The following is a 54,112-nucleotide window of genomic DNA, read 5'->3' as shown; positions in this document are numbered from 1 at the left end:
GCGACCTGGTTCGGCGCCGAGACCGTGATGGGCGTGCCGGCCAAGTTCGTGCAGGGCGGCCTGAACGCCATCGTCGAAGACCCCTTCGGCGCCGGCATGTGCCTGATCCTGGTCGGCCTGTTCTTCGCGTCGAAGCTGTACAAGCTGAATCTGCTGACCATCGGCGACTACTACCGCCAGCGCTACGGCAAGGGCATCGAGATCTTCTGCTCGGTGGCGATCATCCTGAGCTACCTGGGCTGGGTGGCGGCGCAGATCACCGCGCTGGGCCTGGTGTTCACGGTGCTGACCAATGGCGCGATGTCGCCGGCCATGGGCATGCTGATCGGCACCCTGGCGGTGCTGATCTATGTGGTGGTGGGCGGCTTCCTGGCCGTGGCGATCACCGACTTCATCCAGATGATCGTGCTGGTCGTCGGCATGACCATCATCGCCTTCTTCGCGGCCGACCTGGCCGGCGGTTCGGACAAGGTGTTCGCGATGGCGCAGCAGGCCGACCTGTGGCGCCTGCTGCCGGAGCCGAGCTTCACCGACATCGCCTTCTTCGTGGGCGCGGCCGTCACCATGATGTTCGGTTCGATCCCGCAGCAGGACGTGTTCCAGCGCGTGATGTCGGCCAAGGACGCGCCGACCGCGCGCACCGGCGCCGTGATCGGCGGCGCCAGCTATATCCTGTTCGCCTTCGTGCCGATGTTCATCGTCGCCGCGGCCGTGGTCGTGATGGGCAACTCGGCGATGGAGATCGCCAAGAACGACTACCAGCGCCTGCTGCCGACTTTCATCATGACCAAGATGCCCCTGGTCATGCAGATCCTGTTCTTTGGCGCCCTGCTGTCGGCCATCAAGAGCACTTCGTCGGCCACCCTGCTGGCGCCGTCCACCAGCTTCGTCGAGAACATCCTCAAGAACCTGCGTCCGGGCATGAGCGACAGGCAGAACCTGCTGGCGATGCGCATCACCATCGTGATCTTCGCGGCCCTGGTGCTGGCGTATGCGATCGCGATGGAAGGCACCTCGATCTACGAACTGGTGTCGAGCGCCTACCAGGTGACGCTGGTCGGGGCCTTCGTGCCGCTGGTGATGGGCCTGTACTGGAAGCGCGCGACCACCCAGGGCGCGATCCTGTCGATCGGCGCGGGCATCATCGTGTGGCTGCTGTTCTTCGAGGGCGTGACCACCTGGGGCGAGCACTTCCCGGGACAGCTGGCAGGGCTGCTGGCGGCCTTCGTGGGGATGTTCGTGGGCTCGCTGGCGCCGCAGTTTTTCCGGAATGGTGGGGAGCCGACCAAGCATATCGTCTCTTCTGCGTGAACTGATACTGTGCGATAGCGCCCTGTCCCGGTGCTGGCCGGGACAGGGGTGCCGCTACTCCATCCATCCCCGCTCCACCACCTCTTCCAGCGTCAAATCCAGGCAGTAGCCGATCCGTTCCACCATCTCGTCGATCTGCGCCTTGGTCATCGACAGCGGCGGCGCCACGATCATGCGGTCGCCGACCGCGCGCATGATCACCCCGTTGTCGAACATGTGCTTCCGGCACAGCATCCCCACCGCGTGAGCCGTAGGGAAGGCTTCGCAGTCATGCACCGTGGCGCCCTTGCGGCGCACCAGGTTCAGCCCCGCGGTCATGCCGCAGGTCTCGGCATGGCCCACCAGCGGATGCATCGCCAGCGAAGCGAAGCGCGACTTCAGGTGCGGTCCGGTTTCCAGCGCCACGCGCTCCACCAGCCCTTCGGCCTCGATGATGCGGATGTTTTCCAGCGCCGCCGCGCAGGCCGCCGGGTGGCCGGAATAGGTGAAGCCGTGGTTGAAGTCGCCGCCCTTCTCGATCAGCAGGTGCGCCACGCGCCCGCCCACCAGCACCCCGCCCAGCGGCACGTAGCCCGAGGTCACGCCCTTGGCAAAGGCGATCAGGTCGGGCTGGAAGCCCATCAGCTCGCAGCCGAACCAGGTGCCCAGGCGGCCGAAGCCGCAGATCACTTCGTCCGACACCAGCAGGATGCCGTACTTGTCGCAGATGCGCTGGATCTCGGGCCAGTAGGTCGCCGGCGGGATGATGACGCCGCCCGCACCCTGCACCGGCTCGCCGATGAAGGCAGCGACCTTGTCGGGCCCGACTTCCAGGATCTTCTCTTCCAGCCAGCCGGCCGCCGCCAGGCCGAATTCGGCCTCGCTCATGCCGCGCCCGCCCTCGGCGTAGTTGGGCTGGCCGATGTGGACGATGCCGGGAATCGGCAGCCCGCCCTGCGCATGCATGCCGGCCATGCCGCCCAGCGAGGCCCCGGCGAGGGTAGAGCCGTGGTAGGCGTTGCGGCGGCTGATGATGACGTCGCGATCGGGCTTGCCGGCCAGCTGCCAGTAGCGCCGCACCATGCGCACGATGGTGTCGTTCGCTTCCGAGCCGCTGCCGGTGAAGAACACGTGCTGGAAGGGCTGCGGTGCGATGCGCGCCAGCTGCGCCGCCAGCTTCACCGCAGGCACGTTGGTGGTGTTGAAGAAGCTGTTATAGAAAGGCAGCTGCAGCATCTGGGCATGCACCGCGTCGGCGATGCTGGCGCGGCCGTAGCCGGCGTTCACGCACCACAGGCCGGCCATGCCGTCGATGATCTTCTTGCCTTCCGAATCCCACAGGTAGACGTCGTCGGCCCGCACGATCACGCGCGCGCCGCGTTCCCTCAGCGCGGCGTGGTCGGTGAAGGGGTGCAGGAAGTGCGCGCTGTCGAGGCGCTGCAGCTCCCGGGTGTCATAGGTCTCGCATGCCTCGGGCGCAGTGATGCGCAGCGAGGCCACTGGCGTATTGGTGGTCATGATCGGCTCCCATTTTTTCTTGTGTGAACCGGGCTAGGCGCCCCCATCAGACGTGCAGCAGCAGGTGTTCCCGCTCCCACGGACTGATGACGCGCATGAACTCCTGGTGCTCGAGGTCCTTCACCGCGGAGTACACGTCGATGAAGCGCTCGCCCAGCACGTCGCGCAGGCGGTCTTCGCGGCGCAACAGGGTGATCGCTTCGGACAGGCCCTGCGGCAGCTCGACCGGCATGTCGTAGGCGCTGCCCTCGACCATGCCGCTCGGCTCGACCGCATCGAGCATGCCGAGGTAGCCGCAGGCCAGGGTCACGGCCAGCGCGAGGTAGGGATTGGCGTCGGCGCCGATCACGCGGTTCTCGACGCGCCGGTCTTGCGCGCCCGATACCGGCACGCGGAAGCCCACGGTGCGGTTGTCCATGCCCCACTGCAGGTTGATCGGCGCCGCCGAGTGGCGCACGATGCGGCGGTAGGAATTCACGTAGGGCGCGATGATGGCCATCGCCGAGGGCATGTAGCGCTGCAGGCCGCCGATGTAGTGGCGGAAGGACGGCGCCGCCGTGCCGTCGGGATTGCTGAAGATGTTGCGGCCGCTGTCCAGGTCGACCACGCTCTGGTGCACGTGCATCGCCGAGCCGGGTTCGTCGGCCATCGGCTTGGCCATGAAGGTGGCGTACATCTCGTGCTTGAGCGCGGCCTCGCGCAGGGTGCGCTTGAAGTAGAAGACCTTGTCGGCCAGTCCCAGCGGGTCGCCGTGCAGGAAGTTGATCTCCATCTGGCCGGCGCCGATCTCGTGGATGAGGGTGTCGACGTCGAGGTTCATCATCTCGCAGTAATCGTAGATGTCCTCGAACAGCGGGTCGAATTCGTTGACGGCGTCGATGCTGTAGACCTGGCGGCTGGTCTCGGCGCGGCCGCTGCGGCCGACCGGCGAGGTGAGCGGCAGGTTGGGATCGATGTTCTTGGCCGTGAGGTAGAACTCGAGCTCGGGCGCCACCACCGGCTTCCAGCCGCGCTCGGCGTAGAGCTTGAGCACGCGGCGCAGCACGCTGCGCGGCGCATAATCGACCAGCGTACCGTCGGAGAAATAGCAGTCGTGGATGACCTGGGCGGTCGGATCGACCGCCCAGGGCACCATGGTGATGGTGGTCGGGTCGGCCTTTAAAATCATGTCGCGGTCGGTGACCGCGATGGCGCGGTTGTACGATTCGTCGCGCTCGGGGGTATTGCCGGTGACGGTCATGCCCAGCACCACTTCGGGGATGCGCATGCCGCGGTCGTCGGTGAACTTGATGCGGGGGAGGATCTTTCCACGGGCGACACCGGTCAGGTCGGGGACCAGGCATTCGATTTCGGTGACCCGTTTGGCGTTGAGCCACTCCTCCATGTCGGTGTAAGAAAAATTGTCGCGGATTGCCATGATTGCCTCACTGTCTGTTTGGGATACGCGCGCTCATGCGCGCTGCTCGGTTCAGGCAGGGAAGCTAGGGAACGGCACTCGTCGCCCACAGGCAGGCCGTCCGGTTGGCGACTTCGCTCATGCGGAACTCCGTTGTTTCTGGGCTTGGTAATCGCGGCAGGCCTGGCCGAAGGCGCCGAACATCTTCATCGAATACGGGTTGTGCTGGATGCGCCACTCGGGGTGCCACTGCACCGCCAGCGTGAAGCCGGGCGCGATCGACACGGAAAAGGCTTCGACCAGCCCGTCCTCCGCTACTGCTTCGACCGTCAGGCCGGGCGCGAGTTCGTGGATGCCCTGCCCGTGCAGCGAGTTCACCGGGATCTCGGGCTGCCCCAGCATGCGCTCGAGGCAGCCGCCGGGGGTGAGCGTGACGTTGTGCGCGTCGCCGTACTGCTCGTCCATGCCGAGCTCGGGATTCTCGCGGTGGTCGAACTTGCCGGCCACGGCCTGCACCGCCTGGTGAAGGCTGCCGCCGAGGGCCACGTTCATCTCCTGGAAGCCGCGGCAGATCGCGATGATCGGGATGCCGCGCCTGACCGCTTCGCGGATCAGGGGCAGCGTGGTCTGGTCGCGCGCCGGATCCTGCGGCAGCGAGGGGTCGAGCACTTCCTCGGAATAGTAGCTGGGGTGGACGTTCGAGGCCGAGCCGGTCAGCATGATGCCGTCGCACAGGGCGAGCACCGTCTCCAGGTCCAGCGAGGCGCCCAGCGAAGGCAGGATCATGGGGGCGCAATCGGCGCCGAGGACGACGGCGTCGACATACTTGTGCTGGGCCGCGTGATATGGGTGTTCGCCGAAATCACGCGTGCATGCGGGGACGATGACGATGGGGCGCATGGTCTCTACCTTGTCGTGAAGCGCACGAAACCATGATACGAGCATTCTGGTCCGGACGCGAGTGGCCAATGATTCAGATCAACTGCGGCAGATCAATACGGCGCGGCTGCAGCATGCTTGTGCTGATCTGTCAGGGAACTAAGTTCCATAACAAAATCTTAACGGTAACTCGAGAACCATGCCAACACGGTAAGGCAAGGTGTCAATTGAAATAATATTTCTTTGATGTGCCATTTATGAAATTTTGTTTCAAGAATGATGAGTTCTCAGAAACGGCAATTTGTTCGACTGAGATCGCATATTTACAGAAAACTTGCTTTGCAGATAAAATGAGATTAGTTCTCATTATCATTCTCATTAAAAGCACACCACGCATGATTTCCATATCCTCTCCCACCGGTTTCCGTCTCACCTACATCGCCGCAGCAGTCCTTGCCCTTTCTGCCGGCCCGCGCGCCGCAGCCGACGAACTCGACAGCACAGCGCTTCCCAAAGTCGAGGTGAAAGCTGCGGCCACCTCCAGCTACGATGAAAAAACCAGCAGCAGCGCAACCAGGACCACTGCCCTCCTGCGGGACACGCCGCAGGCGATCACGGTCATCACGCGCAAGCTGATGGACGATCAGGCCATGCAAAGCATGGCCGATGCGATCCGCTACGTGCCCGGCATCGTGACGGCGCAAGGCGAAGGTAACCGCGATGCCGCTGTATTCCGGGGCAACGCCTCCACCGGTGACTTTTACATCGACGGCATTCGCGACGATGTCCAGTATTACCGCGACTTCTACAATATCGAACGGCTCGAAGCACTCAAGGGACCGAACGCCATGATCTTCGGCCGCGGCGGCGCGGGAGGGGTCATCAACCGGGTCACGAAGCAGGCGCAGTTGCAGACCGTCCGCGAAGCCGGTCTCAGTGTCGGCTCGCACCGCCACCGTCGCGCCAGCGCCGACCTGGGCGGTGCGCTGAATGAGCGCGTCGCCCTGCGCATCAATGCCATGGCCGAAGATTCGGAAAGCTTCCGCCGTGGCGTGTCGCTCGAGCGCAAAGGCATCAATCCGGCCATGTCGATCCAGGCTGGCCCGGCAACCCTGATCAGCGTCGACGTGGAGCACTTCCAGGATGAGCGGGTGGCCGACCGGGGTGTGCCGTCCTTTAACGGCAGGCCGTACGAGACCGATGTCTCGACTTTCTTCGGCAGCCAGGAACTGAGCCCGGCCGCGGTACGCGTGAATGCCTTCAACGGCCTGATTCACCACGTCTTCGGCAACGGCCTGGTCTTGCGCAACCGCACCCGCATTGCGGAGTACGACAAGTACTACCAGAACGTCTATGCGAACAGTGCGGTTTCCGCGACGACCGGCCGGCTCGCGCTGGGCGCTTACCGGGACGAGACCCGGCGCATCAATCGCTTCAACCAGACCGACCTGAGTGTCGCGCTGCAGGCCGGATCCATCAAGCACACGCTCGCGTTCGGGTTCGAGTTCGGCCAGCAGGATACCGACAACCAGCGCCGGACCGCCGCTTTCCCGGGTACCAGCGGGAGCGTTCCGGCAAGTAATCCGGTCTATAACGGACCGCTTGCCTTCACCACGTCCACAGTCAGCAACCGCAGCGTGGCCAAGGTCGCCTCGGTATACGTACAGGACCAGGTGGAGCTGTCCCCGCAATGGCAGGCAGTCCTGGGATTGCGTCAAGACCGCTTCAGTGTCGACGCCAATAATCGTCTGGCAACGAGCGGCGGCACCGTTGAAGTGAAAGATACGCCCGTTTCACCGCGCGCCGGGCTGATCTACAAACCTGTCGAGCCGGTATCGCTGTACGCCAGCTTCAGCCGGGCATACCAGCCACGTTCGGGTGACCAGCTCACCTCGCTGAATGTGAGCAACCGCGCCTTCGACCCGGAAGAATTCGACAACGTCGAGCTGGGAATGAAATGGGATGTGACCCCTTCGTTCAACGCGACGTTGGCCGTGTACCGGCTCGAACGCAGCAATGTCGTGGTGCCGGGCGCTGTCGCCGGCACCAGCATCCTGGTCGATGGGCAGACCTCGAAGGGCGTGGAACTGGGCCTTTCGGGCAACATCACCCGCGCCTGGAGTGTCATGGGCGGCTATGCATACCAAGACGCGTTCCTGACAGCGACCCAGTCGGCCACCGCGCGTGCCGGTGCGGCGCTGGCGATGGTGCCGCGCCATACCTTCTCCCTGTGGAACCGTTACGACTTCAGCCGTTCACTGGGAGCCGGCCTGGGCATCGTCTACCGCGACAGCATCTATACTTCCACCTCGAATGGGGTCAGCCTGCCTTCGTACACGCGTGTCGATGCTGCCCTGTTCTACCAGGTGACACCGGCTTACCGTCTCCAGGCGAACGTCGAGAACCTGTTTGACAAGAAATACTACGCCTCGGCGCACAACGACAACAACATCACGCCGGGTTCGCCGCGCGCGCTCAAGGTGTCGCTGAACGCCAGGTTCTGAAGGAAGACCGGAGCCGGTAGTCGATAGAGAATCCGCCTACTTGTTGTACTCGTAGTATTTACGCGCATCGCCGCGCACCAGCTCGGCCGGGTATTTCTCCCGGTTGAGCACCATCTTCTCCTGCACGGCGGCGAACAGGTCGACGTCGAGCTTGTCGGCCAGGCGCACCAGGTAGACCAGCACGTCGGCCATCTCGTGCCGCACCTGCACCAGCCTGTCCGGACCGAGTTCCTCGAACCGGCCATGCTGCAACCACTGGAAGTGTTCGAGCAGCTCCGCCGCCTCGACCGTCAAGGCCGAGGCGAGGTTTTTCGGCGTATGGAACTGGTCCCAGTCGCGCTCGTCCACGAACTGGCGGACGAGTTCGCGCAGGCGGGTCAGGTCACTGTCCGCGGCGTTCGTCACGCACCTGGTCCCCGTCGATGTAGCCGCTCAGCATGCGCTCGCGCTTGGGCGCGATCTCCTCGAAGCTGCTGACCGTGATGCCGAGGTCGCGCAGCAGGCCGTCGTGCACGCCGTAGACCCAGCTGTGGATGGTCAGCGGCTGGCCGCGTTCCCAGGCGTCGCGCACGATGGTCGTGTGCGCCACGTTGACCACCTGCTCGGCCACGTTCAGCTCGACCAGGCGGTTGACCGCCGCGCGGCCCGACACGTTGCCGAGGTACTGGCCGTGCTTCTCGCGCACGTCGCGCACATGGCCCAGCCAGTTGTCGGCGAGGCCGACGCGGGCGCCGGTCAGGGCCGCGCCCACGCCCGAGCAGCCGTAGTGGCCGCAGATGATGATGTGCTTCACCTTCAGCACGTCGATCGCGAACTGCAGCACGCTCAGGCAGTTCAGGTCCGAGTGCACCACCACGTTGGCGATGTTCCGGTGCACGAACAGTTCGCCCGGGGCCATGCCCAGCAGCTCGTTGGCCGGCACGCGGCTGTCCGAGCAGCCGATCCACAGGTATTCCGGGGCCTGCTGTTCCGACAGCGCCTTGAAGAAGGTCGGGTCTTCGGCCACCATCGAGGCGGCCCATTTGCGGTTGCGTGCGAAGAGGTCTTCGGCGGTCACGCCCGTCGTCTTGTTGTCCATGTTTCTCCCTATGATGCGATGCATGCTGAATAGCTAAGTATACCAACGAAAAAAAACCGCCGGGGACTTGCGTCGCCCGGCGGTTGATCTGGCTGCTTACTCGAAAAAGTCCTTGACCTTGTCCATCCAGCCCTTGCTCTGCGGGCTGTGCTTGGCGCCGCCTTCGTTGGTCGAGCGCTCGAACTCGCGCAGCAGGTCCTTCTGCTTCTCGGTCAGCTTGACCGGGGTCTCGACCACCACGTGGCAGAACAGGTCGCCGGTATAGCCCGAGCGCACGCCCTTGACGCCCTTGCCCTTGAGGCGGAAGGTCTTGCCGGTCTGGGTGCCTTCAGGCACCGTGAACGACACCTTGCCGGTCAGGGTCGGCACTTCGATCTCGCCGCCCAGCGCCGCCTTGGCGAAGGAGATCGGCATCTCGCAATGCAGGTCGTCGCCCTCGCGCTGGAACACCTGGTGCGGCTTGATGTGGATCTCCACGTACAGGTCGCCCGGCGGCCCCCCGTTGGTGCCCGGCTCGCCGTTGCCGGTCGAGCGGATGCGCATGCCGTTGTCGATACCGGCCGGAATCTTCACTTCCAGCGTCTTGTTGCGCTTGATGCGTCCGGCGCCGCCGCAGGCTGCGCAGGGTTCCGGGATGATCTTGCCGCTGCCGTGGCACTTCGGGCAGGTCTGCTGGATGCTGAAGAAGCCCTGCTGCATGCGCACCTGGCCGTGGCCCGAGCAGGTGGTGCAGGTGACCGGCTGGGTGCCCGGCTTGGCGCCGCTGCCGTGGCAGGTGTCGCACTTGTCCCAGCTCGGCACGCGGATGGTGGTCTCGTAGCCGTGCGCCGCCTGCTCCAGGGTGATCTCGAGGTTGTAGCGCAGGTCGGCGCCGCGGTAGACCTGGGGTCCGCCGCCGCGGCCGCCGCGGCCGCCGCCGAAGATGTCGCCGAAGATGTCGCCGAAGGCATCGCCAAAGCCGCCGGCGCCGCCGCCGAAGCCGCCGCCGCCCATGTTCGGATCGACGCCGGCATGACCGTAGCGGTCATAGGCCTCGCGCTTTTCCGGATTGGTCAGCATCTCGTAGGCTTCCTTGACCTCCTTGAACTTCTCTTCCGCTTCCTTGTTGTCGGGATTGCGGTCGGGGTGGTACTTCATCGCGAGCTTGCGATACGACTTCTTGATGTCGTCTTCCGACGCATTCTTCGCGACCCCGAGGATCTCGTAAAAATCACGCTTTGCCATTGGCGGCACCTTGCTTGTTGATCTGGTAAAACGGTGTATGCAAAAAAACCGAGCCGGGGAACCAATCGGTCGCAGCGGCTCGGCAGTTCCCGTGCTGCGGGGCGGGCTCTAACACCCCTCCCCGCCGAGGATTACTTCGCGTCTTTCACTTCCTTGAAGTCGGCGTCCACCACGTCGTCCTGCTGCGGAGCCGATTCGCCGCCCTGGCTGCCAGCCTGCTGGCCGCCGGCGGCGCCGGCCTGCTGCGCCTGCATGTCGGCGTACATCTTCTCGCCCAGCTTCTGCGATGCGCTCGACAGGGCCGCGGTCTTGGCGTCGATGTCCGCCTTGTCGCCGCTCTTGATCGCGCCTTCCAGGTCGGTAATAGCCGCTTCGATCTTTTCCTTCTCGCCGGCTTCCAGCTTGTCGCCGTACTCGGTCAGGGACTTCTTGGTCGAGTGGACCAGCGCGTCGCCCTGGTTGCGGGCTTCGGCCAGCTCCTTGACCTTCTTGTCCTCTTCCGCGTTCAGCTCGGCATCCTTCACCATCTTCTGGATTTCTTCTTCCGACAGGCCCGAGTTGGCCTTGATGGTGATCTTGTTTTCCTTGCCGGTGGCCTTGTCCTTGGCGCCCACGTGCAGGATGCCGTTGGCGTCGATGTCGAAGGTCACTTCGATCTGCGGGGTGCCGCGTGCCGCCGGCGGGATGCCTTCGAGGTTGAACTCGCCCAGGCCTTTATTACCGGCGGCGATCTCGCGCTCGCCCTGGTAGACCTTGATGGTCACGGCCGGCTGGTTGTCGTCGGCGGTCGAGAACACCTGCGAGAACTTGGTCGGGATCGTGGTGTTCTTGTGGATCATCTTGGTCATCACGCCGCCCAGGGTTTCGATACCCAGCGACAGCGGGGTCACGTCCAGCAGCAGCAGGTCCTTGCGCTCGCCCGACAGGACCGAACCCTGGATGGCGGCGCCGACAGCGACGGCCTCGTCCGGGTTGACGTCCTTGCGCGGATCCTTGCCGAAGAACTCCTTCACTTTTTCCTGCACCTTCGGCATACGGGTCATGCCGCCGACCAGGATGATGTCGTCGATGTCCGAGACCTTGACGCCGGCATCCTTGATCGCGATGCGGCACGGCTCGATGGTCTTCGAGATCAGCTCTTCCACCAGCGACTCCAGCTTGGCGCGGGTCATCTTCAGGTTCAGGTGGACCGGCGCGCCGTTCGCCATGGCGATGTAGGGCTCGTTGATCTCGGTCTGCTGCGAGGACGACAGTTCGATCTTTGCGCGCTCGGCCGAAGCCTTGATGCGCTGCAGGGCGATCGCGTCCTTCGACAGGTCGAGGCCGTTGATCTTGCGGAACTCGTCGATGATGTAGTCGATGATGCGCTGGTCGAAGTCTTCGCCGCCCAGGAAGGTGTCGCCGTTGGTCGACAGCACTTCGAACTGCTTCTCGCCGTCGACGTCGGCGATCTCGATGATCGACACGTCGAAGGTGCCGCCGCCGAGGTCGTACACGGCGATCTTGCGGTCACCCTTGTCGGTCTTGTCCAGGCCGAATGCCAGCGCGGCCGCGGTCGGCTCGTTGATGATGCGCTTGACGTCCAGGCCCGCGATGCGGCCGGCGTCCTTGGTCGCCTGGCGCTGCGAGTCGTTGAAGTAGGCCGGCACGGTGATGACCGCTTCGGTGACTTCTTCGCCGAGGTAGTCTTCGGCGGTCTTCTTCATCTTGCGCAGGACTTCAGCCGAGATCTGCGGCGGCGCCAGTTTCTTGTCGCGCACGCCGACCCATGCGTCGCCGTTGTCGGCTTGCAGGATCTGGTAAGGCATCAGCGAGATGTCTTTCTGGACTTCTTTTTCCTGGAACTTGCGGCCGATCAGGCGCTTCACCGCGAACAGGGTGTTCTTCGGGTTGGTCACGGCCTGGCGCTTCGCCGGGGCGCCGACGAGGATCTCGCCGTCTTCCTGGTAAGCGATGATCGACGGCGTGGTGCGCGCGCCTTCCGCGTTCTCGATGACCTTCGGCTGGCCATTTTCCATGATCGCGACGCAGGAGTTGGTGGTTCCCAGGTCGATACCGATGATCTTGCCCATAGTTGTTTTCCTTTTAAATGCTGTAGTTTCGGATGGATTCAATATTGGGAAATACTGCGTGCTTTCAAGGGCCGCAGCGTCCAGCTCCTGCTTACTTCGGCGCTGCCGCCGTCACGATGGCCGGACGCAACAGGCGGTCGGCGATCATGTAGCCCTTTTGCAGCACGGTGACCACGGTATTGGCCTCCTGCTCGGACGGCACCACGGCCACGGCCTGGTGCTTGTTCGGGTCGAGCTTCTCGCCCGCCGCCGGCATGACTTCGACCAGGCGGTTCTTTTCGAACGCGGCGGTCAGCTGCTTGAGCGTCATTTCGACGCCTTCGCGGATGGCTTCGACGGTCTGGGTCTCGACCTTCAGCGCCATTTCCAGGCTGTCGCGCACCGGCACCATGGCCTCGGCGAAGCTTTCGATGGCGAATTTATGGGCCTTGGTGACGTCTTCCTGGGCGCGGCGGCGGATGTTTTCCGCGTCGGCTTTCGCGCGCATGAAAGCATCGTGCATTTCGGCCAGCTTGGCTTCGGTAGCGCTCAGCTGGGCTTCCAGGTCCGACTCAGGGGCGGGCGGAACGCCTGCCTGGCCGGCGCTGGCTTGTGCAGCCTCGGTCGCGGCGGCTGCGGTGGTGTCCGCCTGCGCTGCGGCGTTGTCCTGCTTGGACAGCTCTTGGTTTTCTTGGTCTTGCATTGAAAAAACTCCTAGAATCAAGGACTTGGCTGAGTTGGTAACGTGTCCTGCCTGACACACAGGGCCCTACATGGGGCGATGTCCTACATTTTCAAGGGGCATTTCCAGGTCAGCCCGTGAAAAAGTAGAAATCATTTGTTACAAGATTTACGGTTTCCCTGAATCATTTCCCACCGAAAAGTCTTACTCTTTCTGTCAAGCTTGCGGCGGGGGCCGCATCTACCGGACAGACATCATGAGACTTCAACTGATCAGTGGCGCCGTCGTGCTGTACACCCTGGCGGTGCTGGCATGGCTGTGCTACGTCGGTATCGGCGCGGCGCCGTGGCATTGACGGGGAACCGCTTATTTTAACAGGTCGACAAGATCCAGCTTTAGGCGCCCAGCTGGGCCGCATGCTGGGCACCGACCTGTGCATCGCGGCGCCGGGCCGCGCGCTGGGCCGGCGTGAGGATGGTCGGCCAGCCGATCAGGTGCTGTTCGGCGACCTCGGCCAGGCCCGTAATCCAGGCCGGCGACTCGTTCAGGCAGGGGATGTAGTGGTATTCCTTGCCCCCGGCGGCCTCGAAGTCGTGCCGCACTTCCATGTTGATCTCTTCCAGGGTTTCCAGGCAGTCGCTGGTGAAGCCGGGGCAGATGACGTCGATGCGCTCGATGCCCTGGCGCGCCAGTTCCTGCACGGTCGGGGCGGTATAGGGCTGCAGCCACTCGGCCTTGCCGAAACGCGACTGGAAGGTGACGATGTATTCGTCGGCGCCCATGCCCAGGGCCACCGCCAGCAGGCGCGCGGTCTTCTGGCATTCGCAGAAATACGGGTCGCCCAGCATCAGGGTGCGCTTGGGGGTGCCGTGGAAGCTCATCACCAGCTTCTGGCCGCGGCCGTGGGCTTCCCAATAGGATTCGACCTGGACGCGCAGCGCCTCGATATAGCCTTCGTGGTCGTGGTAGTGGCGCACCAGGCGCAGCTCAGGGATGTTGCGCACCTTGGCATAGTGGGCATGGACGGCGTCCCAGACCGAGGCCGTGGTGGTGCCGGAATACTGGGGATAGGCCGGCAGGACCACGATGCGCTGGCAGTACTCGGCCTGCAGGCGGTCCAGCACGTCGGGCAGCGAAGGTGAACCGTAGCGCATCGCCATCACCACCTTCACGCCTTCATGGCCACGCTCGGCCAGGGTCTTTTCCAGCAGCGCCGCCTGCTTCTGGGTATGCACCTTCAGCGGCGAACCTTCCTTGGTCCAGATCGTGCGGTACTTGGCGGCCGACTTGCCGGAGCGGAAAGGCAGGATGAACAGGTTGAGGATGAACCACCAGATCCGGGCCGGGATCTCGACCACGCGCGGATCGGAAAGGAACTGCTTCAGGTAGCGCCGGACCGCCTTGCGGGTGGGCTCGTCCGGCGTGCCGAGGTTGACCAGCACGATGGCGCTGCCGGGCACGGTACCGTGGGGGAAAGGCGGTTCTTTTCTGAAAGGCATGAGCTCAAGTGGGTGAGGGGACGCCCGCCATTATAAGTGGCGCCCCCCTGGCTGACGTGTCTACAGCCAACAACAACGGTGCAATTGCAAACGTCAGGTGCTGGTATGCAAGCGTACGTCGATGTTGTTGCGGGTGGCGTTCGAATACGGGCAGACCACGTGGGCCTTGTCGACCAGGTCTTTCAGCTGGGCCTGGTCCATGCCGGGCGCCTTGATGCTCAGGTCGACCTCGATGCCGAAGCCGGTCGGGATCTGGCCGATGCCGACGTCGCCGGTGACGGTCAGGTCCTGCGGCAGCGACACCCCTTCCTTGCCGGCCACGAATTTCAGGGCGCCGAGGAAGCAGGCCGAATAGCCGGCCGCGAACAGCTGCTCGGGATTGGTCCCGGAACCGCCACCGCCGCCGAGCTCTTTCGGAGTGCTCAGCTTCAGGTCAAGTACGTTGTCGGAACTTTTCGAGCTACCTTCACGGCCGCCTTGCGAAGTGGCCTGGGCGCGGTACAGCACTTTTTCGATGCTCATTCGAACTTCCCTCCTGTGGTGGTGTTGGACGATCCGCGGGCGCGGAACGTTTATCACTTTGCCACAGAATGGTGAAAGGAGGATGACGCTAGGATGCCAGCAACTCCCGCGCATGCTTGCGCGTCGTCTCCGTAATCTCGATCCCGCCCAGCATGCGCGCCACTTCTTCCACCCGCGCGCGGGTATCGAGCACGTCGATGCGCGACACCGTGCGGCCCTCGCCCGTGGCGCCCTTGGCGACCTGGAAGTGCTGGTTGGCCTGGCTCGCCACCTGCGGCAAGTGGGTCACGCACAGTACCTGGCGCTGCTGGCCCAGGCGCTTGAGCAGGCGGCCCACCACCTCGGCCACGCCGCCGCCGATGCCGGTGTCGACCTCGTCGAAGATCAGGGTCGGCGTGGTGGTCGCGTGCGCGGTGATCACGGCGATCGCCAGCGAGATGCGCGCCAGTTCGCCGCCCGAGGCCACCTTGGCCAGCGGCCGCGGCGCCACGCCGGTGTGGCCGGCCACCAGGAATTCGACCTGTTCCAGCCCGTGCGCGCCCGGCTCGCCGGCATTCAGGGCGATGGCGAAGCTGCCGCCGCTCATGCTCAGTTCCTGCATCGCCGCCGTCACCTGCTTGCCCAGCTCCACGGCCGCCGCGGCGCGCCGCTTCGACAGGCGCTGGGCGATCGCCATGTAGGCCGCCTTCGCCTTCTCTTCCTGCTTGCGCAGGCCGTCCAGGTCGCTGGCGTCGGCCAGCTGGCGCAGCTTGGCGGCCAGCGCCGCGTGCTCCTCGTGCAGTTCTTCCGGCGTGACGTGGTACTTGCGCGCGGCGCTGTGCAGCGCCTCCATGCGGGCGTCCACTTCGCGCAGGCGGGCCGGGTCGAGTTCGACCTTGTCGATGTAGTTGTTCAGCGCGTACACCGCTTCCTGCAGCTGGATGCGCGCCGGCTCCATGCAATCCAGCACTTCCTGCAGCTGGGCGTCGACGCTGACCAGCTTGCCCAGCTTCGCGTTCAGCGAAGACAGCTGCGACAGGATCGGGTGGTCGGCCTCGGAGATGGCCTGCAGCGCTTCCTGCGCGCCGTCGAGCAGGCTGGCGGCGTGCGACAGGCGGCTGTGCTCGTTGCTGATCTCGGCCCACTCGCCGGCCTTCGGCGCCAGCTTGTCGAGCTCGCTCACCTGCCATTCCAGGCGTTCGCGTTCAAGCAGCACGTTGCGCGCGTCGTTCTCGAATTCCTCGCGCTGGCGCACCAGCGCGCGCCAGGCTCTATAGGCGGTGGCGGTGGCCAGCACGTCTTCCTGGGCCGCCGGGTCGCGCACCGCGATCTGGTTGTCGAGCAGGTCGCGCTGGGATTCAAGCTTGAGCAGCGACTGGTGCGCGTGCTGGCCGTGGATGTCGACCAGCATGTCGCCCAGCTCGCGCAGCTGCGCCGCGGTGGCGCTGATGCCGTTGATCCAGGCCTTGGAGCGGCCGGCGTTGTCGATCACGCGGCGCATCAGGGCCACGCCTTCGTCGATCGGGAATTCGCTCGACACCAGCCACGAGGCGGCCGTCGTCGTCAGCGCGAATTCGGCGGTGATGTCGGCCTTGGCCGCGCCTTCGCGCACCATGCTTGCGTCGCCGCGTCCGCCCAGCGCCAGTTGCAGCGCATCGATCAGGATCGACTTGCCGGCGCCGGTCTCGCCGGTGAACACCGTGAAGCCATGCGCGAACTCGAGTTCGATGGCGTCGACAATGACGAAATCACGGATGGTAAGTGTGCGCAGCATGAAAAATCGGGTCTCCTGTCTTGCGTGACGCTGTTACGTCAGCTTGCCTTCGTTGGTCGGGTATTCGTTCCAGTGCAGCTTTTCGCGCAGCGTATGGTAATAGCTCCAGCCGCGTGGGTGCAGGAAGGTGATCGTGTGGGGCGAGCGCGAGATGACGATGCGGTCGCCCAGCTGCAGGCTGGTGAAGGTCTGCATGTCGAAATTGACGCTGATGTCGCGTCCCGCCACCAGCTCCACCACGATCTCGCTGGACTCGGGCACCACGATCGGCCGGTTCGACAGCGCATGCGGCGCGATCGGCACCAGCACGATGCCCTGCAGGCTCGGGTGCAGCAGCGGGCCGCCGGCCGACAGCGCATACGCGGTCGAGCCGGTGGGCGTCGAGACGATCAGGCCGTCGGCGCGCTGGTTGTACATGAATTCGCCGTCGACGCCGACCTTGAGCTCGACCATGCCGGCGCCGGTGCCGCGCGCCACGACCACGTCGTTGAAGGCGACGCTGCAAAAGATCTCGCTGTCCTCACGCACCACGCGCGCCTCGAGCAGGGTGCGCTCTTCGATCCGGCCCCTGCCCTGCAGGATTTCGTGCAGCGCCGGGACCATGCGGTCGAGCGGGATATCGGTGATGAAGCCCAGCCGGCCGGAGTTGATGCCGATGAGGGGGATATGGTACTTGGCGAGCTGGCGCGCGATGCCGAGCATGGTGCCGTCGCCGCCCATCACGACCGCGTAGCTGCCCTGCTCGCCGATCTCGGCCACCGTCATGGCCTCGATGCCCGCGATGCCGAGGTAGGCCGCGGTTTCGGTCTCGAACACGACGCGGTAGCCCTCCCCGGCCAGGAAGTCCGTGAGCTGCCTGGCCGGCTCTTCGATGCCGGGAGTGTTCTGCCGCACTACGAGCGCGATGATTTTTTGCTTTTCAGGCGACACTGACATGGGTCCAGGGCGATTGGGTAGGGACTACGGAGATTAACCGATTATCCCTGCGTCTGCTATATGGCTCCCTGTGGGCGCCCGTCAAATGACTGTACAAATAAACAGTATAAGGGCGCAGCTCGCTTCCGGCAAGATCAGAGCAGCAGGCCGATCGCCACCGCCAGCGACACCACCATCACCAGGGTGAACAGGTGCAGCACCAGCAGCACGAGCCAGCGCAGCGCCGTCGTGGCCCGCCCGCCGCCATACACCCGCCGCATCGCGGTCGGCAAATAAAACACCAGCCAGGCGAGGAGCACGAAGCGGACGAAGTTCCAGCCGTCCGCCAGTATGAACAGGCTCAGCATGAAGAAGGCGAAGGCATTGCTGTGCAGGGCGAACAGGAAGTGTTCGCCATAGCGCCGGCCGGAGCCGAGGTAGAGCAGTTTCAGGTACAGGGCGAACACCGGCATCATCAGGAAGATCGCATACGGCGTATAGCTGAAGAAGACGCGCTTGGACGTGGCCTTCTGTTCTTCCCGCGGCATGGCGAGGAAGCGGTCGGCCCCCTGCTCCAGGCGCGGGCTGATGCCGCGCAGCCAGAGGCGGACGTCGCTCCCTACCCTGCTGACGTCTTCGTCCGGCGGCTGGACGGCGGCCGGCGCGCTCACCGCAGGCTGCGTATTATCGCGTCCGTTGCCGATGTTGATGATATCGACCGCGCTCAACTTGAACAGCGCAAAGAAGATGATGCTGAACGTCAGGTAGAGGCGCAGCGGCTCGACGTAGCGCACGCGCCGGCCCTCGATGTACTCGCGGCTCAGGAAGCCCGGCTTGAACAGCAGCAGCGCGAGCGACTTCCACAGCTTGCCTTCCAGCGCCACGTAATGCCCGAGGAACTCGTGCAGGAATTCGCGCGCGCTGGGCACGTGCACGTGGGCCGGCTGGCCGCACTGGTGGCAGTAATTGCCGCGCGTAGCGGTGCCGCAGTTCTTGCATGCGTCGGCATGGTCATGGATCAGGAGGGCTTCGGTGGTCATGGGGCGGATCCGGCAGGTTCGTCCAAACCGCCATGGTATCGGCTTAATTGCAAAAAAGCATCTCGCATTGTCACCAGTCCAATTGCGCGACTCCTTCGGCGGGCCACGGTTAGGATTGAATTAACTGCAATATTGAAGGAGGGCTGACATGGTCACCGAAACCAAGGACCGCTTCGTCAACACGAAGGCACCGATCGAGAACGATGGCGTCAAGCGCCAGCCGCACGAGCGCGACGAAAGCCCGGACGCGCAGGACCAGGAACCGCGCGGCGTCATGGAGCAGGCCGCGTCGGACATGGCGCAGGGCCTGCAGAACACCGACTGCTACGGCACCAATCCCGACGGCCTGGAAAAGGCCGTCGAACCGGCGCCGGGCGCCACCGGCCAGGCCAAGCCGCAGCCGGACGCGAACCGCTCGATGCGCCGGCACGACACTGCCAACGACACGGCGGACAAGAACAATCTTTGAAAGGAATACGATGACCATCAAACGCAACGGCAGCGCCGTCTGGAGCGGCGGCCTGAAGGACGGCAAGGGTGCGGTCTCGACCGCGAGCGGCGTGCTGAAGGACGCCCAGTACGGCTTCAACACCCGCTTCGAGGACGGCCCCGGCACCAACCCGGAAGAACTGATCGGCGCCGCCCATGCGGGCTGCTTCACCATGGCGCTGTCGGGCCAACTGGGCCAGGCCGGCATGACGGCCGAGGAACTGCGCACCACCGCCACCGTGTCGATGGAAAAGGTCGAAGGCGGCTTCTCGATCACCGCGGTGCACCTCGACCTGGTTGCCAAGATCCCGGGTGCCAGCCAGGAAGCCTTCGACAAGGCCGCCAATACCGCGAAGGAAAACTGCCCGGTGTCGAAGCTGCTGAACGCGAACATCACGATGACGGCGAAGCTGGAAAACTGAGGCACTTGGTGGGCGCTCACTGCTCTGCAGGATCCGCCGCCAGCGCATAAAATGGCCGCTTTCCGAATCACCAGAAGGACACCCCCATGCGCATCCTCCACACCATGCTCCGCGTCGGCGACCTGCAGCGCTCCATCGACTTCTACACCAAGGTGCTCGGCATGAAGCTGCTGCGCACCAGCGACAATCCCGAGTACAAGTACAAGCTCGCCTTCCTCGGCTACGGCAGCAACCCGGACCATGCGGAACTCGAACTGACCTACAACTACGGCGTCGACAGCTACGACATGGGCACGGCCTACGGCCACATCGCCCTCTCGACCGAAGACATCTACGCCACCTGCGACCAGGTGCGCGCCCTGGGGGGCAACATCACGCGCGAGCCGGGCCCGGTCAAGGGCGGCAGCACCGTGATCGCCTTCATCACCGACCCGGACGGCTACAAGGTCGAGCTGATCGAGCGCAAGGACAATGCCGCCGGCGCCGGCCTGAGCAGCTAAGCCCAGGCTCGAGCGCCGTTTTCTTACGCCAGCGGATCGATTACGAAGGCCGGCATGCGCTGGTTGCCCTTGGCGCATTCGAGGAACTTGTCGCTGGTGGCCAGCGCCTCGTTGATGGTCACGTCCATGTCCAGGTAGCGGTAGGTGCCGAGGCGGCCGACGAAGGTCACGTTCGGCTCCTCGCGCGCCACGTTCACATAGCGCTCCAGCTGCTGCTTGTCGCGCGCCTGGCGGATCGGGTAGTAAGGAATGTCCTTCTCTTCGCACTGGCGGCTGTATTCCCTGTAGCACAGGGTCTTCTCGTGCTTTTCCCACGGCGAGAAGTGCTTGTGCTCGGTGATGCGGGTATAGGGCTGGGCGTCGTCGCAGTAGTTGATGACGGCATTGCCCTGGTAGTCGCCGGTGTCGCGGAAGACTTCGAAGTCGAGCGTGCGGTAAGGCAGGCGGCCTTCGGAGTGATTGAACCAGGCGTCGATCGGGCCGCTGTAGAACACGTGCGCGTAATCGCCTTTCAGCGCCGGATCAAACTTGGTGTTCAGGTGCAGGGTGATGCCCGGCACGTCCATGATCTTCTCGACCAGCGCGGTGTAGCCGTCTTCCGGCATGCCCTGGTACTTGTGCGCGAAGTAGTTGTCGTCGTAGTTGAAGCGCACCGGCAGGCGCTTGAGGATGCTGGCCGGGAGTTCGGTGGGCTGCATGCCCCACTGCTTGACCGTATAGGTCTTGAAGAAGGCTTCGTAGAGCTCGCGGCCGACGAAGCGCAGCGCCTGGTCTTCGAAGGTCACCGGATTCTCGATCGACTTGTCGCCCAGCGAAGCGAGGAATTCCTGGGCCTCGGCCGGACGGAAGGTCTTGCCGAAGAACTGGTTGATGGTCAGCAGGTTGATCGGCAGCGTGTACACGCTGTTGTTGGTGATCGCCTTGACGCGGTTCACGTAGGGCATGAAGCGGCTGTAGCGGTTGACGAACTCCCATACGCGCTCGATGTCGGTGTGGAAGATGTGCGGACCGTAGACGTGCACCATGACGCCGGTCTCGGCATCGCGCTCGGAGTGGCAGTTGCCCGCGATGTGCGGGCGCGATTCGAAGATCTCGACGGTGTAGCCCGCCTTGGCGAGCTGGTTGGCAATGACAGCCCCGGAAAAACCGGCGCCGACAATCGCGATGTTCTTTTGCATGTTGTTTTTCCTTAGGGGGATGGAGAATTCTGACGCCGCCCCCGTCGGCAGGCGCTCTCTTCCGCACTGCCATTAAAGCGGCATTAACGTTGTCAGTTTATCAGTTTTGCAAAAAACCCCGCCCCTGCGCGACTTGTCGTGCGTCAACTATTCTATCGTGAAATCAATGAGTTAGCGCATGTTCAAAAACAAAAAGCCCGGACTGCAAGGTCCGGGCTTTTTCACATTCCGCGGCAGGCCAGGCCTGCGCGGCGATTACTTGGCCAGCAGGTTGTTCACCGCCGCCAGGTCCGACTCGCGCAGCGAGCCCGAGGCCGCTTTCAGGCGCAGGCCGTTCAGGATGGTGTCGTAACGGGCACGCGACAGGTCGGTGCGGGTCTGGTACAGCTGGCGCTGTGCATTCAGCACGTCGATGTTGATGCGCACGCCGACCTGGTAACCCAGCTTGTTCGAGTCCAGCGCCGACTGGCTCGACACTTCCGCCGCTTCCAGCGCCTTGACCTGGGCCATGCCGCTGTTCACGCCGAGATAGGCCTGGCGCGCCTGCAGGGCGGCCTGGCGCTTGGTCGCCTCGAGGTCGTTGCGGGCCTTGTCTTCCAGCGCGATGGTTTCGCGCACGCGGCTGGTCACGCCGAAACCGTTGAAGATCGGTACCGTGAACTGCACGCCGATACCCTTGTTGGTGCCGAGGCCGGAACCGACCTTGTGGCCATGGACATCGGTGCGCTGCGAGCTGGCCACCAGGTCGAGGGTCGGGTAGTGGCCGGCGCGGGTCTTGGAGATCTCGCGCTTGGCCACTTCCACCTGCAGCTGCGACACGGCGACGCCGTAGTTGTCGTTCTCCGCCGACGACACCCATGGGTCGGGGTTGGCCGGCGACGGCGCCACCAGGGTGATGCCGGGCTTCAGCGGCGCCAGCGCGCTGGGTTCGGCGCCGATGATGGCCTGCAGCGCATTGCGCTTGTTGTCCAGGTCGTTCACCGCCGCGAATTCCTGGGCGATCACCAGGTCATAGGCCGCCTGGGCTTCGTGGGTGTCGGTGATGGTCTGGGTACCGACTTCGAAGTTGCGCTTGGCCGATGCCAGCTGCTCGGTCACCGCGGTCTTTTGGGCGCGGGTCGATTCCAGCTTGTCCTGGGCCGCCAGCACGTCGAAGTAGGCTTGCGCCACGCGGGTGATCAGGTCCTGCTGGGCCTGGGCGAACTGGGCCTCGGAGATGGATTGCTGCAGCTTGCTCTGCTGGTAGGTTTCCCAGCGATCCCAGCGGAACAGCGGCTGGGTCAGCGCGATCGTGAACGTGGTGGAGTGCAGGTTCGAACCGCTTCCCTGCACCCGGGTCTGGGCGCCGGTGAGCGGATCGGTGCTGATCACCGCGCCCTCGTTCCATGGCGAGTCGTCGCGGTCGTTCTTGATGCTGCTGCCGGTGATGCCGACGACCGGGAGAAGTCCTGCACGCCCCTGAACGATCCGCTCCCGGCCGGCGGCCGCCGATGCGCGCGCGCTCGCGAACGTCGCGTCGTTGGCCAGTGCCTGCTGGTACACCTGGATCAAATCGGCCGCGCTGGCATTGAGCGAAAAGAGTGCGCTGGCGACCAGCACGGCAAGAAGGGGTTTCTGCATCACGTTCTCCACAGGAGTCATCAAAAGTTAGGAAGCAGGTCAGTACTTCGGCATCGAAGGATCGACCTGTACGGCCCAGGCGTGTACCCCGCCCGTCAAATTGGTTACGTTGTCAAACCCGTTCCGTTCGAGGAAGGCAGCAACCTGCATGCTGCGTGCCCCGTGGTGGCAGATGCACACGATTTCTCGGTCATCCGGCAATTCTCCGGCGCGGATCGGCACCAGGTGCATCGGGATCTGGGTCGAGCCTGCGATATGGCAGGTGGCGAATTCCCAGTTCTCGCGCACGTCCAGCAAGAGCGGCTGCTCGGCCGCCCCGGCATCAACCTGGGCCAGCCGGGCCGCCAGCTCCAGTGCGGTCATGTGCTGCATCGCGGCCTCAGAACTGGAAGCGCGACGGCGTCTGCGCACCGGTCAGCGGCTTGACATTGGTCTCGAAGATCCTGACCGTGTCGTAGCCGGTTTCCGACGTGCGGGTGACGATGTTGAAGCTCATCGCCGGCGCATCGCCCAGGATCACACCCAGGCGGCCGCCCACCTTCACCTGCTTGAGCAGCGCTTCCGGCAGCACCGGCAGACCGCCCGACACCAGGATCACGTCGTAGGGCGCACCCTTGTCCCAGCCGCTGGCGCCATTGCCCTCTTCGACCGTCACGTTACTGACGCCGGCGCGGGACAGGTTCTCCTGCGCCAGCCTGGCGGCTTCCGGCTGGATCTCCACGGTGGTCACGTGGCGCGCCTTGTGCGCCAGCAGTGCCGCCATGTAGCCCGAACCGGCGCCGACTTCGAGGACGTTCTCATGCTTCTTGACCGCCAGTTCCTGCACGATGCGCGCTTCGACCTTCGGGTTGAACATCGCTTCACTGCCCGGCAGCGGGATCTCGACGTCCGCAAACGCCAGATTCTGGTACGCGGCCGGCACGAACTGTTCGCGCTTGACGACGTGCAGCATGTCCAGCACGTCCTGGTCGAGCACGTTCCACGGACGGATCTGCTGTTCGATCATGTTGAAGCGGGCTTGTTCGATATTCATCTGAGTTCTCGGTGGAAAAATAAATAATCCGATATTTTATCGTTGAACGGCCTCAGGACGCACATCTTAGCGATGGGCTGCCCGAGACCAGGGGAAATTGCGACAGTCTGCAGTTTAGAGGGGTTGAACGCCAGGAAAACGGCGTCATGGCGCAAATGGCAACTCAAGCGGCCCCTGGAAGGAGGCCGTTTAAAGTAAGGTCGAGCAGATTTTCGAGAAATGCCTGGGGATCCAGGTCGCTGCAGTCGCAGGGCGCGACGGCCGAGTGCTTCCATACATTGAGCATCATCATCGGTGCGATCAGCACCTGGGTCATCTGGGTGATGTCGAAGCTGCGGAATTCGCCCCGCTTGACGCCGCGCTCGAGGATGCTGGAGATCATGCGGACGGTCCGGCTCATGACCTCTTCCCGATAGAACCTGGCCAGTTCCGGGAAATTGACGGCTTCGGCAAGCATCAGCTTGCCCAGGCCCGAAGCCTTGCTCTGGCCGATCTGGCGCGACCAGTTCATGACCACGCTGCGCAGCAGCTCGGCGCTGTGTCCCTCGAATTCGGCAACCGACAGTTCGGCCTTGCCGAGGAAGGGAAGGATGCTCTCGCGCACGACGGCCTTGAACAGTTCTTCCTTGTTCGTGAAGTACAGGTACAGCGTCCCTTTGGACACGCCGGCGCGGCGCGCGACATCCTCGAGGCGGGTGGCGGCAAAGCCGTGTTCGACGAACAGCTCAATGGCGGCAGCAAGGAGCTCCTGGGGTCGGGCATCCTTCCGGCGTTCCCACCGCGGTTTGCTGTCGAGCGGACATTGCATCTTTCTGCCTAGAAACCAACTGAAGAGTCAGAGAATATAGACGGGGCTTGTAGGGCAGTCAAGCAAACCTTGTGTTCCGAAACCGTCAATATAAACAGGTATTTACCTCATTCCCTCAGCTCATGCCGGGGCCGTAAATACGGCCGTTGGCGCGCGAGTCGTACAGGCCGCCGTCGGGGTTGCGCGGCGGGCTGTCCTGCTGCTGGCGCGGCACCTGGAACACCGACAGGCGGTCGACCAGGCCGGGCGCAATCTTCCCCATCAAGACATCGAGCTCGGCCATGACACCGACCCGGACGGTCCGCATCGGCACCACGGCCGCATGCAGGATGGCGGCGGCCACCTCGTGCGGGTCGATCTGGGGCCCGGGCAGCTTCGGTTCGCGGTCCATGTAGTTGCGCGCATGCGCGGGCAGCGGCGTATCGACGGCGGTCGGCTCGATCAGGGTGATCGACACCGGGGCGCCATCCACCTGCTCGACTTCGATGCGCAAGGCGTCGGTGAAGCCTTTCACCGCGTGCTTGCTGGCCGAATACATGCCCTGCATGGGGATCGCCACTTCGGATGCCTCGCTGCCGAGGTTGATCAGGGCGCCGCCCTGGCGCGTCAGGTGCGGCAGCGCCACCAGCGAGCCGTGCACCATGCCCCAGAAATTGATGTCGAACAGGCGCCGGCTGTCTTCTTCCGAGACCTGGTCGAGGCGGCCGTAGATGGTGCCGCCGGCATTGTTGACCCAGGTGTCGATGCGGCCGTAGCGCTCGATCGCGACCCGCGCGATACGCTCGACCTGGGCGCGCTCGGCGACGTCGGCCACGACGGCGACCGCCTCGAAGCCGTTCTCGACCAGTCCCCGCACGACCGCCTCGAGCACGTCGGCGCCGCGCGCGGCCAGCACCAGCTTCGCGCCCTGCTTCGCCGCTTCCTGGGCGGTGGCCAGGCCGATCCCGCTCGATGCGCCGGTGATCACCATGACCTGGCGATTCAGGGGTTTGAGGGGACTGGACATGGGACCTCCTGCTTGTACATGTGCGATGGATGCAACGTAGCAGGAAAACGCCGGGCGACGCGCCCGCTACAGGGCCCGCGGCGATATACTTCCGCCCTGCCTTTTTCTTATGTACTCCACCATGCAGTGCAGAGACAACTGCGGCGCCTGCTGCACCGCGCCCTCGATCACCAGCCCGATCCCCGGCATGCCCGACGGCAAGCCGGCCGGCGTGCGCTGCGTGCAGCTGGGCGAGGACCAGCGCTGCCGCATCTTCGGCCGGCCCGAGCGTCCGGCCTTTTGCGGCGGCTTGCAGCCTTCAATGGACATGTGCGGGAACAGCCGCGAACAGGCGATCCGCTGGCTGGACGAGCTCGAACGCGCTACGGCGCCGTAGGGACGTCGTCATCCGCCTCGCCTTTGGGCTACGGAAAGCAAGACCGAACCCCGTACCCGCGCAGGGTAATCTCGCTGCGGGCCCGCCCGCTCAGGCTAAAGCGTTCTTGCCGCGCGCCTGCTGCACACGCTGGAACAGCCCGCCCAGGGTCAGCCCTTCGTGCCAGATCTCGTCCAGCATCAGGCCGTACTTGTCGCGCAGCGCCTTCGCCAGCGTCTCGAGTTCCTGGGCGTCCGGCAGCCAGCGGGTCTGGTTGACCGCGCGGTAGATGCCGAGCACTTCATCGTCCGGACGGAAATGCAGCTTCTCGCTGTCGCGGAAGGAGAAAGCGGACACGAAGACGGACAGGAAATCGCGGATGTCTTTACGCGAAGCGCCAGGGAAGGTGCTGCGCCAGGCCCGGCCCTGGCAGGGCCGGTAACGCAAGGAGTTGGGGCTTTGCCAACCGTGGAATGCGGCCCAGGCAAGGGCAGCAAGGATGGCGACAACAAAAATGCTCATTCGGTTGAGTCAGGAATACGCATGCGTTTGAGTGTAGCACGCGTTCGGGCCGGCGGCGCACGACAGAATTTTCCAGTCATGCCGATGAGCTAACCCTATGGCAAGCGTGGCGCGGTACAATCTTGCACCGGACACAGCAGGTGCGACCCAGCTGTTGTGATCATGATAAGCTTCGACCCCGCCGTACCTCCACGGAATTCCCCGTACACCGCATCCAGCCGATTTCTTACGCTTAATACCCTACATGGACATTCTTCTCGCCATCAAGGCGATCATCATGGGCCTGGTCGAAGGCTTCACCGAGTTCCTTCCGATTTCCTCCACCGGCCACCTGATCCTGGCGGGCAGCCTGCTGAATTTCACCGGCGAGAAGGTCAAGGTCTTCGAGATCGCCATCCAGGCCGGCGCCATGCTGGCCGTGATCTGGGAATACCGCCGGCGCATCGCCAGCGTCGTCTCCGGCCTCGGCTCCGATCCGAAGCAGCGCCGCTTCGTCGTGAATATCCTGATCGCCTTTTTCCCGGCGGCCCTGCTCGGCTTCCTGTTCAGCGGGCTGATCAAGGCGGAACTGTTCGCGCCGGTCCCGGTGGCGACCGCCTTCATCGTCGGCGGCCTGGTCATCCTGTGGGTGGAACGCCGCCACACCGGCGGCGAGCACAAGGCGCGCGTGGACAGCGTCGACGACATGAGCTACAAGGACGCGCTGAAGGTCGGCCTGGCCCAGGCCTTCGCCCTGATCCCGGGCACCAGCCGTTCCGGTGCGACGATTATCGGCGGCATGCTGTTCGGCCTGTCGCGCAAGGCGGCCACCGAATTCTCCTTCTTCCTGGCGATCCCGACCCTGCTCGGCGCCACCGTCTACTCGGTGATCAAGGAGCGTCATCTGCTGTCGATGGCCGACCTGCCGATGTTCGCCCTGGGCGGCCTGGCGGCCTTCGCTTCGGCCTTCCTGTGCGTGCGCTGGCTTCTGCGCTACATCAGCACGCACGACTTCACGATCTTCGCCTGGTACCGTATCGTATTCGGTATCCTGGTACTCGTGACCGCGCACTTCGACCTCGTCGTGTGGGCGGAATAAACAGTAAGTAGAGTATGACAACCGACATCGGCGCGCGCGCCCTCCACGTCCTCGAGACGGTCTTCGGCTATCCCGCCTTCCGCGGGCAGCAAGGGGAGATCGTCGAGCACGTGGCCAGCGGCGGCGACGCACTCGTCCTGATGCCCACCGGCGGCGGCAAGTCGCTGTGCTACCAGATCCCGGCGCTGCTGCGCGACGGGGTGGGCGTGGTCATCTCGCCGCTGATCGCACTGATGCAGGACCAGGTCGACGCGCTGGAAGAAGTCGGCGTGCGCGCCGCCTTCCTCAACTCGACCCAGACCTTCGAGGAAACCCTGCGCATCGAGCGCCTGGTGCGCAGCGGAGAAATCGACCTCGTCTACGTGGCGCCCGAGCGCCTGCTGACGCAGCGTTGCCTGGAACTGTTCGACGCCTCGCCGATCTCGCTGTTCGCCATCGACGAAGCGCACTGCGTGTCGCAGTGGGGCCACGACTTCCGGCCGGAATACATCCGCCTGTCGGTCCTGCACGAGCGTTACCCGGGCATCCCGCGCATCGCGCTCACCGCGACGGCCGACCAGCAGACCCGTGACGAAATCGCGCACCGCCTGCAACTGGACGATGCGCGCAAGTTCGTCTCGTCCTTCGACCGCCCGAACATCCGCTATTCCATCGTCGAGAAGACCACCGGCCGCAAGCAGCTGCTCGACTTCATCAGCAACGAGCATCCGCAGGATTCCGGCATCGTCTACTGCCTGTCGCGCAAGAAGGTCGAGGAAACCGCGGACTTCCTGAACGAGCACGGCATCCGCGCCCTGCCCTACCACGCCGGTATGGAATACAGCCAGCGCGCGGCGAACCAGGCCCGCTTCCTGCGTGAAGACAACATCACGATGGTCGCGACCATCGCCTTCGGCATGGGCATCGACAAGCCGGACGTGCGCTACGTCTGCCACCTCGACCTGCCCAAGAGCCTCGAGGGGTATTACCAGGAGACCGGCCGTGCCGGCCGCGACGGCCTCCCGGCCAGCGCCTGGATGGCCTACGGCCTGCAGGACGTGGTGCTGCAGCGCCGGATGATCGACGAATCCGAAGCCGACGAGACCTTCAAGCGCGTGCTGTCGATGAAGCTCGACGCCATGCTCGGCCTGTGCGAGACGCTGAGCTGCCGCCGCATGCGCCTGCTCGACTACTTCGGCGAACGCTCCGGCCCCTGCGGCAACTGCGACACCTGCCTGATCCCGCCGGTGCAGGTGGACGGCACGGTGCCGATGCAAAAGCTGCTGTCGACGGTGTACCGGGTGGATCAACGCTTCGCGGCCGGCCACGTGATCGACGTGCTGCGCGGCGCCCAGACCGAACGCATCAGCCAGTGGCACCACGACAAGCTCACCGTCTACGGCGTCGGCGCCGACCGCTCGGAACAGGAATGGCGCGCCATCGTGCGCCAGGCGATCGCCCTCGGCTTCGTCACGGTCGACCACGACGCCTTCAGTTCGCTGAAGCTGACCGACGCCGCGCGCCCGGTGCTCAAGGGCGAGCAGAAGGTGCAGCTGCGCCAGTACCAGAAACCGGTCAAGGCCAAGCGGCCGTCTTCGTCACGCAGCAGTGGTTACGAGGAACTGGAACTCTCGCGTTCCGAACAGGCGATCTTCGACCGCCTGCGCTCCTGGCGCATGGGCACCGCGCGCGAGCACGGCGTGCCGGCCTATGTCGTGTTCCAGGATGCGACCCTGCGCGAGATCGCCAAGGTCAAACCCGGCTCGCTCGACGCGCTGCGCGGCGTGTCCGGGGTCGGCGAGAAGAAGCTCGTGTCCTATGGCGATGAAATCGTCGCCATCATCAACGAGATGATGTAGTCGGCGCTTGTTTCTTGGTGAAGACGAGATCCCAGACGCCGTGGCCCAGCTTGAGGCCGCGGTTCTCGAACTTGGTCAGCGGACGGTATGCCGGCTGCGGCGCATAGCCTTCCGCCGTGTTCTGCAGCGCCGGCTCATTGCCCAGCACGTCCAGCATCTGCACCGCGTAGTCTTCCCAGTCGGTGGCCAGGTGAATGTAGCCGCCCGGCGCCAGCTTGTCGCACAAGACCTTCACGAAGGCCGGCTGGATCAGGCGGCGCTTGTTGTGGCGCGCCTTGTGCCAGGGGTCCGGGAAGAACACGTGCACGCCGGCCAGCGAAGCGTCGGCGATCATGTTGGCCAGCACCTCGACCACGTCGTGCTGGATCAGGCGCAGGTTCTCGATGCCCTGCTCGCCGATCTGCTTGAGCAGGCTGCCCACGCCCGGCGTGTGCACCTCGACGCCGATGAAATCCGTCTCCGGCATCAGGCGCGCGATGTGGGCGGTGGTGTCGCCCATGCCGAAGCCGATCTCGAGGACCACCGGCGCCTTGCGCCCAAAAGCGCCTTCCAGGTCCAGCGTCTCCTTCTTATATTCGATCAGGTACTTCGGACCGAGCTCCTCCAGCGCGCGCGCCTGCGCGGTCGACAGGCGGCCGGCCCGCGTGACGAAGCTGCGGATGCGGTGTTCGGTCGGATCGTAAAGCATGGACCGCGCCGGGCCGTTGGTGGGCTTTTCAGAAGACATGGGGAATGTTAGTGAGGAAAAAACGGCTGTCATTATAGCCCACGCGGCGTGCGGAGCCTTGCGGCGGAATCGCGCATAATCGTGTTGTCACCCTTGCCGAGCACAGGAAGCCCTCTCATGCATTCGATGAAACACCCGATCGCCGTCGACGAGAACGTCGCCACCGCCCACCTGACCTCCTTCCACTACGGCAGCCCGGGCAGCGGCAAGAAGGTCTACATCCAGGCCGCCGTCCATGCCGACGAGGTGCCGGCCATGCTGGTGGCGCACGTGCTGCGCCAGGAACTGGAACGCCTGGACGCCGAGGGCCGGATCAAGGGTGAAGTCATCCTGGTGCCGGCGGCCAATCCGCTCGGCCTGTCGCAGGTGATCCATGGCGTGCCCTTCGGCCGCTACCACCTGACGACCGGCACCAACTTCAACCGCCTCTACCGCCACGTGGCGGACGACCTCAAGAAGTCGCTCGAAGGCAAACTCGGCAGTGACGTGGACGCCAACATCGCCCTCATTCGCGAGCATGCACGCCGGCAGGTCGGCCTGTGGGAGCCGAAGGACGATGCCGAGACCCTCAAGAAGACCCTGCTGTCGATGGCGATCGACGCCGACATCGTGCTCGACCTGCACTGCGATAACGAAGCCCTGATGCACATGTACACCGGCACGCCGCTGGTCGAGGCGGTGGAACCGCTGATGGCCTTGTTAGGCGCGCGCGTGCTGCTGGTGGCCAAGGTCTCGGGCGGCGAAGCCTTCGACGAAGCCTGCAGCCGCCTGTGGTGGGACCTGGCCGACCACTTCGAAGGCACGGCGATTCCGCCCTCCTGCATCGCGGTCACGGTCGAACTGCGCGGCGAGAACGACGTGCGCTACGACTACGCCCGTGCCGACGCCGCGGCCATGCTGCAGTACCTGGGCCATGCCGGCGTGCTCGACATCCCCCTGGAGCCGCTGCCGGAAACGCCCTGCCGCGCGACGCCGCTCAACGCCGTCGAGCCGCTCGAAGCCCCGCATGCCGGCGTGCTGGTCTTCCACAAGAAGCTGGGCGAGCTGGTCGAACCGGGCGAGCCGGTGGCGGACATCGTCAATCCGGTCAGCGGCCAGGTGACGACCCTGGTGGCGGAACACGCCGGGCTGCTGTTCGCCAGCACGGCGCACCGGCACCTGCTGCGCGGGATGCACGTCTGCAAAATCGCGGGGACGGAATCATTCCGTAGCGGCGACCTGCTGTCGTCCTGAACGACGCGCCAGGCCCGCTGCCGCGCCGAGCAGGGCCAGCACCGGCAGCAGCCACGCAAGCGGCGCCCGCAGTTCCATGAGCGTGGCGCTGCTGGCGGCAGACCACAACACCGGGATCACCCACAGCGGCCAGGGCGCTCGCCAGAACAGCAAGGCCCCAAGCGTTACGGCGACGGTCGGATCGGGCGCAAAGCCGAAGACTTCAGCCTGCCACCAGCTGCGTCCATGCAGCGCTGCCAGCAAGGGATACAGCGCCAGCCCCAGCAAGACGATGAGCATCGCAAGTTTGCTCGGGGATGGCGCCGCATGCGTTCTTGTCGCCATCCACGCCAGCAGGCCGGCCTGGATGCAGAAGCCCACCGCAAAATACGGCGCAGCGGTATGGATGTCGGCATAGCGCTGCAGCTGGTAGGCCCAGGCGGTCGACAGCCAGGCCAATCCCAGCAGGGCGAACGCGAGCCTCGCCTTGATGCGCAGCATGCAGGCCAGGACGGCGATGCCGGCGCCAAGCGCCAGCAGCTGCAGCGGCCACAGCTCGCGGTTCATCAGCTCGAACTGGCGGTAATAGGTCCGCGCCGAAAACATCAACAAGTCCGACAGCGAATAGGTCCACCACGCGCTCATGCCAGCCTTTCGACGTCCTGGACGATGCGGCGGCGCAGGGCCTCGTCCGGCAGCGGCCCGGTCGCGGCCAGCAGGTTCTCGCGCACGTGGGCGACGCTGGAAGTGGCCGGGATCGCGCAAGTGACAGCCGGGTGCGCGACGATGAACTTGAGCACGGCCTGCGCCCAGCTGCTGCAACCGATCTCCCCGGCCCAGCCGGGGAGGCGCTTGCCCGCCAGCGCCTGGGTCAGGTCCCCTTGCCTGAACGGCCGGTTGACGATCACGCCGATGCGCCGCTCGCGCGCCAGCGGCAGGATGCGCCGTTCCACGTCGCGATCGAGCACGTTGTACGAGACCTGCACGAAGTCGATCGGCTGGCTCGCCATGATCTTCAGGATCTCGGCATGCCGGCGTCCTTCCGACGTGGTGATGCCGACGTAGCGCAGCCGCCCTTCCCGCTTCATCCGCAGCAGCATGGGCAGGTGGGCTTCCCAGGCCAGCAGGTTATGCACCTGCAGCAGGTCGAAGCGAGGGATTTGCCATAACCGGCGCGAAGCCTCGGCCTGCGCCGGTCCCTGCGTGCCTTCGCCGATCCATACCTTGTCGGCGCTGAACAGCTGCGCCGGCTCGAGCTTGCCCACGGCCTCCCCGATCACCTCCTGCGCCGAGCCGTACATGGGCGAGGAATCGATGAGCCGCCCGCCACCGGCGAAGAACTGGCGCATCACCGCGGCGCACTCGGCACGCGCGACAGGATCGCGGCCGACGTTGAAGGTGATCCAGCTGCCCAGGCCGACCACCGGGAGCTGCTCGCCGGACGAGGGGATGGCACGGGTCAGGAGTGCCGGCCGCCCTTGCGCATGAGCGAAGGCGGGCAAGGCCAGCAGCGATGCGAGCAGGCGGCGGCGCGAGCGGGAAGCGAGTGGCATGCGGGCGCTCCTTGTCGGGTGGGACGGGAAGGAGGCGAGCATACCGCGCCGACGCTGGACGCGGCGCGACGGTGGCCGACTATGCTGGTGCTGAAGAATGGATTGGAAGTGCCGGTTAAGCGGACTTACTGGCTGCGGTGCGCGACAAACTGGTCTCGCCGCAGAGGACATCCTGGAGACTGGAGCGGGTGAAGGGAATCGAACCCTCGTCGTAAGCTTGGGAAGCCGTACGGAGAATCGCTCAACCATGCCGGCTGGACGGCGTTTCCTGCTCCACAAAATCCGCTGCTAAGCCCGCCTAAAACCCAGTATCCATGCGGCTTCGATTTGGTTTGTGGAGCATTTCTTAAGCGTCTGGTGTCAGCTTCGGAAACTCCTTGATGCACGGCTCATCGGCGAGCTTTGCGCGGATCGATTCCAGTAGGTCCCCCTGCTGGCCTGGTAGGGTGCCAAGCATGCGCTGCAGCTGGTCCATGTACAGCACCAGGGAGCGGAGGCGCGCGATTTCCCACAGGGCTGCGTGCATGTCGGGAGAGTCGAGGTTGCGCGCCTGGATGGCCTGCAACTCGTCTTTGGTGAGCGGTGGCTTGAATCTCATGCGCCGAGTGTAGCACTGCAGAGCAAGGAGCCCGGCTGGCGAAGGCGGCATGATGTCGCCACAACCAGGAGCGCCCATGTTCATCAAACGCCAGCAGCACCCGACCATCGAGTTCGTCCCTGATAAAGGCCAGCAGGAACCAACCCTTGTGCATTACTTCAGCGATCGCGCCGACCCGTTCAAGTCAGTCCTGCCGCTTCTGGTCGAGGGAGCAGGCCAGGAGGATGAGCGTGTGTTCCTGACGCAGTCGCCGCTCAGCGAGGTGGTCGACTGGACGATCGAGCTCAACCGGCACATGGACTTCCCGGACCGGCCAGTTGTCGACCAGAAGCACCGGGAGTTCTTCGAAGCGGTCAAGGCGTCCTTGCTAGCGGCGGCGGCGAAGATCGACAGCATCGAGTACGCCCGGCTCGACGATGAGGATGAGGACAATTGAGCAGGATCAAGCCAGCCCGACGCCACGGTGCTATGCTCCCCGGATGATCAAGCGCACCGACCGCATGACCGCCTTCAACGTCGACCTAGCCATCAATCTGGCCGGGTCGCATGGCCTCGCAGTGGGAGCGCGTGAACTATTCCAGCTCGGGCTCCCGCTCGATCTCGCCCGCCGGGTGCTGCTGCAGCCCCAGCTGCGACGTGGCGCGGTATCGGCTGCCGCCAAAGGCGCGCACCGCCCAGTACATGGGCAGTCGGCGCCAAGCTGACACTCCGCAGGCTTCCATCGCTTCTAGGAAGACTTCATCTGCAGCCTTGCGCGACACTCTGCCGTCCGTGTAAAGCGAGTCGTGAACCACAGCCGCCCCCTGGGCCACCCCAGCAAACAGCCAGTAGGCGAGAGGCACCCGTGGCACGCTCGCGAAGTCGGTCTCGAAACCCTTCGGCACAATTATCATTCGGTCGTGCTTAGCCGAATAGAACGCCAGCATTGCCGTGAGCCGCCACCGGGCGCTGTCGATCTGCTCGACGGACAGCGTGGTATGGAACCGAGCGAAGACCTTCATTTCACCGCCGCTTCGCGCAGATCTTGCGTTAGGTTGTCCGTCTTGTAGCTGGCCTTCCATTCAAATTTCAGGTTGGCGCAGCCGGCAAGAGTAGCGAGCACGATGAGGAAGATGAGCTTCTTCATGCCACCTCCAAGTTGTCGAAGCGGGTCAGGTTCCGGCCGGCGATGACCTTCATTAGCAGCGCAGCATATTCCGGGTCGGTGGCGTAGCCTGCCGCCTGCAGCTCGCGGCACCATCCCTCAGCCGTGGTCTGCTGGAAGCACTTGGCGTAGCGTGGCATGCGCTTGAGGAAGGCGGCCCGGTCGAGCAGCGAGGCTGTCCACGTCGGGTAGGCTCGCCACTTCGCGATCACGCGGATATCCTTACCCTGGATGACTTCACGGGTAGGCAGTTCCACTGTCTCGCCTTTCCAGGAGCGGTCAGCCTTCACGCCAAACAGGTTGCGGCCCTGCTTTGCCAGCTTGGACGCGCCCCAGCCGGATTCCAACGCCGCCTGGGCGAGAGTAACCGACGCTGGAATTCCGGTGATGCGGTGACACTCGCGCGCCGGCGGCACGAGCAGGTCGAGGAATTCATGCGGCTTCATCGCGCATCCCGCTCAAGCGCCTGGATGCGGCTTTCGTGGTTCTCGATCACCCGGTCGTGGCGGTTGACCGTCTCGATGTTCTTGATCTGGCGTTCGTACACGAGGTCGAGCTTTTCCTGATTTTTCACCAGTACGGCCAGCTGGTTGTACAGGATGCCAAATGCGAAGGCCCCGGCAACAAGTGCAGTGAATACGCCCCAGGCAGGAACTTCAACAGGGATCAGCAGCTTGTCGCGGAACAAAGGCGGTGGCGTGCCGGGCGGCTGGCCGGATGGAATGCGGGTCATGCTGACCTTTCAGATTGGCGAATAACACTCTTGGATTAGGTTCACGGATAGCGTTTCCAGAAGTCATCAGTGTCTTTCTGTTGCTGTCCCATTTCTCGGAAAACTGAGACGATTTCATAACGTTGAAACCAGCAAGCGCCGTACGCAAAAAGGCCCGCCGAAGCGGGCCGTAGGGATACGCAAGAACAAGATCAGCCGGGGAACGGCCCGGAGTACCCGATGCTCAACATCGGCAGCTCGGCGAGCAACTCGGCATGGGTAGGCGCGGGCCTTTCGCCGGCCTTCACGGCCGCGAGCATCTGCTCGCAGGCATACCAGCAGGCGGAGCGCCATGCGCGAAAGGCCCGGCCCTCGGCCTGGTAGCGCGCCACAGCGGGCTCTTCGGCATAGGTGATGACACTGATCAGGTTGTCGTAGCCGAAAGTCACAGCCCGTCCGTCCAAATGCTGCTGCACTGCGGCCATGTAAGCGGCCACGGTCTGCGCCTCGGTCGGCTCGAGCGGCACAGCCGGCGGCAGCAGCTCCAGCCCGTCGCGCGCAGCGTTGGCGCGGTATTGGACCCACTCGGCGCGCACTTCCTCGCCGACCGGGATGTGGTTCTCCGCATGGTCGGGGTGCAGCAGTTGGAAATACGAGCCAGTCAGGATGCCGGCGTCGTCGAAGGTCACGTAGCCGAACGGCTGCGGCACGGGGGGTTCGTTGTCGCTCATTATCCGATTTTCCTCAAAAGAAGTTCGCCGTAGATCTCTGGATACCCGCTTACTGCAAACGGCGTTCCGAGTTCGGAGGGGCCGCCCGACCCGCCTTGCACGATTTGCTGAATGCCGATGATGCCTCCAGCGGGCAGGGAGATCACGCCTTTCAGCAGCGAGCGTGTTTGCACGTTGGAGCCGGTATACGTGCTCTCGGTGGTGCCGATGTCGTAGGACACCCCTAGAGTGTGATTGTAAAGTCGCGAACGGTGCCCGCCAACGTTACAAGCTGGCAGTGAGCCGTTGAATTCGTAGACCCCTGCCGGCAACGTGACGCGATTCCCGGAAAGGGTAGCGCCGAACTCGTTGACGCGCACGCTGTTGAGTACGGGTTCAAACCAGCCACCATATGCTGGCGCGGCACCTCCGCCAACCCCGGCAGCTTGCTCATTGCGGACGTACAGGATCGGGTGCGATCCGATATCGCCCTTATCCCCGGCGCGCTGGAAATGCAAAAGAACCGCGTCGTCACCAACGAACGGAAGTGTGTGACTGCTGGCAATAAAGCTGACGCTGAGCTTTCCATACGTGGCACTTTGCGGCGCGTACCCAGTCATGCGGTACACGGCCCAGCGCGTCGGATCGCCTACCTTGGTCAATCGGATATGGCCTTTAATCGTGTTAGAGACGTTGTCGTTCATTGACGCTAACAGCGCCGCCACCGAATAGCCCGCAGTGTTCAGGTCGACGCCAATTTCGGTCGAGTTGGTGGCATCGCTGCCGCTGATTGCAAGCCTCCCTTCCGCGCCCAAATTCACCCACGGGCCGAATGTGTACGGAATCGCATACGCCCCGCCCGCTGCGATGGAGTTGAGGTTGCCAACTAGAGCGAGCAGCTCGCCCACAAAGTTGATCAGCCACGTAATGAATGCATCGACGCGCTGTGCGAATGTAGCGCGGTCTCCTCGCTGGGGCGCCGCTGGTGGAGGTGTGAGAAGTGCCATCAAATAAGTCCTTGTACAGAGAGAGAAAGTTCACAACGGCGTGGGCTGACAGCGGTAACTTCCCCGCTGCCCAGGCCATACACGCGGAGGAAGGCATATTCATTCAGCCCGGAAGCGATCCAGACCGCCGGCACATCGAGCAGGCTCCGGAGCAACTCGGTAACCGCGTTCCCTTCGGAGAGGTCTAAGACTGCTGAGGCCATCATGTCCATTGCGGTTTTCCTCCGCTTTATCGACGTCTTCCCGAAGTCGTCCGTCTTGATGTAGCTGTAGGTCTTTGGCTTGGCCTTGGCGCCGTACTGGGTATTGCCCAGCGCGCGGACATCGCCGATCGCGAAGGCGCCGCACTTGACCTGGCCGCCGCCCGCCGACAACGTGAGCGTGAGCTCGGCGCTGTTGTACTGCTCGATGTCGCTGACAAGGAAGTCGGCTAGCGGCTTGAATCGGTCGAAGAAGTACTCGTCGTAGTCACCTGGTTGGGATCCTTCGAGCAGCCCCGAATAGCTATAGACCACATTGCCGCCTGGCGCATCCCTCACCACAATGTCAATCTCACCCGCATCCAGCCCGGCCAGGTACAACCCGGTAAAGCTACCCGGCCGGACTACGATAGTCATAGGCGACGGAGCTACCGTCTGCGTGCTGACCTCGCCATCGAACATTGCCCAACGGTTGGTGGGCCCGTAGTCCAGCCAGTAGGCAGTGCCGCCGGTCTGGTTGAGGACGCTGGTCGGATCCTTGCCTGTACTGGCCATCAGGCACTCGTAGATTCGGTGCGTTGCGGCGCTAACGCAGCGGTCTCCAGGCGCATAGGCATTGCTGTTCGACCACGCCGGATAGTCGTTCTCGGGGACGGTGCTGCTGATAAGGGTCAGGTCATCGACCGGAACCGGGGCAAGCACGCTCAGCGAAGCGGTCATTTCGCGATCTCCACCAGCATTGGTGCATTGCCGCCCGCAGTCGCGTTCTCGAACATGTCTTTGTGCGCTCCTGTGTTATTCGAAATCTTCTCCAGTGCTTCCTGCTGCCGCGCCACGGTCAGGCGCAACGCCTTGATCTCGGCCACGATAGCCGCATCGTTCGACACCGGGGTGGCCAGGCGCTGCATCAGCTGCTGGTGGCTGACGATGCGGCTCGGGCCCGTGAACTCGAGCTCGGGCCCAGTCTCGCCAACCATGCGCACGCCCCCAGCGAAATCACCGCCGTACGCGAACCCAGGGATCTGCTTTGCTTCCGCGCTCTGCTCGAGCGCCTTCTGGATGTCGGCGTAGGACACCCCCTTCCCTACCTGCTCCACGAAGAACTGCAAGCCGGCGGCGTCGGCCTGCCTGCCAAGCGTGGCCTGGTACATGTTCCTCAAGTTCGCTTCCGGCGAGTTGGCGATCGCGCTCAGAATGTCCGACTGCGATACGCCCTGTGCCGCCTTGTCCTGCCAGAACTGCATGCCGGCGGCATCAGGGGTACGCCCAAGGACACTCTGGTACTGTGCATTGACCGCGCTGGCCGCGGCGACGACCGCGTTCCCCTTCGCACTCTGGATCGACAGTCCCAAGGCGGCAATCGCATCTGCTACGGAGAGCACGGATGTATCGATGCCTTTCAGGACATCGATCTGCTGCTGGGAGATGTCGAGGATGGAGTCCAGCCTCTTCGATTCTTCTTCCAGCAGCTTGAGCGACTGTTCCTCGACGCTCAACGTATCTTCAGTCAGGTCTGCTAAGGCCGCGATGTCGTTCTGCGTAGTGAAAAAATCGCGCAGGTAGTCTTCCTGGGTGGCGAACATATTCAACGCATCCTGGGTGAGCACGGACAGGGACCGCTTGAGGCTGTCGGCTTCGGGCAGCACGCCACCCGCTTTCGCGGTCGCCAGCGCGGCCTGGATCTGCGCACGTGCAGCTTCGCGGCTACCCAGTCCCATGTCGGGATTGCCCATGCCGTCGATCGCGCCGCGCAGTGAGGACGCCAGCGCCTGATGCTGAGCAATGGTCGCCTGGACGCTGGCGGTGCGCTCCTGTAGCGCCGCTTTCTCCCGGCCGATCACCCGCTGCAGTGCCGAGAAGGCACCGTCCACGCCGGACAGCAGGGACGTCGCCTGATCCTTCGTGGCCTGGGTCAGGTTGCGTTGCACTTCAACCTGCGCTTCCAGCGCGGCCTTGGACTCCTTGAGTGCATTGATCTGATCGAACAGGGGGCGGTTGCTTTCGTCCAGCGCAGCACGCTGCTTGTCCAACAGCTGCACCGACGTCATGGTGAGCTCGTCCAGCTGCTGCTGGAGATCCTTGCGCTCGTCGTAGATGTACTGCTCGGCATCGGCGATCTGCTTGAGCGCCGGTGCGATCTGGCTGAGGACGGCGAAGGCCTTGGCGCCGGCATCGGTGGCCGGGTCGAGCGCAACCAGGTAGTCGCGGAACATCCTGGTGGCGTCCTCGCCCGACGCCTTCAGTCCGTACTGGCTCAGGATCGGCTGCACACGCGCCTTCAGAGCGGCAGCCTGCTCCTGTTCGGTGAAGAAGTCCCGCAGGAACTGCTCGCTGTTCTGCACGAACTTCTGCAGGCCGCCGGACAGGTCGAGCAGGCGCTGCCGCGCGGCGATGGAATCGATGCCGATCGCACCAAAGGCCATTCCCATAGACTGCATGACGACGTCGACTGATTGGTAGCCCTGCGCGATACGCACCAGGGTTTCCATATAGCCCTCGCCCACCGCCTGGAACTGCTCCAGGCCGCCGACCGCGAACTGGGCCATATCGTCGCCCAGCTTCGAGAAAACTTCCTGCAAGGTTTTCTCGATCTCATCGGCCTTCATACCCTTGAAACTGATCTTGCCGATGTCCACGACGAATGCGTCCAGCTTTTGCGTGAATGCGTCCGTCGGCAGGCCCATGGCGATACCGGCCTCGAGGATCCCGTCGGACAGCGACAGCAAGACTTTCGTAATCTGGCGGTTGCCGTCGGCACCCAGCCCTTCCAGCTGGGTGCTCATCTTGTCGCTGCGGAACCAGCCTCCATCCTTCTTGATGTCGGCGTAGCTCATGGCATTCAGGCCGCCATTGGCAATGGCGCCCAGCGTAGCCTTGTCGACCGTGAAGCCGCTGTCCTCCAGCGTCGTCTTGCCGCCGAAGATCGCGCCCATGATCTTGCCGGTAGCCTTGCTCAGCCAGCCGCCGGTGAGCTTGTCGAGGGCTATGCCCAGCACGCCACCCTGGAGGAAGCTCGCCTTGTCCGAGCTCCAGAATTCCTCAGCGCTACCCTGCCCCAGGCCGGCAATCGGCGCCTTGCCCGTGATGTTGGTGTCGCGCACCACGAGCGCCGAGAACGAGCCGATATTGCTCTTGATCTCGGTGAGCGCATTCAGCATCCCCATGCTGATGGCCAGACCCTGGTAAGTGTTGTCCTCCACACGCTCCAGGGAACGCGCGATGGATTCGGACTTGGCGCCGGAGTCGCCGAACACGCTGCCGGTACCCTGTGACTGCTGGCGCGACTGCGACAGGCTGATGCTCGAACCTCCCACGCCACCGAGCATCTTCGCTCCAACGGCCACGACCGCAGCCATGGTAGCCGCGCCGGCGGCCAGGTTCAGTGGGAAAGGCAGAGACGCGATTGCCTTGACGACGGCGGTGATGCCCCAAGCGCTGGCCTCGGTGCCGGCCAAGGCGGTCGAGGCGGCCGTCGTGGTGGCCTCGCCGGCGAGCTTGCTGGCGTTCAGGGTGGTATGGGCCGCCACCTCCGCTTCCTTGAAGAACATCTTCTTTACCAGCGCTTCACTGGCCATGGCGAGCTCGTACGCACGGAACGCCTTCTCGGCGGCTTCCAGCGTGTGGTAGCCCTTGCTGCCTTCGGAGAAGAAGCCCTTGGCGGCGGCGGTCATATCGCCGTAGACGGTGACGCGACTGCGCAGCTCGTCGCGCGAGATCGCGGCCGAGGCGGCGGCGTAGCCTTTCGAGTCCGTTGCGAAGCGCATGGCCGCATCCTTGCGGGCCTTGTCCACCTCGGCCTGGCGGATAGCGTAGGCATCGAGGTTGCTGACGAGTTGGGTCAGCGAATCGCCGGCTGCGCCGAACGCGCCCTTGAGCGCCTCACCAAAGGTCTGCGCCTTGGTCGGGTCGAGGAACTTGTCCAGGTCTTCGCCGGCCTTCTTTGCGGCCTCGGCGGCATCCACCGATGCAAGCGCCGTCGCGCTGCGCTTTTTCGCGGCGATCAACTTTTCCAGGTGTTCGATTTCCTCCAGCGTCAGGCCGAGCGAGGATCGCTGGGCCAGCTGGTTTTCCAGCCGTGCCAGCTCTTCCTGCTCGATCGCTCCCTTGGTCATGCCAAAGGTGCGGGCCAGGACTTCATTGCGTGCGGCTTCATCCGTTGCATCGGCCAGCACCTTTGCATTCGACTCCAGCCACTCCTGACGGATCTTCTCCCATCCGGCCTGGCCTTCGGCTGCACGCTTTTGCGACGCGATTACTGCGTTGGTGGCTTCCAGCTCCTGTAGCAAGCCGCCGACGAAGGCGCGCTGCTTGGGCCCCAACTTCAGCTTACCGGCCGCGATCTGCTCGTCCAGGCGGATCTGTTCCTGCTGGGCCCCAGTGGCGGCCTTGCCTGTCGTGGCTTCGATCTGGGACTGCTTGATCTTTGCCTTGATGGATTCCGTAAGGGCGCGGTAGGCCTCGGCAGCTTTGCCTGCGGCTTCAGCGTCGTTGTTCTTCCCGGAGCTATAGTCTGCATCAGGCTTGTCCGGCTCGGGCCCCTTAGGAGCTTTCGCCGCACCTTTGCGATCGGAGATCCGTGCCATCACCGCCTGCTCAAACAAGTTGGCGGGCTGGTTCCAGAGACGATCGTATTCCGCATTTGCACTTTCTACAACTTTGTTTCGATCAGCTAACGCCTTCTTGGTGCCTGCGAATGGGTCCGCACTTTCACGAAGTTTTAAAAATGCATTTATGGGATTGCGAAGCTTTGCCACCTCACCTGCGGCAGTCGCCAGATATTCGACATCCGCACCAACTACTTTGAAACTGCTGCTTACTGCAGATACGATTCGAGGAATCAACGTCAGAACGTCAACCACGCGCGCGGCGCCCACCGCCATTGCCTCAGCCCAGCCGGAGTCCTCGCTGGTGGCCAGCTTGCTTTGGGCCTTCATCACATCCGATATGCCGCTCGCAAGATCGGTCATTGCCGGAACCCCGGCAATGACGATCTCGTCAAAAGCATCGCTCAGGCGACCGCGCAGCAGGCCCATCTGGTCCTGCAGACCCGCGGCCTCCGATGCTGCCTTGGTCGAAATCGTCGAGAACTCATCGACCGAATCAGCCACATCGTTCAGATAAGGCAGCAAGTCAATGCCAGATTTTTTGAATAGGTCGTTGGCGAGGGCGGCTTTGCCAGCCCCGTCCTTGTAACCCTGCAGGCGCTTTGCAATGTCGACCATCAGGTCGGCAGGGTCACGCAATTTACCAGCGCTGTCGCGAGCCGAGATGCCCAGGAATGCGAGTGCTTTACCGGTCTTGCTGGATTCATCATCGGTGTTGGCCAAGCCCTTATTCAGGTTCGACAGCGCACTGCCGACCGTCCCGAAATCGACACCGAAAGCGGCAGCGACCTTCTGCAGTTTTGACAGGCTCTCGACGCTCGAACCGGTCTTCTGAGCCATGTCGTCCAAGTCGCCAAACTTATCGAGCGCGTCACCGATCTTGCCGGTCAGCATCGCCAAGGAAACTCCCGCGATGGTGTAGGACGCGATGTTGCCGAACGTCGACTGGACACTACCGATGCGATCGTTCAGGGCGCCGAGCTGGCCCGACACGCCCGCCAAGGACTGTGCGTTCATGCGCCGCAGCGCATCAGCGACGCTATCGAGATTGCGCCGGCTGTCGTTCGCACCGTCGACGCCTACGGTGATAGTTGCACGTGTTCCCGCCATCGCCCAGTCCTAGCCTTTCCGTTTTTCCGCCCACTCTTCCAGGCACGCTTGCTCCATCAACTGCACCATCGCGAACAGCTCGGCACGCTTCTTGCGGCCGATATCGCGCATGCGCATGCAGGTCTCGACACCGGGGTAATTCAGGCCGACCGCGCCGGCCATCCCCACATTCCACTGGGTCTGCAGGCCAAGCCACAGGGAGAACGCTTCTTCGTTCTCGGGCCATAGCCAGTACTCGTCCTGCTCCAGCACCCGGGAGTCTTCGGCATACAGGCCGAAAGCGGCGAGCGCCTCATTGACGTGCCGCTCGGCCTTGCCTGCCTCGTCACCGAAGCGGAGGTCGCCGCGCGCCATGAGGCGCACGGCCTTGATCAGTTTTTTGCCGTGGCCGCAATCTGCTTCATGTAGCTCGTGAAGCACAGGAAGGGCATGCCAGCGTTGCTCAGCATGCCGTCCAGGCCTTCGGTGCTGAAGATGACGGCCGCGCCGCCCTCGTCTTTGACGCTCTCCCAGCCCTCGGCCACGCGTCGCACGAAGTCCTTGACCGACCCGCTCTTGTCCGACTGCTCAGCTTCGACCTCTTCCTGCGTCAGGCGCTTGCAGTGGAGAGTGAAGTCGAACTCGACCGGCTTGCCATCCTCGCCCGGCAGGGTGCCCTTGACGCGGACCGGGAGCTTGTTCAGTTTTTTCAGTACGAATGCCATGTGGCGGTTCCTTGCAAATTAAATTGGTGGATGGTTATTGGGTGACGATGCGCCATTCGTCGTTGCCGCTGACCGGGACCAGGCGCACGTCGAAGCCGATCAGGCGCTTGCCGTTGAGCTCGGACTTGCGCGGATTGGTCAGCTGTGCCGCCGGCGCGAACACGATGACCTTGTTGCCGGCGACGGTGCCGATGGTCAGTGCCAGGCTCTTGGTGACGTTTGCCTTGACGTCCGCCATCAGCGCGACTTCCTGCGCGGCGGTGAGCTCCAGTTCGAGCGTTGCCGTCGACTCGCGGTCGGTGATGTCGACCGTCTCGGTGCCCAGCATCGGCGTAAAGTTGACGGTGTTGCCGAAGTTGAGTTCCAGGCCGGTGCTGTTGTGGACCGTGCCACCGGTCAAGGCGCCGGCCGCATAGGTCGCGCCGAGCGTGATGTCGATGACGTTCGCCTTGGTCATCGCCACAGGCTTCTTCCACGGCGTGAAGGTCGGCACCGCGTTCGGTACCGCAGCGACGCCACCGTCCAGGCCAGTCCACTCGAAGCGCAGGACGGGACGGTCGCCGACCTTGGCCGACAACGTGCAGTTGCCCATCGACGCCAGCACCTTGTGCAGGACGCCATCGTCGTAGTAGTACTGGGTCAGCGACTTCAGGCCAGTCGAGACAGGCTGATATTCCACGCGCGCAGGCGTGGAAAGCACGCCTTCCGCCGCGGCGCAGCCCTGCAGCAACTGGCCCCAGGCCGGCGCGGTGCCAGCGGTGCCGGACCCTGCCAGCTCGACGGTGTACGAAATCTTGACGCTGGCCGGGCCGACCAGCTGCTCGCTGCCGCCGAAGTAGCCGCGGACCAGGTTGCGGCCGATGGCCTGCGCTTCGAGAGGAGTGATGCTCACGTCCGAAACGAGTACTGCGTTGTCAGGACCAGTCGGCAGGGCATCTTCGCCCACGGTCGTTTCCACCTTCGCGGTGACGATGGTGTTTTTGATACTGCGTGCCATGATTTACTCCTGATGGGGGGCCGGGGCGGCGGCCGGTTCGTTGGCTGCGTTGGCCGAGGCGGCCTCAACAGGGGCTTCGGCAGGGGTTGGGTCGTTCGAGATCCATACCCACTGCGCTTCGTCGAAGGTCCACGATCCGCCGCCAGGCATCGGTGGGATCACGCGGTCGTTCTGGTTTTGTTCGGTTTGCATGTCAGCTGATAAGTGCGTTTTCGGTTCGGTGCTGGGCGACGTAGGTCAGACGCACCCATCCTGTTTTCTTGCCTTCGGCCGTGTTCTCCGCTTCGATGCCGGCAATGACCAAGTCATCAAGCATGCCGCCCAGCGTAGGGTCGGCAGCCAGGCGCTCGTAGACGCGTTCGAACAGCGGGTCGACCACCACGTCACCGGTGACCCCTACTACGCTGCTACGTGCGTAGCAGTCGACGGTGACACGGGTCGACCAGTCGATAGGCGCCAAGGCGATCGAGCCGTGCTGCGGGAGCGCCTGCTCCCATTGCACGCTGATCGACTCGTCCTCCTGGTCTGGGACCACGTTTGCCCGGGCGCGATGAATCGACTTGCAGACCGCAGGGCTGGCCGCCAGCATTGTGATGACGGCGCTGACCACCTCCGAGAATGCGGTGCTCATTGCACGCACTCCACCGTGAGGGTCGTCAGTCCGGTGCCGTCAGGCGACGACGCAATGATTGCGTACGGCACGCCTGCGATCTGGAGCAGCTGGTCGACAGGTTCCTCCATCACCGCGCTCGATGCGACGGTGAGGGTGGGACTGGTGTCGGCGGCACCGCCGCCAAGGTTCGCCACGCTCGAAGGCCGCCGGAAGATGCCCGGCACCGTATCGCCCGCGATCACCACCTGGACGTTCGCCAAGTGGTTCAGTACGCTCGCATTCGCTACGGCTTCAAGGTTGGCGAAGAGCATGGCGGCCAAGCCTTAGCGGACGACGCCGTCGAGCAGCACCGATGCGGTGGTATCGCTGCCGCTCTTGGCCACCGCCAGCGCGCCGACCAGGGTGTTGTTGGTCGCGGTCGTGGTCAGGCGGCGAGCGGTATTGTCCCAGTACATCTTGACGCCGGCCGCGCCGGTATCAGGCGTATTGGCCGTCAGCGCGTACACGCCGGTACGATCGATCTCGACCTGGTTACCCTGCGTGGCATCGCCGGCAGCGACGCCGAACAGCGCACCGGCCAGGACGCCTTGGCCGCTGGTAACGGCATACGGTGCGAGGACGCTGAGGACGTCGCCCTTCTGGATCTTGTTTTTCATGCGAGTTGCTTTCTATCGTTCGTTGGACGGTTGACCTGCAGGCATTGGCTTAAGCGCCGTTGCCCTTGTACAGGCCGCGGTGGTCGACTGCCTTGGCTGCGAAGTCCAGGCGGCACTTCCAGGTAACGCCGTCCACTTCGAAGCCGGTTTGGCTTTCGATGACCGGGCCTTCGGCGCCGTCCAGGTAGCAGTACTCGACGGTGTCGATCTGGCTGTTGTTACTGGCCAGATACCACGCCTTGTCGCTGATGCCGTCGAGGATCGGCTCGACGATCGGCTCGACCGCGGTGCGGCCGCCGGTGCGGAACTCGTTCACGTCGCCCTGCTTGGCCGGCACATAGTTCGAGCTGGTCAGCTGGTAGGCGTCCTGCTCCAGCGATGCCGGTACGATCAGGAAGTTCGGCGCCAAGTTCAGCTCTTCGCCCTGCAGCCCCTTCTGCAAACGCATCGCGGTACGACCGGCCTTGAGCGAGGTCAGCTGCAGTGCCGAGCCAGCACCCGCGCCCAGGTTCTTGTGGTCGTCGTGGAACAGCGCGACACCGTCCGCCATGTTCGGGTTGCCGGTCAACTGGCTGTAAACCAGTCGATTTTCTAGACGGCTGGAGCTCGCACCGAAGGCAGTCACCAAGCGCTCGAAGGCGCGCAGGTCGTCGTTGATGATGGCCTGGCGGGTCAGCGATACCATTCGGCCGTAAGTCACGAGGGCGTACGACACACCGCCGTCCTTCATTTCGCCGTACTTGAATTCGCCGTGCTCGTTGGTCTGCAGCAGATTCGGCGCGGCGCCCAGCTGGACGACGCTGATGCTCTTGAAGTCCGGCGCGTTCGGCGCGCGGCGCGCCCACTGGGTGTAGGTACCGGCGTTTTCCTGGTAGGCATCGCGCATGCGTTTGTTCGCCACGTTGGCGAACAGCGAACCGAAGTCGCTGGTGCCGTGTGCGCCCGAACGGAAGTGCAGGATCTCCGTGGCCAGGCGCATACGATCCATGCCGCGTGTTTGGACACCACGCGACTCCAGGTACTCACGACCGATCTCTAGGATGCTGAGGCCGCGGTATTGACGACCGTTGTCGGTCAGCTGGGCGCCCGCATGGATGCGATGCATCATCGCTTCTTCGATTCCGGCCATGCGGGTCTGCCGCTCGTCGCTGACAGTCAGAATGTGCACATTATGGTGGCCGCCACGTGCAGCGTCGCCACGAGCCAGCTCTTCCAGCACGGCAGCGCGCGCCTGGTCGACCGAATTGCCGCTGCGGATCAGGCCAGCGGCCAGGTTGGTAACGCCGTGGCGGACACACAGGTCGGTGATGTCGGCCGAGCGGGCAGCGGCTTCTTGGGCGGCGCGGGCGGCGTCATCAGCAGTAGGCGCAGGCGCGACAGCTGCGGCGGCTGGTGCCGGCGCCGCAGGGGCGGCCGAGCGGGTAGGTTCGACAGGCGCAGGGTTCTGGGCGCCCGACTGGGTAGCAGTGGTCATATTTTCTTCCTGGTTGGAGGGAACGGGATGGGCGGGCGCCCGGGTGATGAACTCGCATGGGTGGCCGTTCTGTGGTGCGCTGCGCGTGCTCGCGCCAGCGTCGAACGGAACGGTCACGAAACTGATTTCGTATGGCTCCCACGCGACGGCCCGATAGAGAGGCACGTTGATGCCGTCGGTGCGGTCAATGGCGCGGATGATTTCGTACTTGCCGACGCGGTAGGTAAAGCTAATCGAGCGGATGATGCCGGCCTTAATGTCGGCTACGACACCTGCGAGCTCCGGCCTGGTCGACAGGCGCAGGGTGGCGCGGCCCTCGCCCTTTTCAATACTGCCGCGCAGCGCAATGCCAATGATCGACCGGATGCCACCGTGGATCTCGTGGTTGTCGAGAACCTGTACAACGCCAGCTTCGAAACGCGCCATGTTGACCGCCTCAGGCGTGACAACCAGCTCTTCATCGTAAGGGGTGTCGTTGTACCAGTCGTACCGGCGGCCCATCGCGCCAGTGGTCCAAACCACGTCAATGGTATTCTCGGCGTCATTGAAGGTGGACGGCACCAGCTCCGCCGCGCGCGAGAGCGGCGGCATGTCGCGAGGATCGGTCGCGCTCCGGTGTTGGGTAGTCGCAGTAGTAGGCGTCGTCATGCGGCCCATTCTGCAGATTGCCTTGTCTCAATTCTCGGAAAACTGAGACAGTTTTTGCAAAGCTACTTTTCTGCGTCGGCGACGCGGTAACGCCCGGCGTAAAAGACCAAGCTCTTTGCCGGATAGGTAGGTACCGGATGTTGCTCCGCGCCGCTGCCGGCCTGCGCCCCCACGTCCGCAGCCAGGCCGCGGGGTGACGCGCGCGCAGCAGTGTTCGCCGTTGTCACCAGTTCATTAGGCGCTCGCGGCAGTTTGGTCGCATCGAACATCAGTTCTGCACCTTGTTAAAGTAAATGGTCCGGTCGAACTGCTCACCATTAGCGCAGGCCACACGGAAGATGCAGTAGCTTTCTTCTTCATCCGCACCCATACCCTCAAGCTTCACAGCGAGGAGCCCGCCGCGATTCCCCTGCGGCTCCTCCTCTTCCAACAGCGTTACGCCAGAGACGATGGGCGCGAACGAGACAGCGGTAGTCGCGCTGTCCACCAGCTGGTTCGTCACGTCGGCGACGTACCACAGCTTGTCGTTCGGATCCTTGTCGATGTACCACTGGCCATTCAACTCATACGGCTCGATCTTGCCCATTAAAACCTCACTATTCTGGTTCCGCCGTCATATTCGACGACACGTATTCCACCGTTGAAGACGACTGCACGCTTACCACCACCGAATAAAACAGTGCGCGCGGCAGGCACCTTGGTGGCATCAATAGGAGCACCGGTAACACTGTCCCGGAATTCGATCGGATGAGCGACCAGTGCAAAGCTCACGCTCCCCACTTTTAGTCGCCGGGCCACGCACATGCCTATGTTTCCACCTGCGAGAGACAACACCGCCGACGTTATCGCAATGTCATAGTTGCCACCTGCGGTTGCCGGCCTATGCTCGAACTGGATCAGCCCGCCCATCACCGCCATCTCGATTGGAGTGGCGGCAAGACGACGCGACATGCGAAGCACGACCTTACCAAGCGGCATCACCAGGTTTGCGGCACCGGTCGCGACACGGCGCGCCGCCTTTATGGAGACTTGGGCGGTTGCCATGTTCAACGCCGCCGGCTGAACTGCTACCTTGTGCGAAGCGGCCAGGAGCACACTGCCGCCGGCTACACTCAGCGGTGCTGGTTGTACACCGAGCGCCCGAAGTGCTCCCAGGGAGACAGGGCCAGCGCCGATTGCCAGCGCAGCCGACGTCAGTGCGAAACGCCGCGACACACGCATCGTCACCTCGCCGCCGCCCAATAGGAGGGGTGCCGATGTGACCGCAACACTGCTGGGCAGGTTGCCCGCTTGCTGCATTGCGGCCGGCCGAAGGCCAATCGGGCTCAGGCCGATAGCAGACAGACCGATTGCCATTTAGGCCTCAGGCCAGAAAGCTTCTAGGTCGTAGGGCGACGAGCCATCCCATACCGCAATCGCATCGTCATGATTCCACTTCGCCTGATACAGAGCGGTGACGCGATCAGATGCTGCAACACATAGCGCGCTGATCTGTTGGGCCGTCATCATGTGCGTACGGTTTTCCTGATCGCGGAAAGGGAAGGCTGCATCCGTGACGCCAGCCTGGATCGCCATGAGCGCGCGCGTCGCGAGTCCATTAAGGTTGGACAGGTCCTGAGCTTGCCTAACCTGGATGTGTCCTTGGGTACCATCTGGGAAGGCGTAAGGCACCCCTGCATCCTGGCGAGCCACACGATCAATGGCCACCGCCGCGAGCAACTCTGCGCGCAGGGCCGCCACTGGGTCGTAAGCGTCAATAACTGCCTGCACCGCCGCGTCGTCGCTCGACAGCCAGGTACCATCCTGCTGGTGCAGCCAATGGCCAGCCGCTGCGACTGCCGCATGCAGGCCCGCGCCCTTTTCGGTGTATTCGATGCTCATATCACTTCCAGACGAGGATGGGGGCCGCCGCATTCACGAAACTCGATGGCGATCCGCTTGAGCCAGTCATCGCACTAGTTCCAACCGTGAACGCGCCATAAGTGCGGGTGCGGGTGACGAAGCGAGATGCGCGCACGCCCAGCATGCCCAATGGCCCAGGAGTCACCGTTTCGCTGCCCATAATCCCAGGCGCTCCATCGGAGACAATGCACATCCAATACCAGCCAGGCGAGAGTAGGCGGCCCGACACGGCAGCGGTGACAATCCCGGTAGCATTCACAGACAGGTTGTTCGCCGCGATCAGAACTGCTCCGGGCACACCATTGACTGGGTCCATCGAGGCTAGGCATGCAGATAGCAGCTTGCCCGCCGCAAGCGTTGTTACGTTCACACCGAGCGAGGTCAGTGCAAAGCCCGCTTCGATCCTTACCGGCGTCATGTAGAGCGTGTTTGCGCCAATAGCGGTAGATGCGAAGTCGAACGTGTTAGCGAGGTTAGCCCCCACGCAGAAGCCATTCGGGCCGATACCATATGCCGCTTCGAAGTTGGCGCGCGCCGGGTAGGCGGTAGCTCCGCCCTCAGCAATCGCAGTCAGGTAAACGCGCACATTGGACGCGCCGAAAGTCAAGGCCGATGGGGCAGACTGGTTGAAGGTCGTTCCATTCCAGGTCTCGACCGGGCGCGAGCGTGTGAGCACGTTGGCCGCCACGGTGCCGAAGCCGCTTTCAGCCTTGCTCACCGTGGCGTGCGTAGCGTCCGTGTACTCAACGATCGAATACTCGACCGTCTGGCCGTCGATAAATGCCGCTGCGGGCAACGCCAGGCCATCGGCTGCGGCAAGCGCGAGCGCCCCGGCACCGCCGGTCGACGTGCCTCCACCAACATAGTTGTTCCGCATGGGGCAGCCTATTAGCTCAGCGTCAGGACGCCAGCCGCGCCGTCGAAGTCAATCGTCAGCGATTCGCCGTCGAGCAGGGTGATGCTGTCGCCGCGGTCGACGTAGCCGACGAGGGGCTTACCGGTAGCCGAGTCGTTGTACACGACTACGTAACGGAACGGGCCGACCGAACCGCCAGCCGCAGTGATCACCTCATCGGCGATGGCGACCTTGGCCGTCCCGGCGCTTTCGGACAGGACGACGGAATCGAGGGCATAGCCGCCGGCGACATAGCCGCCCGACGCCGCGATCTGGGTAACGTCGGCCAAGACCGTGTTGGCGGCGAGCGGCGCGGCGTTGGTCAGTGCGACCTTGAAGGTATGCGACCCGAAGTTGTGCACGCCGCGCAGCACCTGCTCGGCGAAATCTTGGATTTTTTGAAGTTGTGGCATGTCGATCTCGTTGGTTGGCTCGGATGAATAGCCCGATGATTATCAGGCTGCAGTCGCTTTATCAGCCCCGCCTTGCGGGGTCGGGAGATTCCCGCGTTGCATAAACAGCATGGTGTCAAGGATGCCCAGCTCCGTCAGCTTGTCGAAATCGGATTTCCACTCGGCGAAGACAACCTCTGGGTCGTAGCCACGCTGTCGGAGCTTCTCGCTGATGGTGGAAAGACCTGCGCCAATCTCGGCCTGGTCAGCCTTCACGTCCTGCTCCGGATTGACGTAGTCCCACTTCGGCGGGCTGAAGTCGACCGACTTGTCGCGTCCTTTGATCATTCCTGCCAAGAAGGCATGCTCGACGAATGCATCGTGAATCGGCACGAGCAACTTCGGGATCACCACCAGCCACTGCAGCGCCTGCACCATGCGTCGGAAATCCAGCAAGCGGACACGCGCACTGCTGAAGTTCACGCCGCTCATGTCGCCGGTCAGCATCTCGTAGGGAACGCCGATACCGGCAGCAATCAGGTGCAGCTGGTACTTGACGTAGTCGACGTAGCCTGGGGCCGCCTTCGGCTCGACCACAGTGAAGTTCATCCCGGCAGGCATGCCCACGACAGTGCCACCGCCCAGGTCACCTAGGTCGCGCGCTCCCTGTCTCTGATCGCCTGCGCCACCAAGCGAAGCCGGATTCTCCATTTGAGTCATATCCCCACTGGCCAGCACCGAAAGGCGCGTCTCCAGGTTCTTGCGGGCTAACTCGGCATCTTCGTACAACTGCAGATCGCGCACCCGGCTGATAACCGGTGCCAGACGGGAGAAGCCGCGGCCTTGTCCTGGCCTCTTGGGATTGAATAGGTGGATGATGTCCTTCGCCGGTACGCGCTGGCTCTGCGCCCGGCCGCGCGTTACCGCAACTTCACCAGGATGCTGGTCCCACAGGTAGTAGGCCGCCACGGCGCCGAGCATGTCGTACTCGATGCCATTGATGATGGTGTTGCCTTTGAGCGTGCCGTTTCGTGCGCTATCGAGCCAGTCGATCTCCAGCAGTTGGAGCTGCAGCGGAACAGGCAGGCCATCGGTCGGACGGCGCGTGCGTTTGCGCACAAGCACCTCACCGTCCTGCTCCATCGCAAAGTAGGCCGCCTTCACCAGGCCGTAGTAGTCGAATCGGCCGTCGGCATCGCACACCTTGGCCCACTCTTTGAACAGCTCGTTGATCACTTCTTTCTCGCGACCAGTGGCGCGAGGGATGATGCCGGTACCGATAGTGGCCGTAGCCAGACCTTCCATGCCGGCCTCAATGTAGGGGACGTTCTGCACGAGCGCGCGCGCTTTAACTCTCACCGCCTGGGCATCGGCCCGGTGGTCTGCATTGGCACTTGCACCCGCGCGGCGCGGGCGCCAGGTATCGCGCTGGCTGGCCGCTTCGTAAGCGCGGGCCAGCTGTTGACGGGCAAAGTGCCGGGCAATACCGGCATGCGGATTGACCCAGCCGACGATACGGTCGAGCAGGTTCGGCATCAGTCGCCCCTCGACGTAGTGAAATTGAATTTGAAGGTAGCAGGGCCGCGGTTTCGCGAGCTCCCGTTGACCACCGTCGCAACGTGGGTACGCGCGGCGATGAGCGCTGCGGTGGACTGATAAGTAACTTTGCGCCCGTCGAACTCCACTGACAACGTGCCAGAGGCAATAGCGGAATCGAGCGCGTCGAGGTCAGATTGAGAGAGGGCCATGCCGCTAAGGGTAGCGACATGCCTGTCTCATTTCTCGGAAAAATGAGACTCAGTTGGAATAAACTTAGTCCGACTCTTTAGAGCCAGATAGGTTAAAAATATCCAGAGTTCACTTCAGTTGAAGTCCCGCACCATTGATAGATATAAGACACCACACAGCCCGGAATGAATACCACGGTGTGCTTTTCATTTCATTAATTTATGCTCTAGTTTGACCCAAATCAAATAAAACCAAAAAGTCTGTCCAAGGTCATTACGAAAGCGCATCATAAGGTCGGTCACATGACCTTTGAACCTGACAGGAGGCTATCGTGAAAATGCAGTTCAATGAACAATTAGCGTCAGCGCTTCATGAAATAGCTACAAAGATCCAGGCCGACCGCAACTTATGCACACAGTTCACGCGCAGTCCCACTGAAGCAGTAATTGCTCATCTAAACGAAAAAGGGGTTCCGATCCCGGAGCAGTTCCATGCGCATGCAGTTCATCGTGGGAATCCCCTACCCGAAGAACCAATGCTTGCAACTGTCGACCGCTACATCTATATTTTCCGAAAGAATGGGCTTTTCGAGTTCAAGCAGGTTCCAGGGTCTGTGGACGGAGACGATTCAATCTTGAACAATCCAGCTCGCGGAGCATGCTGTTGTTGCAACTGCTGTGCCGTTGAGATTTGAAACTGTTTCGCCTCGACGCCAGCTTGCAGTTGGCGTCTCCCCGCGCCATATCTTGTTCATCCGTGAATGATTGGCCCCGCATATAAATCTGCGTTCGTCTTTCGAGTGGGTCAAGAACAGAGACTCGAAGTGTCACAGATCAAAGTACTATTTCCTGCTGCCTTCCTGCTTGATGATCCGGTACACAGTAGCGCGCCCGATCCCTAGCCGGCGCGCCACCTCGGCGGCGTTCCGACCATTGAACACGCGGAGCACCTCCGCCGTAATCCGGGCGCGCTCAGCGGTCGACCGGCGTGGAATATAGATCTCGATCCCGCTAAACTCCCGCCGAACTTCTTCTTTCAGGAACGCAGTGCGGTGCGCCAAATCGGGAAATTCTGTTTCGATGAACGCGAAGATGGCATCGACTAAGTCAGGATCGTCAAGCACCTCGCAGCTCACCACTGCCTCCCGACGGGCCGGCGCGGCATATTTGGAGTTGATGTGGATTTCGTCGTTGGTGGCCATGGTGCGGTTCTCGATTGTTCTACTGGTGGTGGCACTGCGGGTGAGGCAGCGGTCGCCGCCGGGCTTTCTTCGGTTTGCCCGGACGGCTGCTCGAACAGGTCAGGGGTGTCCGGGTCAACGAAGTC

The 54,112-nt window shown here is 63.5% G+C and carries 61 protein-coding genes (2 of these 61 running past the window's edge); 11 read left to right on the top strand and 50 right to left on the bottom strand.

Features of this window, described 5'->3' with window-relative positions; translation table 11 throughout:
- Window positions 1-1,311 carry the 3' portion of a high affinity choline transporter 1 gene (locus tag AC56LK_RS15715; RefSeq protein ID WP_497185429.1) on the top strand. The gene continues 150 nt to the left of window position 1, outside the view, so the window shows 1,311 of its 1,461 coding nt (coding positions 151-1,461); its start codon lies beyond the left edge, outside the window; its stop codon occupies window positions 1,309-1,311.
- 54 nt (window positions 1,312-1,365) lie between these two features.
- Here the strand turns inward: AC56LK_RS15715 and AC56LK_RS15710 are convergent, their stop codons facing one another.
- The 3 genes from AC56LK_RS15710 to AC56LK_RS15700 form a co-directional block, all read right to left on the bottom strand.
- Window positions 1,366-2,808 carry an aspartate aminotransferase family protein gene (locus AC56LK_RS15710; RefSeq protein WP_497185428.1) on the bottom strand — a complete coding sequence of 481 codons (1,443 nt, stop codon included), beginning with the start codon at window positions 2,806-2,808 and terminating at the stop codon, window positions 1,366-1,368.
- A gap of 46 nt (window positions 2,809-2,854) precedes the next feature.
- Window positions 2,855-4,225: a glutamine synthetase family protein gene (locus tag AC56LK_RS15705; protein ID WP_497185427.1), complete on the bottom strand. Its 1,371-nt coding sequence runs from the start codon at window positions 4,223-4,225 to the stop codon at window positions 2,855-2,857.
- A gap of 117 nt (window positions 4,226-4,342) precedes the next feature.
- Window positions 4,343-5,104 carry a gamma-glutamyl-gamma-aminobutyrate hydrolase family protein gene (locus tag AC56LK_RS15700; protein ID WP_497185426.1) on the bottom strand — a complete coding sequence of 254 codons (762 nt, stop codon included), beginning with the start codon at window positions 5,102-5,104 and terminating at the stop codon, window positions 4,343-4,345.
- Window positions 5,105-5,478: 374 nt separating this feature from the next.
- Between AC56LK_RS15700 and AC56LK_RS15695 the strand changes: the two genes are divergently transcribed.
- Window positions 5,479-7,587 carry a TonB-dependent receptor gene (locus tag AC56LK_RS15695; RefSeq protein WP_497185425.1) on the top strand — a complete coding sequence of 703 codons (2,109 nt, stop codon included), beginning with the start codon at window positions 5,479-5,481 and terminating at the stop codon, window positions 7,585-7,587.
- 36 nt (window positions 7,588-7,623) lie between these two features.
- On the opposite strand, the gene AC56LK_RS15690 is transcribed toward AC56LK_RS15695, so the two are convergent.
- The 10 genes from AC56LK_RS15690 to AC56LK_RS15645 all read right to left on the bottom strand — a co-directional run bounded on the left by AC56LK_RS15690 (window position 7,624) and on the right by AC56LK_RS15645 (window position 18,351).
- Entirely contained in the window at window positions 7,624-7,992 is a 369-nt protein-coding gene (locus tag AC56LK_RS15690; protein WP_497185424.1) for a nucleotide pyrophosphohydrolase, read from the bottom strand.
- Entirely contained in the window at window positions 7,970-8,665 is a 696-nt protein-coding gene (gene can, locus AC56LK_RS15685; RefSeq protein WP_497185423.1) for a carbonate dehydratase, read from the bottom strand. The genes AC56LK_RS15690 and can overlap by 23 nt, the downstream gene beginning before the upstream one ends.
- A 96-nt stretch (window positions 8,666-8,761) precedes the next feature.
- On the bottom strand, window positions 8,762-9,889 hold the full coding sequence (gene dnaJ, locus AC56LK_RS15680; RefSeq protein WP_436104041.1) for a molecular chaperone DnaJ: 1,128 nt from the start codon (window positions 9,887-9,889) through the stop codon (window positions 8,762-8,764).
- A 131-nt stretch (window positions 9,890-10,020) separates the two neighbouring features.
- Window positions 10,021-11,961 carry a molecular chaperone DnaK gene (dnaK, locus tag AC56LK_RS15675; protein WP_497185422.1) on the bottom strand — a complete coding sequence of 647 codons (1,941 nt, stop codon included), beginning with the start codon at window positions 11,959-11,961 and terminating at the stop codon, window positions 10,021-10,023.
- Between the two features lie 91 nt (window positions 11,962-12,052).
- Entirely contained in the window at window positions 12,053-12,643 is a 591-nt protein-coding gene (gene grpE, locus AC56LK_RS15670; RefSeq protein WP_497185421.1) for a nucleotide exchange factor GrpE, read from the bottom strand.
- A 374-nt stretch (window positions 12,644-13,017) separates the two neighbouring features.
- Window positions 13,018-14,121, bottom strand: coding sequence for a ferrochelatase (hemH, locus tag AC56LK_RS15665; RefSeq protein WP_497185420.1), 1,104 nt, complete (start codon window positions 14,119-14,121; stop codon window positions 13,018-13,020).
- Window positions 14,122-14,214: 93 nt separating this feature from the next.
- On the bottom strand, window positions 14,215-14,643 hold the full coding sequence (locus tag AC56LK_RS15660; RefSeq protein WP_497185419.1) for an organic hydroperoxide resistance protein: 429 nt from the start codon (window positions 14,641-14,643) through the stop codon (window positions 14,215-14,217).
- Between the two features lie 88 nt (window positions 14,644-14,731).
- Window positions 14,732-16,396 (bottom strand): DNA repair protein RecN, encoded by a 1,665-nt coding sequence (gene recN, locus AC56LK_RS15655; RefSeq protein WP_497185418.1) that lies wholly within the window; start codon window positions 16,394-16,396, stop codon window positions 14,732-14,734.
- Between the two features lie 33 nt (window positions 16,397-16,429).
- Window positions 16,430-17,332, bottom strand: coding sequence for an NAD kinase (locus tag AC56LK_RS15650; protein ID WP_497185417.1), 903 nt, complete (start codon window positions 17,330-17,332; stop codon window positions 16,430-16,432).
- Window positions 17,333-17,466: 134 nt separating this feature from the next.
- Window positions 17,467-18,351, bottom strand: coding sequence for a DUF3667 domain-containing protein (locus AC56LK_RS15645; RefSeq protein WP_497185416.1), 885 nt, complete (start codon window positions 18,349-18,351; stop codon window positions 17,467-17,469).
- A 148-nt stretch (window positions 18,352-18,499) separates the two neighbouring features.
- Between AC56LK_RS15645 and AC56LK_RS15640 the strand changes: the two genes are divergently transcribed.
- The 3 genes from AC56LK_RS15640 to gloA all read left to right on the top strand — a co-directional run bounded on the left by AC56LK_RS15640 (window position 18,500) and on the right by gloA (window position 19,762).
- A complete protein-coding gene (locus tag AC56LK_RS15640) occupies window positions 18,500-18,820 on the top strand; it encodes a hypothetical protein (protein WP_497185415.1) in 321 nt (106 codons plus the stop codon).
- A 10-nt stretch (window positions 18,821-18,830) separates the two neighbouring features.
- Window positions 18,831-19,262, top strand: coding sequence for an OsmC family protein (locus AC56LK_RS15635; RefSeq protein WP_497185414.1), 432 nt, complete (start codon window positions 18,831-18,833; stop codon window positions 19,260-19,262).
- Window positions 19,263-19,348: 86 nt separating this feature from the next.
- A complete protein-coding gene (gloA, locus tag AC56LK_RS15630; RefSeq protein WP_497185413.1) occupies window positions 19,349-19,762 on the top strand; it encodes a lactoylglutathione lyase in 414 nt (137 codons plus the stop codon).
- A gap of 23 nt (window positions 19,763-19,785) precedes the next feature.
- Here the strand turns inward: gloA and glf are convergent, their stop codons facing one another.
- The 6 genes from glf to AC56LK_RS15600 all read right to left on the bottom strand — a co-directional run bounded on the left by glf (window position 19,786) and on the right by AC56LK_RS15600 (window position 25,407).
- Window positions 19,786-20,940: a UDP-galactopyranose mutase gene (gene glf, locus AC56LK_RS15625; protein ID WP_497185412.1), complete on the bottom strand. Its 1,155-nt coding sequence runs from the start codon at window positions 20,938-20,940 to the stop codon at window positions 19,786-19,788.
- A gap of 255 nt (window positions 20,941-21,195) precedes the next feature.
- Window positions 21,196-22,560, bottom strand: coding sequence for a TolC family outer membrane protein (locus AC56LK_RS15620; RefSeq protein WP_497185411.1), 1,365 nt, complete (start codon window positions 22,558-22,560; stop codon window positions 21,196-21,198).
- Window positions 22,561-22,599: 39 nt separating this feature from the next.
- Window positions 22,600-22,932 (bottom strand): rhodanese-like domain-containing protein, encoded by a 333-nt coding sequence (locus AC56LK_RS15615; RefSeq protein WP_497185410.1) that lies wholly within the window; start codon window positions 22,930-22,932, stop codon window positions 22,600-22,602.
- Window positions 22,933-22,939: 7 nt separating this feature from the next.
- Window positions 22,940-23,593 carry a protein-L-isoaspartate O-methyltransferase family protein gene (locus AC56LK_RS15610; RefSeq protein ID WP_497185409.1) on the bottom strand — a complete coding sequence of 218 codons (654 nt, stop codon included), beginning with the start codon at window positions 23,591-23,593 and terminating at the stop codon, window positions 22,940-22,942.
- A 163-nt stretch (window positions 23,594-23,756) separates the two neighbouring features.
- Complete coding sequence (locus tag AC56LK_RS15605) at window positions 23,757-24,401, bottom strand: TetR/AcrR family transcriptional regulator (protein ID WP_497185408.1); 645 nt, start codon at window positions 24,399-24,401, stop codon at window positions 23,757-23,759.
- 115 nt (window positions 24,402-24,516) lie between these two features.
- Window positions 24,517-25,407: an SDR family oxidoreductase gene (locus tag AC56LK_RS15600; RefSeq protein ID WP_497185407.1), complete on the bottom strand. Its 891-nt coding sequence runs from the start codon at window positions 25,405-25,407 to the stop codon at window positions 24,517-24,519.
- A gap of 121 nt (window positions 25,408-25,528) precedes the next feature.
- On the opposite strand from AC56LK_RS15600, the gene AC56LK_RS15595 reads away from it, so the two are divergent.
- On the top strand, window positions 25,529-25,783 hold the full coding sequence (locus tag AC56LK_RS15595; RefSeq protein ID WP_497185406.1) for a YkgJ family cysteine cluster protein: 255 nt from the start codon (window positions 25,529-25,531) through the stop codon (window positions 25,781-25,783).
- A 90-nt stretch (window positions 25,784-25,873) separates the two neighbouring features.
- Here the strand turns inward: AC56LK_RS15595 and AC56LK_RS15590 are convergent, their stop codons facing one another.
- Entirely contained in the window at window positions 25,874-26,284 is a 411-nt protein-coding gene (locus AC56LK_RS15590) for a hypothetical protein (protein ID WP_497185405.1), read from the bottom strand.
- Window positions 26,285-26,528: 244 nt separating this feature from the next.
- Here AC56LK_RS15590 and AC56LK_RS15585 point away from each other — a divergent pair, with 244 nt between their 5' ends.
- Together AC56LK_RS15585 and recQ are read left to right on the top strand one after the other, a co-directional pair.
- Window positions 26,529-27,362 (top strand): undecaprenyl-diphosphate phosphatase, encoded by an 834-nt coding sequence (locus tag AC56LK_RS15585; RefSeq protein WP_497185404.1) that lies wholly within the window; start codon window positions 26,529-26,531, stop codon window positions 27,360-27,362.
- A gap of 14 nt (window positions 27,363-27,376) precedes the next feature.
- Window positions 27,377-29,200: a DNA helicase RecQ gene (gene recQ / locus AC56LK_RS15580; protein ID WP_497185403.1), complete on the top strand. Its 1,824-nt coding sequence runs from the start codon at window positions 27,377-27,379 to the stop codon at window positions 29,198-29,200.
- On the opposite strand, the gene trmB is transcribed toward recQ, so the two are convergent.
- Window positions 29,184-29,888, bottom strand: coding sequence for a tRNA (guanosine(46)-N7)-methyltransferase TrmB (gene trmB / locus AC56LK_RS15575; RefSeq protein ID WP_497185402.1), 705 nt, complete (start codon window positions 29,886-29,888; stop codon window positions 29,184-29,186). The genes recQ and trmB overlap by 17 nt on opposite strands.
- Before the next feature lie 156 nt (window positions 29,889-30,044).
- Between trmB and AC56LK_RS15570 the strand changes: the two genes are divergently transcribed.
- Window positions 30,045-31,160 (top strand): succinylglutamate desuccinylase/aspartoacylase family protein, encoded by a 1,116-nt coding sequence (locus AC56LK_RS15570; protein WP_497185401.1) that lies wholly within the window; start codon window positions 30,045-30,047, stop codon window positions 31,158-31,160.
- Here the strand turns inward: AC56LK_RS15570 and AC56LK_RS15565 are convergent.
- The 3 genes from AC56LK_RS15565 to AC56LK_RS15555 form a co-directional block, all read right to left on the bottom strand.
- Complete coding sequence (locus tag AC56LK_RS15565; RefSeq protein ID WP_497185400.1) at window positions 31,128-31,784, bottom strand: DUF6064 family protein; 657 nt, start codon at window positions 31,782-31,784, stop codon at window positions 31,128-31,130. The genes AC56LK_RS15570 and AC56LK_RS15565 overlap by 33 nt on opposite strands.
- The gene (locus AC56LK_RS15560; RefSeq protein WP_497185399.1) at window positions 31,781-32,692 is read right to left on the bottom strand and encodes an aldo/keto reductase; all 912 of its coding nucleotides are present in this window, start codon (window positions 32,690-32,692) and stop codon (window positions 31,781-31,783) included. The genes AC56LK_RS15565 and AC56LK_RS15560 overlap by 4 nt, the downstream gene beginning before the upstream one ends.
- 346 nt (window positions 32,693-33,038) lie before the next feature.
- Window positions 33,039-33,290, bottom strand: a complete 252-nt coding sequence (locus AC56LK_RS15555; protein ID WP_497185398.1) for a hypothetical protein — start codon at window positions 33,288-33,290, stop codon at window positions 33,039-33,041.
- Window positions 33,291-33,366: 76 nt separating this feature from the next.
- On the opposite strand from AC56LK_RS15555, the gene AC56LK_RS15550 reads away from it, so the two are divergent.
- Complete coding sequence (locus AC56LK_RS15550; protein ID WP_497185397.1) at window positions 33,367-33,726, top strand: hypothetical protein; 360 nt, start codon at window positions 33,367-33,369, stop codon at window positions 33,724-33,726.
- Between the two features lie 136 nt (window positions 33,727-33,862).
- Here AC56LK_RS15550 and AC56LK_RS15545 read toward each other — a convergent pair whose 3' ends face one another.
- The 24 genes from AC56LK_RS15545 to AC56LK_RS15430 all read right to left on the bottom strand — a co-directional run bounded on the left by AC56LK_RS15545 (window position 33,863) and on the right by AC56LK_RS15430 (window position 52,806).
- Window positions 33,863-34,291, bottom strand: coding sequence for a DUF1353 domain-containing protein (locus tag AC56LK_RS15545; RefSeq protein ID WP_497185396.1), 429 nt, complete (start codon window positions 34,289-34,291; stop codon window positions 33,863-33,865).
- The gene (locus AC56LK_RS15540; protein WP_497185395.1) at window positions 34,288-34,416 is read right to left on the bottom strand and encodes a hypothetical protein; all 129 of its coding nucleotides are present in this window, start codon (window positions 34,414-34,416) and stop codon (window positions 34,288-34,290) included. Before AC56LK_RS15540 ends, AC56LK_RS15545 begins: the two co-directional genes overlap by 4 nt.
- Window positions 34,413-34,880: a glycoside hydrolase family 73 protein gene (locus tag AC56LK_RS15535; protein ID WP_497185394.1), complete on the bottom strand. Its 468-nt coding sequence runs from the start codon at window positions 34,878-34,880 to the stop codon at window positions 34,413-34,415. The genes AC56LK_RS15540 and AC56LK_RS15535 overlap by 4 nt, the downstream gene beginning before the upstream one ends.
- Window positions 34,877-35,167: a hypothetical protein gene (locus tag AC56LK_RS15530; RefSeq protein ID WP_497185393.1), complete on the bottom strand. Its 291-nt coding sequence runs from the start codon at window positions 35,165-35,167 to the stop codon at window positions 34,877-34,879. Before AC56LK_RS15530 ends, AC56LK_RS15535 begins: the two co-directional genes overlap by 4 nt.
- A 191-nt stretch (window positions 35,168-35,358) precedes the next feature.
- Window positions 35,359-35,877: a hypothetical protein gene (locus AC56LK_RS15525; RefSeq protein ID WP_497185392.1), complete on the bottom strand. Its 519-nt coding sequence runs from the start codon at window positions 35,875-35,877 to the stop codon at window positions 35,359-35,361.
- Window positions 35,877-36,863 carry a hypothetical protein gene (locus AC56LK_RS15520; protein WP_497185391.1) on the bottom strand — a complete coding sequence of 329 codons (987 nt, stop codon included), beginning with the start codon at window positions 36,861-36,863 and terminating at the stop codon, window positions 35,877-35,879. Before AC56LK_RS15520 ends, AC56LK_RS15525 begins: the two co-directional genes overlap by 1 nt.
- Window positions 36,863-37,783, bottom strand: coding sequence for a hypothetical protein (locus tag AC56LK_RS15515; RefSeq protein ID WP_497185390.1), 921 nt, complete (start codon window positions 37,781-37,783; stop codon window positions 36,863-36,865). Before AC56LK_RS15515 ends, AC56LK_RS15520 begins: the two co-directional genes overlap by 1 nt.
- Complete coding sequence (locus tag AC56LK_RS15510; protein WP_497185389.1) at window positions 37,780-42,777, bottom strand: DUF4214 domain-containing protein; 4,998 nt, start codon at window positions 42,775-42,777, stop codon at window positions 37,780-37,782. Before AC56LK_RS15510 ends, AC56LK_RS15515 begins: the two co-directional genes overlap by 4 nt.
- 9 nt (window positions 42,778-42,786) lie before the next feature.
- Complete coding sequence (locus AC56LK_RS15505; protein WP_497185388.1) at window positions 42,787-43,131, bottom strand: DUF1799 domain-containing protein; 345 nt, start codon at window positions 43,129-43,131, stop codon at window positions 42,787-42,789.
- 17 nt (window positions 43,132-43,148) lie between these two features.
- A complete protein-coding gene (locus AC56LK_RS15500) occupies window positions 43,149-43,481 on the bottom strand; it encodes a hypothetical protein (protein WP_497185387.1) in 333 nt (110 codons plus the stop codon).
- Window positions 43,482-43,515: 34 nt separating this feature from the next.
- Window positions 43,516-44,478, bottom strand: coding sequence for a phage tail tube protein (locus AC56LK_RS15495; RefSeq protein ID WP_497185386.1), 963 nt, complete (start codon window positions 44,476-44,478; stop codon window positions 43,516-43,518).
- 3 nt (window positions 44,479-44,481) lie between these two features.
- Window positions 44,482-44,670, bottom strand: coding sequence for a hypothetical protein (locus AC56LK_RS15490; protein WP_497185385.1), 189 nt, complete (start codon window positions 44,668-44,670; stop codon window positions 44,482-44,484).
- Window position 44,671: 1 nt separating this feature from the next.
- Entirely contained in the window at window positions 44,672-45,109 is a 438-nt protein-coding gene (locus AC56LK_RS15485; protein ID WP_497185384.1) for a hypothetical protein, read from the bottom strand.
- Complete coding sequence (locus AC56LK_RS15480) at window positions 45,106-45,402, bottom strand: head-tail joining protein (protein WP_497185383.1); 297 nt, start codon at window positions 45,400-45,402, stop codon at window positions 45,106-45,108. Before AC56LK_RS15480 ends, AC56LK_RS15485 begins: the two co-directional genes overlap by 4 nt.
- Before the next feature lie 12 nt (window positions 45,403-45,414).
- Window positions 45,415-45,747, bottom strand: a complete 333-nt coding sequence (locus AC56LK_RS15475) for a DUF2190 family protein (RefSeq protein WP_497185382.1) — start codon at window positions 45,745-45,747, stop codon at window positions 45,415-45,417.
- 49 nt (window positions 45,748-45,796) lie between these two features.
- On the bottom strand, window positions 45,797-47,812 hold the full coding sequence (locus AC56LK_RS15470; RefSeq protein WP_497185381.1) for a prohead protease/major capsid protein fusion protein: 2,016 nt from the start codon (window positions 47,810-47,812) through the stop codon (window positions 45,797-45,799).
- A 119-nt stretch (window positions 47,813-47,931) separates the two neighbouring features.
- The gene (locus AC56LK_RS15465) at window positions 47,932-48,138 is read right to left on the bottom strand and encodes a hypothetical protein (RefSeq protein ID WP_497185380.1); all 207 of its coding nucleotides are present in this window, start codon (window positions 48,136-48,138) and stop codon (window positions 47,932-47,934) included.
- Window positions 48,138-48,455, bottom strand: coding sequence for a hypothetical protein (locus AC56LK_RS15460; RefSeq protein ID WP_497185379.1), 318 nt, complete (start codon window positions 48,453-48,455; stop codon window positions 48,138-48,140). Before AC56LK_RS15460 ends, AC56LK_RS15465 begins: the two co-directional genes overlap by 1 nt.
- Window positions 48,455-49,225 carry a hypothetical protein gene (locus AC56LK_RS15455; RefSeq protein WP_497185378.1) on the bottom strand — a complete coding sequence of 257 codons (771 nt, stop codon included), beginning with the start codon at window positions 49,223-49,225 and terminating at the stop codon, window positions 48,455-48,457. The genes AC56LK_RS15460 and AC56LK_RS15455 overlap by 1 nt, the downstream gene beginning before the upstream one ends.
- Window positions 49,226-49,750 (bottom strand): DUF4376 domain-containing protein, encoded by a 525-nt coding sequence (locus AC56LK_RS15450; protein WP_497185377.1) that lies wholly within the window; start codon window positions 49,748-49,750, stop codon window positions 49,226-49,228.
- Window position 49,751: 1 nt separating this feature from the next.
- On the bottom strand, window positions 49,752-50,648 hold the full coding sequence (locus AC56LK_RS15445) for a hypothetical protein (RefSeq protein ID WP_497185376.1): 897 nt from the start codon (window positions 50,646-50,648) through the stop codon (window positions 49,752-49,754).
- An 11-nt stretch (window positions 50,649-50,659) separates the two neighbouring features.
- A complete protein-coding gene (locus AC56LK_RS15440) occupies window positions 50,660-51,079 on the bottom strand; it encodes a hypothetical protein (protein ID WP_497185375.1) in 420 nt (139 codons plus the stop codon).
- A 42-nt stretch (window positions 51,080-51,121) separates the two neighbouring features.
- Window positions 51,122-52,594: a phage portal protein gene (locus AC56LK_RS15435; RefSeq protein WP_497185374.1), complete on the bottom strand. Its 1,473-nt coding sequence runs from the start codon at window positions 52,592-52,594 to the stop codon at window positions 51,122-51,124.
- Window positions 52,594-52,806, bottom strand: a complete 213-nt coding sequence (locus AC56LK_RS15430) for a phage head-tail joining protein (RefSeq protein ID WP_497185373.1) — start codon at window positions 52,804-52,806, stop codon at window positions 52,594-52,596. The genes AC56LK_RS15435 and AC56LK_RS15430 overlap by 1 nt, the downstream gene beginning before the upstream one ends.
- Window positions 52,807-53,117: 311 nt before the next feature.
- On the opposite strand from AC56LK_RS15430, the gene AC56LK_RS15425 reads away from it, so the two are divergent.
- Complete coding sequence (locus AC56LK_RS15425) at window positions 53,118-53,480, top strand: hypothetical protein (protein ID WP_497185372.1); 363 nt, start codon at window positions 53,118-53,120, stop codon at window positions 53,478-53,480.
- 147 nt (window positions 53,481-53,627) lie between these two features.
- On the opposite strand, the gene AC56LK_RS15420 is transcribed toward AC56LK_RS15425, so the two are convergent.
- On the bottom strand, window positions 53,628-53,987 hold the full coding sequence (locus tag AC56LK_RS15420) for a Mor transcription activator family protein (RefSeq protein WP_497185371.1): 360 nt from the start codon (window positions 53,985-53,987) through the stop codon (window positions 53,628-53,630).
- Window positions 53,918-54,112 carry the end of a phage terminase large subunit family protein gene (locus AC56LK_RS15415; RefSeq protein ID WP_497185370.1) on the bottom strand. 1,797 nt of this gene lie beyond the right edge of the window, so the window shows 195 of its 1,992 coding nt (coding positions 1,798-1,992); its start codon lies off the right edge, out of view — the gene reads right to left on this strand; the stop codon is at window positions 53,918-53,920. The genes AC56LK_RS15420 and AC56LK_RS15415 overlap by 70 nt, the downstream gene beginning before the upstream one ends.

Source organism: Telluria sp. ZB4P36, assembly GCF_059685865.1.
This window is presented reverse-complemented; position numbering and strand designations above follow the sequence as displayed.

Bases quoted from the DNA above. Each gene is read 5' to 3' on its own strand.
- AC56LK_RS15495 (WP_497185386.1), bottom strand. From the start codon at position 44,478: ATGGCACGCAGTATCAAAAACACCATCGTCACCGCGAAGGTGGAAACG.
- AC56LK_RS15435 (WP_497185374.1), bottom strand. From the start codon at position 52,594: ATGCCGAACCTGCTCGACCGTATCGTCGGCTGGGTCAATCCGCATGCC.
- AC56LK_RS15560 (WP_497185399.1), bottom strand. From the start codon at position 32,692: ATGCCACTCGCTTCCCGCTCGCGCCGCCGCCTGCTCGCATCGCTGCTG.
- AC56LK_RS15490 (WP_497185385.1), bottom strand. From the start codon at position 44,670: ATGCAAACCGAACAAAACCAGAACGACCGCGTGATCCCACCGATGCCT.
- AC56LK_RS15610 (WP_497185409.1), bottom strand. From the start codon at position 23,593: ATGAATATCGAACAAGCCCGCTTCAACATGATCGAACAGCAGATCCGT.
- AC56LK_RS15605 (WP_497185408.1), bottom strand. From the start codon at position 24,401: ATGCAATGTCCGCTCGACAGCAAACCGCGGTGGGAACGCCGGAAGGAT.
- AC56LK_RS15590 (WP_497185405.1), bottom strand. From the start codon at position 26,284: ATGAGCATTTTTGTTGTCGCCATCCTTGCTGCCCTTGCCTGGGCCGCA.
- AC56LK_RS15555 (WP_497185398.1), bottom strand. From the start codon at position 33,290: ATGAGATTCAAGCCACCGCTCACCAAAGACGAGTTGCAGGCCATCCAG.
- hemH (WP_497185420.1), bottom strand. From the start codon at position 14,121: ATGCCTTTCAGAAAAGAACCGCCTTTCCCCCACGGTACCGTGCCCGGC.
- AC56LK_RS15460 (WP_497185379.1), bottom strand. From the start codon at position 48,455: ATGGGCAAGATCGAGCCGTATGAGTTGAATGGCCAGTGGTACATCGAC.
- glf (WP_497185412.1), bottom strand. From the start codon at position 20,940: ATGCAAAAGAACATCGCGATTGTCGGCGCCGGTTTTTCCGGGGCTGTC.
- grpE (WP_497185421.1), bottom strand. From the start codon at position 12,643: ATGCAAGACCAAGAAAACCAAGAGCTGTCCAAGCAGGACAACGCCGCA.
- AC56LK_RS15650 (WP_497185417.1), bottom strand. From the start codon at position 17,332: ATGTCAGTGTCGCCTGAAAAGCAAAAAATCATCGCGCTCGTAGTGCGG.
- AC56LK_RS15550 (WP_497185397.1), top strand. From the start codon at position 33,367: ATGTTCATCAAACGCCAGCAGCACCCGACCATCGAGTTCGTCCCTGAT.
- AC56LK_RS15450 (WP_497185377.1), bottom strand. From the start codon at position 49,750: ATGAGCATCGAATACACCGAAAAGGGCGCGGGCCTGCATGCGGCAGTC.
- AC56LK_RS15710 (WP_497185428.1), bottom strand. From the start codon at position 2,808: ATGACCACCAATACGCCAGTGGCCTCGCTGCGCATCACTGCGCCCGAG.
- AC56LK_RS15430 (WP_497185373.1), bottom strand. From the start codon at position 52,806: ATGGCCCTCTCTCAATCTGACCTCGACGCGCTCGATTCCGCTATTGCC.
- AC56LK_RS15530 (WP_497185393.1), bottom strand. From the start codon at position 35,167: ATGACCCGCATTCCATCCGGCCAGCCGCCCGGCACGCCACCGCCTTTG.
- AC56LK_RS15520 (WP_497185391.1), bottom strand. From the start codon at position 36,863: ATGGCACTTCTCACACCTCCACCAGCGGCGCCCCAGCGAGGAGACCGC.
- AC56LK_RS15510 (WP_497185389.1), bottom strand. From the start codon at position 42,777: ATGGCGGGAACACGTGCAACTATCACCGTAGGCGTCGACGGTGCGAAC.
- AC56LK_RS15485 (WP_497185384.1), bottom strand. From the start codon at position 45,109: ATGAGCACCGCATTCTCGGAGGTGGTCAGCGCCGTCATCACAATGCTG.
- AC56LK_RS15660 (WP_497185419.1), bottom strand. From the start codon at position 14,643: ATGAGCATCGAAAAAGTGCTGTACCGCGCCCAGGCCACTTCGCAAGGC.
- AC56LK_RS15615 (WP_497185410.1), bottom strand. From the start codon at position 22,932: ATGCAGCACATGACCGCACTGGAGCTGGCGGCCCGGCTGGCCCAGGTT.
- AC56LK_RS15445 (WP_497185376.1), bottom strand. From the start codon at position 50,648: ATGCGGAACAACTATGTTGGTGGAGGCACGTCGACCGGCGGTGCCGGG.
- AC56LK_RS15505 (WP_497185388.1), bottom strand. From the start codon at position 43,131: ATGGCGCGCGGCGACCTCCGCTTCGGTGACGAGGCAGGCAAGGCCGAG.
- AC56LK_RS15595 (WP_497185406.1), top strand. From the start codon at position 25,529: ATGCAGTGCAGAGACAACTGCGGCGCCTGCTGCACCGCGCCCTCGATC.
- AC56LK_RS15700 (WP_497185426.1), bottom strand. From the start codon at position 5,104: ATGCGCCCCATCGTCATCGTCCCCGCATGCACGCGTGATTTCGGCGAA.
- AC56LK_RS15645 (WP_497185416.1), bottom strand. From the start codon at position 18,351: ATGACCACCGAAGCCCTCCTGATCCATGACCATGCCGACGCATGCAAG.
- AC56LK_RS15600 (WP_497185407.1), bottom strand. From the start codon at position 25,407: ATGTCCAGTCCCCTCAAACCCCTGAATCGCCAGGTCATGGTGATCACC.
- recQ (WP_497185403.1), top strand. From the start codon at position 27,377: ATGACAACCGACATCGGCGCGCGCGCCCTCCACGTCCTCGAGACGGTC.
- AC56LK_RS15705 (WP_497185427.1), bottom strand. From the start codon at position 4,225: ATGGCAATCCGCGACAATTTTTCTTACACCGACATGGAGGAGTGGCTC.
- AC56LK_RS15420 (WP_497185371.1), bottom strand. From the start codon at position 53,987: ATGGCCACCAACGACGAAATCCACATCAACTCCAAATATGCCGCGCCG.
- dnaK (WP_497185422.1), bottom strand. From the start codon at position 11,961: ATGGGCAAGATCATCGGTATCGACCTGGGAACCACCAACTCCTGCGTC.
- AC56LK_RS15565 (WP_497185400.1), bottom strand. From the start codon at position 31,784: ATGAGCGCGTGGTGGACCTATTCGCTGTCGGACTTGTTGATGTTTTCG.
- gloA (WP_497185413.1), top strand. From the start codon at position 19,349: ATGCGCATCCTCCACACCATGCTCCGCGTCGGCGACCTGCAGCGCTCC.
- AC56LK_RS15475 (WP_497185382.1), bottom strand. From the start codon at position 45,747: ATGAAAAACAAGATCCAGAAGGGCGACGTCCTCAGCGTCCTCGCACCG.
- dnaJ (WP_436104041.1), bottom strand. From the start codon at position 9,889: ATGGCAAAGCGTGATTTTTACGAGATCCTCGGGGTCGCGAAGAATGCG.
- AC56LK_RS15465 (WP_497185380.1), bottom strand. From the start codon at position 48,138: ATGTTCGATGCGACCAAACTGCCGCGAGCGCCTAATGAACTGGTGACA.
- AC56LK_RS15545 (WP_497185396.1), bottom strand. From the start codon at position 34,291: ATGAAGGTCTTCGCTCGGTTCCATACCACGCTGTCCGTCGAGCAGATC.
- AC56LK_RS15440 (WP_497185375.1), bottom strand. From the start codon at position 51,079: ATGCCACAACTTCAAAAAATCCAAGATTTCGCCGAGCAGGTGCTGCGC.
- recN (WP_497185418.1), bottom strand. From the start codon at position 16,396: ATGCTGCGCACACTTACCATCCGTGATTTCGTCATTGTCGACGCCATC.
- AC56LK_RS15695 (WP_497185425.1), top strand. From the start codon at position 5,479: ATGATTTCCATATCCTCTCCCACCGGTTTCCGTCTCACCTACATCGCC.
- AC56LK_RS15480 (WP_497185383.1), bottom strand. From the start codon at position 45,402: ATGCTCTTCGCCAACCTTGAAGCCGTAGCGAATGCGAGCGTACTGAAC.
- AC56LK_RS15585 (WP_497185404.1), top strand. From the start codon at position 26,529: ATGGACATTCTTCTCGCCATCAAGGCGATCATCATGGGCCTGGTCGAA.
- AC56LK_RS15570 (WP_497185401.1), top strand. From the start codon at position 30,045: ATGCATTCGATGAAACACCCGATCGCCGTCGACGAGAACGTCGCCACC.
- AC56LK_RS15515 (WP_497185390.1), bottom strand. From the start codon at position 37,783: ATGACCGCTTCGCTGAGCGTGCTTGCCCCGGTTCCGGTCGATGACCTG.
- AC56LK_RS15500 (WP_497185387.1), bottom strand. From the start codon at position 43,481: ATGGCATTCGTACTGAAAAAACTGAACAAGCTCCCGGTCCGCGTCAAG.
- AC56LK_RS15525 (WP_497185392.1), bottom strand. From the start codon at position 35,877: ATGAGCGACAACGAACCCCCCGTGCCGCAGCCGTTCGGCTACGTGACC.
- AC56LK_RS15455 (WP_497185378.1), bottom strand. From the start codon at position 49,225: ATGGCAATCGGTCTGTCTGCTATCGGCCTGAGCCCGATTGGCCTTCGG.
- AC56LK_RS15620 (WP_497185411.1), bottom strand. From the start codon at position 22,560: ATGCAGAAACCCCTTCTTGCCGTGCTGGTCGCCAGCGCACTCTTTTCG.
- can (WP_497185423.1), bottom strand. From the start codon at position 8,665: ATGGACAACAAGACGACGGGCGTGACCGCCGAAGACCTCTTCGCACGC.
- AC56LK_RS15540 (WP_497185395.1), bottom strand. From the start codon at position 34,416: ATGAAGAAGCTCATCTTCCTCATCGTGCTCGCTACTCTTGCCGGCTGC.
- AC56LK_RS15535 (WP_497185394.1), bottom strand. From the start codon at position 34,880: ATGAAGCCGCATGAATTCCTCGACCTGCTCGTGCCGCCGGCGCGCGAG.
- AC56LK_RS15470 (WP_497185381.1), bottom strand. From the start codon at position 47,812: ATGCCGCCGCTCTCGCGCGCGGCGGAGCTGGTGCCGTCCACCTTCAAT.
- AC56LK_RS15640 (WP_497185415.1), top strand. From the start codon at position 18,500: ATGGTCACCGAAACCAAGGACCGCTTCGTCAACACGAAGGCACCGATC.
- AC56LK_RS15635 (WP_497185414.1), top strand. From the start codon at position 18,831: ATGACCATCAAACGCAACGGCAGCGCCGTCTGGAGCGGCGGCCTGAAG.
- trmB (WP_497185402.1), bottom strand. From the start codon at position 29,888: ATGCTTTACGATCCGACCGAACACCGCATCCGCAGCTTCGTCACGCGG.